Genomic DNA, 57671 nt, shown 5'->3' with positions numbered 1-57671 from the left:
GTCGTCCAGGTCATCACCGAGGTGGGACGATCGGCCATCGGCGCCGACTACTCTGCGGTGGCGCTGCTTGACGACGACAAGCTGCGGCTCAGCATCGTGGCCCCTTCGCAGCCGGGCGCAGACGGTGAGAGCGGTCCAGTGTCCCGCGACGACATCAAGGTCAGTGACCAGACCGTGATGTCGGTGGCGGTGCGCGAGAGCCGCCCGTTCCTGGCCGAGCATCCCGACAGCCTGCGCTTGCAGCTCGGCCACGGCGAGAAGGATCTGTTCGCCCAGCACACCGAAGAACGTGCCTGGGTGGGTCTTCCACTGCTGGCCGCTGGCGCGCCGATCGGCGCACTGCGTTTTTCGTTCACCCGGCCTAGGGAGATCACCGAGGAGGAACGGGTCTTCCTGGAGGCCCTGGCGGGCCAGTGCGCCCTGGCCGTCGAGCGAGCGCTGCTGTTCGAGCGCGAGCACCGGACGGCCGAGGAGCTCCAGCGCAGCCTCCTGCCCAGCGACCTTCCGCAACTGCCGAGCATGGTCTTGGCCGCCCGCTACAACCCTGCGACACGCCACGTCCAGGTCGGCGGCGACTGGTACGACGTGTTCCGGCTCCCTGACCATCGGCTCGCCATGGCCGTCGGCGACGTCATGGGCAAGGGCGTCCTGGCCGCGGCTGGGATGGGCCGCGTCCGCAACGCCCTGCGCGCCCTCGCGCTGAACGACCCGCGTCCGGCGGCGGTCCTGGCCGGGCTGGACCGGCTGTTCAGCGCCACCGAGGACGAGGAGCAGTTCACCACCGTCGCGTACGCGGTCATCGACCCCGAGACCGGGCACGGCGAATTCAGCAACGCGGGCCATCCGCCACCCCTCCTGATCTCCCCCGACACGCCCGCCCGCGTCAGCACGCAGGAGCCGGGAACGCCCCTCGGCTGGCCGAGCCAGCGACAGCAGACAAGTTTTTCCATCGAGACCGGCAACACTGTGGTGTTCTATTCCGATGGACTTGTGGAGAACCGTAGGCGTGGGGTGGACGCCGGGCTGGACGAGCTGGTCGCCGTGGCGGCGGACGCCCCACCTGAAGTGGTAGGAGATCCCGAGAGACTCGTCGACTTCCTGGTCGATCGGATGCTTGCCGGGTATGAGCAGGTAGACGATGTGACCGTGCTAGCCCTGCACGTCCCGCCCAAGCCCGCCTGAAGCGCGCCGAAGACGACGCGAAGACGGCGGAGCACGTTCGAAGGACCGTCCCGCGCCCTCTAAGGTGGAGAGTTACCGGGTAGGACTTCACAGGCGGAATGCGCAGCAGTGCCAGAATGCTTGACCCAATGAGAGCGGGTACGCTGCGGTCCCGCACCGGGAGTCCGCTCCGTGTGCGGTCCCACCCAGTGTGAGGCCGGGCCCGTCAGGGCACTTGGGTCAGCCAAGCCACACGTTCGTTCGAGAGGTATTTGTGTCGCCTGCTAGCTCGACCTCGAAAGCGTCAGATCTGCACGATCACGTCATCGCGCAACTGATCGAGCGTGGACGGTCCCAGGGCAATCGCCTCGAAGCCGACGACGTACGACGTACGTTCGAGGAGGCCGACATCCCCGTGTCCGCGGCCTCCAGCATTCTGCGGAGCCTCAGCAAGGAGGGTGTGACCGTCATGGTGAGCGCTGCCGACTCCGCGGCGCCCAAGCGTTCGCGCAAGCGCGCGGCGCAGCCGGTGCGCAGGCCCAAGACCGCCGCGGCGGCCAAGGAGCAGCCCGACACGGTGACCGCGGTCGTCGGCGACGACGCGGCATCCCAGGCGGCCTCCGAGGAGATCGCGGCCGAGCCGCGTCCTGCGGCCGTCAAGCCCACGCCGAAGAAGGCCGCGTCCGCGAAGGGCCCCAAGTCCAAGAAGGGCGCGCCCGCGAAGAAGGGCGCCGTGCAGGCCGCTAAGGCGGCCCCGGCCAAGACCGACAAGAAGGCGTCCGACGACCCGGACGTCGACGACGAGGTGGAGGTCGACCTCGAAGCCGACCTCGCCGACCTCGACGTCGAACTCGTCGAGGACGACGCGGCCGCCGAGCCCGTGGAGGCGGAGGCGCCCGAGGTCGAGGAGGACGAGCCCGTCGCCGTGCCCGCGGCGAAGGCGCAGCCCGCCCCCGGCAAGCCCGCCGAGGGCACGCCGGCCGAGGAGGAGGGCTTCACCCTCGGCGACGACGACGAGGACGCGCCCGCCCAGCAGATCGCGGCCGCCGGCGCCACCGCCGACCCCGTCAAGGACTACCTCAAGCAGATCGGCAAGGTCCCGCTGCTCAACGCCGAGCAGGAGGTGGAGCTCGCCAAGCGCATCGAGGCCGGGCTCTTCGCCGAGGAGCGCCTCGCCGTCGCCGCCGCGGCCATGTCCGTGGAGGACCTCGAAGACTTCGAGTGGATCGCCGAGGACGGACGCCGCGCCAAGAACCACCTCCTGGAGGCCAACCTCCGGCTGGTGGTGTCGCTGGCCAAGCGCTACACCGGACGCGGCATGCTGTTCCTGGACCTGATCCAGGAGGGCAACCTCGGCCTGATCCGCGCGGTCGAGAAGTTCGACTACACCAAGGGCTACAAGTTCTCCACGTACGCCACCTGGTGGATCCGGCAGGCGATCACCCGCGCGATGGCCGACCAGGCCCGCACCATCCGCATCCCGGTGCACATGGTCGAGGTCATCAACAAGCTGGCGCGCGTGCAGCGGCAGATGCTCCAGGACCTGGGTCGCGAGCCCACCCCGGAGGAGCTCGCCAAGGAACTGGACATGACCCCGGAGAAGGTCGTCGAGGTCCAGAAGTACGGTCGCGAGCCGATTTCGCTGCACACCCCGCTGGGCGAGGACGGCGACAGCGAGTTCGGCGACCTCATCGAGGACTCCGAGGCCATCGTCCCGGCGGACGCGGTCAGCTTCACGCTTCTGCAGGAGCAGCTGCACTCCGTCCTGGACACGCTCAGCGAGCGCGAGGCGGGCGTGGTGTCGATGCGGTTCGGCCTCACCGACGGCCAGCCGAAGACCCTGGACGAGATCGGCAAGGTGTACGGGGTGACCCGGGAACGCATCCGCCAGATCGAGTCCAAGACGATGTCGAAGCTGCGTCACCCGTCCCGGTCCCAGGTCCTGCGCGACTACCTGGACTGAACCTTCTGCTACACGGATACAGGGCTCCTCTTGCCGGGGGCCCTGTTTCGTGTGGTCAGTCGGGGAGGACGATGTCGAGGTTCGTGCCGTTGAGTTCGGCGGTGTGGCCGAGTTCGGCGACGGCCTTCAGGAGCGCGTCGGGAGTGCGCGGCGCGGCGCCCGCCTTGAGCAGGTCGTGCGCGATCTGCCCGCGCGTCGCCTTCGCCATGTGGCTGACCACGGTCCGCTTCGGGACGCCGCCGACGACCTGTTCGCGGAACACCCGGACGGCCACGGCCGGCGCGGGGGCCTTCCACACGGCCGCGTACGGCCCGGAGCGCATGTCGACGGTCAGGTCGTCGTCCAGCCGCAGGGCCTTGCGCATGGGCGGGCGCCACAGCGTCCCCAGACGGCCCGCAGGGGGCAGCGAGACCGCCATGGCCAGCCGGTACGGCGGGACGCGGTCCGTGAGCCGCAGCGCGCCCCACAGCCCCGAGAAGACGATGATCTGCTCGGCGGCGGACTCGGCGTCCAGGTCGGCGAGGTTCAGGTTGTCGTACAGGACGCCCGTGTAGAGCCGTGCCGCGGGCAGCGTCGGCGCTTCGCGCAGTGCCAGGTTGCGGGCCAAAGCCTCGTCCACCTGGCCCGCCGGGAGGGCGAGCACCTCCGCCGCGTTCCTGCGGCGGCTCGCCCGCGTCAGGGCCTTCAGGACGCGTTCGCGCATCGCGTTGAGGCCGGGGAAGCTCAGTGAGCCCAGGTCGAGGGGCGGACCGTCCCCGCCGTTGGCCTTCTTCTCCGACGGCGGCAGCAGGATGTGCACGATCCTCCCGAAAGCGGTGACGGGGTACCCGGAGCTCGGGCAGCAATTCTCGATACGTTATGCGATCAATCAATTACAGAACGTAGCTGCGTCCAATTGGCTCCGTGGAGAGCCGAAGGGGCGGAATGTGAACGGCGGCCACCGTCTCCGGTGGCCGCCGTTCAAGGGTCCTGCTATATGGGGATCACCGCTCGTCGTCCTGAGCGGTTGCCGGGGTGGTTTCGTTGAGCCGGTCAGTCTCGTCCTGAATGTCGGCCCCGTTGGAGCGGAGGGCCTCTGCGTACTTGCGCCCGTGGTGGGCGCAGAACAGAAGGTCGCCGCCGCCTACAAGGACTGCACGGACGTAGGCCTGGGCGCCGCAGCGGTCGCATCGGTCGGCGACGGTCAACGGCTTGGTTGGGGCAAGGGCTCCAGTCACGGCACCTTCCTCATGCTCGGGGTCGGTACTTAGGACAACATCTAACCCGACGCTGACGTTCCCAACCTGGTTCTTCGTACGCCCACAGCAGAATGGCCCAATAGGTGACCGACATCACATTAGACGGAGTCCCAGCGGAACAGGCGCATGGCGACCAGACCGCCGACGACCGCGACGCCGAGCAGGATGCCTATTTGCGGCAATGCGGACGTCGGGCCTAGGCCGCGGCCCATCACGTTGAGCATCCCTTCGTTCAGGTACCGCAGCGGGAAGACGTATGAGAGGGCCCTCATCCAGCCCGGTGTGGCGTCCAGCGGGAAGAACGAACCGCCCAGGAACGCCAACGGGGACAGCCCGAGCACCGACACGTCTCCCTCGTCCGCCTCCCGCAGCCCCTCGATGATTTCCGGGATCGTCGTCTTGCCGGCGCCGTTCGGACCGAGGATCCCGAAGAACTCGCCCTCCGCGACTCCGAACGTCACCCCGCCGCCGTTGCGGGTAGCCTGGCGAACCGTCCGGGTCCGCCGCGCAGACGTGCCGGAACGTCCGCGGCGGCGAGCCTTTCGGAGGATTGTCGGCGACCGGGGGTACTCTTCTGCCGACCGTCCCACCCCCGAGGAGCGCACGCACGTTGACCGCCGCGACCGCTGAAGCGACCACCGATGACCAGCACGGCTACTCCGCCCGGCACCTCTCGGTGCTGGAGGGCCTGGAGGCCGTGCGCAAGCGACCCGGCATGTACGTCGGGTCGACCGACAGCCGGGGCCTCGCGCACTGCCTGTGGGAGATCGTCGACAACTGCGTCGACGAGGCCCTCGCCGGCTACTGCACCCACATCAGCGTGACGCTGCACGCCGACGGGTCCTTCGAGGTGGCCGACAACGGCCGCGGCATCCCGGTCGACCTGGAGCCGAAGACGGGCCTTCCGGGCGTCGAGCTGGTCATGACGCGGCTGCACGCGGGCGGCAAGTTCGGCGGGGTCTCCTACACCGCGTCCGGCGGCCTGCACGGCGTCGGCGCGTCCGTGGTGAACGCGCTGTCCGCGCGGCTGGACGTCGAGGTCGACCGCGACGGCCACACCCACGCGATCAGCTTCAGGCGCGGCCTGCCGGGCGAGTTCGCCGACGACGGGCGCCCGAACGCCCGGTTCAAGAAGAAGTCCGGCCTGCGGCAGATCCGCAAGGTCGCCAAGAAGGTCACGGGCACCCGTACCCGCTTCTGGCCCGACCTGCAGATCTTCCTGAAGGACGCCACGGTCGAGCAGTCCCTCGTCCTCGACCGGATGCGCCAGACCGCGTTCCTCATCCCCGGCCTCACCATCGACGTCCGCGACGAGCGCGGCGAGGAGATCGTCGACGAGACGTTCCGGTTCGACGGCGGCATCAGCGAGTACTGCGCCTACCTGGCCAAGGACGCCGCGCTCGTCGACGTCCTGCGGCTCCAGGGCCGCGGCCACTTCACCGAGACCGTGCCCGTCCTCGACGACCAGGGCCACCTCACGCCCACCGACGTCGAACGCGATCTCGAGGTCGACATCGCGCTGCGCTGGGGCACCGGCTACGACACGATCACCAAGTCGTTCGTCAACGTGATCGCCACCCCGAAGGGCGGCACGCACGTCCGCGGGTTCGACCGGGCCGTGCTGAAGGTGCTCAACGAGCAGCTCCGGGCCACCAAGCTGCTGAAGAACGGCGACGAGGACGTCCTGAAGGAGGACGTCCTGGAGGGCCTCACCGCGGTCGTGACCGTCCGGCTGCCCGAGCCGCAGTTCGAGGGCCAGACCAAGGAGGTCCTCGGCACGTCCGCCGCCACCCGCATCGTGTCCCAGGTCGTCCTGCGGGAGCTGCGCGGGATCTTCGAGAACCCGCCGCGCGGGCAGAAGCAGCCGCTGCGGGCCGTCCTGGAGAAGATCGCCGGCGCCGCCAAGACCCGCATCGCCGCCCGCACCCAGCGCGACAACCAGCGCCGCAAGAACGCCCTGGAGAACTCCGCGCTGCCCGCCAAGCTCGTCGACTGCCGCACCGCCGACGACCGCAGCGAGCTGTTCATCGTCGAGGGCGACTCGGCGCTCGGCACCGCCAAGCTCGCCCGCAACTCCGAGTTCCAGGCGCTGCTGCCGATCCGCGGCAAGATCCTCAACGTGCAGAAGGCGTCCGTCGCCGACATGCTCAAGAACGCCGAGTGCGCCGCGATCATCCAGGTCATCGGCGCCGGCTCGGGCCGCACCTTCGACATCGACGCGTCCCGCTACGGCCGGATCATCCTGATGGCCGACGCGGACGTCGACGGCTCGCACATCCGCACCCTGCTGCTCACGCTGCTGTACCGCTACATGCGGCCGATGCTGGAGGAGGGGCGCGTCTACACGGCCGTCCCGCCGCTGCACCGCATCGAGCTGGTCAAGCCCAAGAAGGGGCAGGACAAGTACGTCTACTGCTACAGCGACGGCGAGCTGACCCGCAAGCTGGTCGAGTTCGAGCGCAAGGGCCAGCGCTGGAAGGAGCCCGTCCAGCGCTACAAGGGCCTCGGCGAGATGGACGCCGACCAGCTCGCGGAGACCACCATGGACCCGCGCTACCGCATGCTGCGCCGCATCCGCGTCGAGGACGCCGACGAGGCGTCCAAGATCTTCGAGCTGCTGATGGGCAGCGACGTCGCCCCGCGGCGCGCGTTCATCACCGCCGGCGCCTCCGAACTCGACGCCGAACGCATCGACGTCTGACCCTGCCCCACCGGCTTCTGGGTTGGCCTACGGCGTCTGGGTTGGCTTTTGGCGTCTGGGCTGGCTCTGTGGCGGTCGGCGCGTCCACCCGGCGGTGGAGAGCGGGAGTCCAGCCTGGCGCCGATCCGCGCATCGCCGCCGGTCCCGTAGCTTCGTAGCGTGAAATGCAGAACGTCGCTCATCGAGCGGTACGCGATGGCGGTCATCGTCACCGTCCTGCTGGGCTGGGCGGTGGTCGCCTACGTGCGCGCCCTGTTGGACTCCGAGGACCCGCCGGCGCTGCACGGGCTCGGCCTGGCCATCACCGTCCTGAACGTCGTCATGATCGCCTTCCTGGTCGGCGGCATGCGCGTCGGCCGGAAGAAGGAGTCGCGGTGGCGGACGGCGTCGATTGTCCTGCTCGTCGGCGCCGTGACGGTGTCGGTTGCGTTCTACGGGATCGACCCCGACTTCGGCGGCGGATTCGTCGTCGCCATGATCGCTCTCTGGGCGCTGTTCTTCCGGCTGCCGCTGCTCTGGGGCATCGCCGCGAGCGGCATGACGGTCCTCGCGGTGAGCGTGCTCGGGGAGCTCTTCCGGGACGACGGCGCCGACCTCGGGCTGCTGATCGCCTTCATGGGCGTCACCCTGGGCGCCGCGGCGAGCCGCCAGGGCACCGTCGCGCAGGAGGCGACGCGCCGCGCGGAGGCCGCCAACGCCGTGCTCGCCGAACGGTCCCACATCGCGCGGGAGATCCACGACATCCTCGCCCATTCGCTGTCGGCGCAGATCGTCCATCTGGAAGGGGCGAGGCTGCTGCTGTCCCGGGACGGCGACCGTGTGCAGGCCCTGGACCGGGTAGAGCGCGCGCGGAACCTCGCCCGTTCGGGCCTGGACGAGACCAGGCGCGCCTTGGCCACGCTTCGGGGGGAGATCCCGGAGCCTAAGGACGCCATCGCCGAACTGGCCGAGGAGTTCTACGCGAGCACCGGCCGTCCCTGCGACGTGCAGGTGACGGGTGCACCTCGTGAACTGTCGCCGCAGGCGGGGCTCGCCGTCGTCCGTACCGCGCAGGAGGCGCTCACGAACGTCCGCAAACACGCTCCCGGCGCGCGCGCACACGTCGTCCTGCGCTATCTGAACGACGGGGTCGAACTCGAAGTGACCGACACCGGCGCCACCGAACCCGTCGTGGAGATGGGCGGCGGCGGGTACGGCCTGGTGGGGATGCGGGAGCGCGCCGAACTGATCGATGGGACGCTGGTGACGGGGCCGGACGGCAAGGGATTCCAGGTGTCCCTCAAGGTGCCGGTGTGACGGGAGACGGGGCGCGGTGAGCGAGAAGACGAGAATCCTGGTCGTCGACGACCAGACCGTCGTGCGCGAAGGCCTGGTGCTGCTGCTCGAACTCCTGCCCGGCCTTGAGGTGGCCGGGGCCTGCGGGGACGGCGAGCAGGCCGTGGCGATGGTCGCGGAACTAGGCCCGGACGTCGTCCTGATGGACCTGCGGATGCCGCGGATGGACGGCGTCGAGGCGACCCGCCGGATCAAACAGGCCCATCCCGACGTGGAGATCGTCGTCCTCACGACCTACGCCGACGACGAGTCGATCTTCGCGGCGCTGCGCGCCGGGGCCCGCGGCTACCTCACCAAGGACGCCGGCGCGGACGAGATCGCGCGGGCCGTCGCCGCCGTCCGCGGGGGAGCGGCGCAGCTCGACCCGGCCGTCCAGCGCCGCCTCGTCGACGCCGTCGCCACCGGCGACCGGCCCCGCCGTCCCGCCCGCGGCGGCCTGCCGGACGGCCTCACCCGCCGCGAGGCCGAGGTGCTCGCCCTGATCGCGCAGGGGCGCTCCAACGCCGAGATCGCGGGCGCGCTGTTCATCTCCGAGGCGACCGTCAAGACGCACATCAACAACCTGTTCGCCAAGGCCAGCCTGCGCGACCGGGCGCAGGCCGTCACCTACGCCTTCAAGCACGGCCTCGCCGGTTGATCGTCGATCACCGGGCGGCAAGATCTCGGTCAAAGGCCGCGTGACCGGGTCCGCGCGGGCGCAGCATGAAGACCGTGCTCAGAACCTGCATGATCGCGGACTACCTGCGCCCGTACGCGCAATGGCGGATCAACCGTCCCGACCCGTGCGACGACGGCCGCAACGCCCGCGCCGCGATCGGTCTCATCGACGCGGCGGCCTATGTGATGCAACTGGACGACAGCGCGCGCGTCATCGTCCGCATGGCCATTGCCGGGTGCTTCGCCATGGGCCGTTTCAACCCGGGCGCGGAAGGCGAGAATCTCATCCGCTTCTGGCATTACGACAACGCCGACGGCGGGCCGTCCGACCTCCTCGAAGCATTGGCGGCGTCCGCGGAACGCGGCCTGCACCCGGGAAGCGAGAGGGCCTCCCTGTTGCCGCGTCCGCGCGAGGGCGAAGCCACTCCGGCGTAACTCGGCCGGTGTGATTTCCGTGGCGTGATTACAGCCGACGTAACTACACCGGCTCGTTTCCGGGCCTCCCTTTGATTCCGCAACCGAGGCCCGGCGTGTACGGCGTGTACGGCGTGCCCGGCTCGGGGACATCGATCGCCTGCCACGGCCGGGCCGAGCGCTGTCCGGGGGGACGCGGACCTCTGCGGGGAGCGGGCGGGGCCCGTCGTCCCGACGGTCGGCGATGTCGTTGCCGCCCGCGGCGACAGCGGGTCGGCCTGATCCGGTAAGGGATCAAACGAAATTACGGCATACGGAACTGTGCTTATGTGAGAACGGCCAGACCGATATTGGGTTTCCGTGTCCTGAAAGTGCTCGGTCCTTATGTAGATCGGCCGGAATAACCTGTTGCCGCGTCGTGGCCCGTCGGTCACCATTGGTGGCAGGCACGGTCAATTTCCCCTTAGGTTCCTCAATCGACGTCCTCCCTGCGTGCGTCACCCACTCGCGAGGGGATCCGCGATCATGGACGATTACTACGCCCTCCTCGGAGTGGAGCGAACGGCCCCCGTAAAGGATCTTGAAAAGCAGATCCGGACCCAGCTGCGCACCTGGTCGAAGCGGAGCAACCACCCGGATCTGTCCCGGCGGCAGGAGGCCGAGCGGCGGGTTCAGCAGCTCGGCGAGGCGCGCAAGATCCTGCTAGACGCGGACCGCCGCGCCGAGTACGACCGAGGGCTGGCGCTCGCACCCGCGTCCGCGTCCACGTCCCGCGAGCCCGCCACCGGGAAACCGGCCGGCGTCGGCTGGCTCGACGAGGCCAGGCGCCACATCGTGGCCGGCGACTACTTCTCGGCGTCGTACGCCGCGCGGCAGGCGCGCGACGCCGATCCCGGCGACCCCGAGACGTGGAGCATCCTGGCCTGGGTGAACGCCGAGACGGGCAACCTGCGCGACGCGCTGTTCGAGGCCGGCCGGGCGGTCGAGCTCGACCCGCGGGACGCGAGCCGCCACCTCGATCTCGGCGACGTCCAGGCGCGGACGCAGCTGGCCGACGCCGCGCTCGCTTCCTACCGCCGCGCTCTGGAACTGGATCCCGAGCTGGAGGAGGCCGTCGTCGGCATCGCGGGGATCGTCCAGGACGCCGGGCGGCACGCCGACGCCCTGCGGCTGCTGGAGGACCTCCTCCCGCGCAGCCGCGATCCGGAATGGCTCGGCAACCAGCTCGGGATCGCGCTGCTCACCGCGGCCGAGGCGGTCCCAAGGGCGCAGTGGGCGGACGGCTACACGGTGACCAGCCCCGCCGAGGTGAACTTCATGCGCGAGCACGTCGACCGGGCGCGCGAGGTCACCCGGGATCCCGGCCTCCTGGCCGTCGCCGCCGACATCGAACGGAGCCTCGACTGGTGCACCGAGCGGCACTGGCGCACGCCCGGCTGCATGGGAAACGGCTGCCTCATCGCCATCGGAACCGTCGGGCTCATCGTGGCCGGGATCGTCTCCCTCGGCGTCCTCGCCTCCGGCGACATCCTGGGCATCTTCGTGCTTCTGATCCTCTGGGCGATCGGCGTCGGAGCGGTCGCCGCGATCACCTACCTGTCGGGATTCCAGCCCGGCTGGAAGATCAATCAGATCGCTCATTTCCAGCAGAACAGATATCTCGGACCGTGGTGACGAACGGGCGGGGCGACGGGAACGGGAGAATCCGATGGGACATGCGATAGGAATCGATCTCGGCACGACCTTCAGCGCCGCCGCCGTCATCAGGCCGGGCGGACGGCCGGAATTGCTCTGGAACCGCGAGGGCGACCACCTCACCCCGTCCGTCGTGCTGTTCCAGGACGCCGGGCAAGTGCTGGTGGGAAAGACCGCAAAGAACGCGGCCAAGGACCTGCCGGACGACTGCGTGCAATTCGTGAAACGGCAGATGGGCAACCCCGGCTGGAGCTTCGCCGACTCGCACGGCGGGGTGCACGGCGCGGAGGAACTGTCCGGGCTGATCCTCAGGCGCCTCGCGGAGGACGCCGCCGAGGCGCTCGGCGAGGTGGTCCGCGACGTCGTGATCACCGTGCCCGCCTATTTCGACGACGCGCGGCGCACCGCCACCCGGCAGGCCGGGGAGATCGCGGGCCTGAACGTGCTGCGGCTGATCAACGAGCCGACCGCCGCGGGCATCGCGTTCGGCAGCGGCGACATGCCGTCCGGCACCCTGCTCGTGTACGACCTCGGCGGCGGCACCTTCGACGTCACGGTGATGCGGGTCGGCGGCGACGAGCTGGAGGTCATCGCCACCACCGGCGACCGGAACCTCGGCGGCTTCGACTTCGACAACCGGCTGATGGAGCATGTGGCCGGGGAGGTGCTGGCGCGGGGCGGTCCCGATCTCAACGACGACGGCCGGCTCCAGGGCGAGCTGCGCGAGAAGTGCGAGCAGGCGAAGCACGCGCTGACCCGGACGGCGCAGACCCGGCTGTTCTTCAGCGACCCGCAGGGCACCTACACGGTCACGGTCACCCGGGACGAGTTCGAGCGGCTCACCGAGGACCTGCTGGCCCGCACCGCCGACGCCGTCGACGAGGTGCTCGACGAGGCGCGGCTCTCCTGGACGGGCATCGACCGCCTGCTGCTCGTCGGCGGGTCGACGAAGATGCCGATGGTGCGCGAGATGATCGAGCGCGTCTCGGGGAAGGCGCCGGACACGTCCGTCAACCCGGACGAGGCGATCGCGCTGGGCGCGGCGATCGTCGCGGAGCACGAGCTGGCCAGGCGGGACAGGCCGGAGGCCGAGATCCCGTACACGATCCAGGACGTGACGTCGCAGGGCCTCGGGGTCATCGCGGTGGAGGACGACCTCGTCACCGACTACAACCAGATCATCATCGCCAAGAACACCCGGATACCGTGCCAGGAGTTCCAGGTGTTCGAGACGGTCGCGCACCATCAGCGCAGGCTCGACCTGCAGGTCACCGAAGGCGACGACGACGATCCGGACTATGTGACCAAGCTGGTGGAGCGTCCGATCACGCTTCCGGGCGGCCTGCCCAAGGGAGCGCCGATCAAGGTCGTCATGTCCTACGACATCGACGGCGTCGTGCACGTGGAGCTCATCGACCTCACCAACGACCGCTCGCTGGGAGAGGTCGAACTGGAAAGGCCGCGCAATCTCGACGCCGGGCAGGTCACCGGCCTCTCCACGGCACTGAAGACCGTGGACGTGCTGTGACCCGGCCCGAGGAGCCCGCCGGCACGGGCGAGGTGCTCCGGCGCCTGGACGAGCTGACCGACCTGTTCCGCAGGCGCCTCCAGGACGACCGGGACAAGCGGCGGCTCATCGAGCAGCTGGGCGAGCGGCTGAGCCAGGCCGAGTCGGGGCCGTTCCGCCAATACCTGCATCCCTTCGTCAACGGGCTGGCGCTCGTCCTCGACCGGCTCGACCGCTATGCCGGGCCCGACCCGGAGTTCATCGCCTCGATCCGGGCGGAGCTGCTCCAGCTGCTCGACCTGCACGGCGTCACCGAGGTGCCGGTGTCGGGGCCGTTCGACCCGTCCCGGCATGAGGCGGTCGGCGTCCGCCTGGCTCCCGGGACGCCGCCCGGGACGGTGCTGGAGGTCCACTCCCGCGGCCTGGCGCACGGATCCTGGGTCTTCCGGCCCGCCCGCGTCGTCGTCTCCGCCCCACCGCCCGAACCACCGAACCGCCCCGAACCAACCGCCGCGCCCAGACCGATGGACGCGCCCGGACCGACGGCTGCGCCCGGACCGACGGCTGCGGGCGGGCCGACGGCTGCGGGCGGGCCGACGGCTGCGGGCGGGCCGACGGCTGCGGGCGGGCCGACGGCTGCGGGCGGGCCGATGGGCGCGCCCGGGCCGACGGCTGCGGCCGAGCTGATGGACGCGGGCGGGCCGACGGCTGCGGCCGGACCGATGGATGCGGCCGGACCGATGGATGCGGCCGAGCCGGTGGACGTGCCCGGACTGGTGGACGCGCCCGAGCTGGGGGAGCCGCCCGAAACCGGGCCGGTGCCTCCGTCGTAGGCTCCGGCCTAGACGGGGCCGGAGACCGCGGCCGAGGGACGGCGCAGGTCCCGGGCGCGGTGCGGGTGCCCGGGATCTGCGCGCATCACTCCTCGGGTTCGTCTTCGTCCGGGGGCGGGGGGCCGAGGGGGCCGCTGATGGCGGTGAGAGGCTTGTCGAGTTTCTCGCCGGAACCGTCGCGGCGGCCGAGCGTCACGTTCAGCATGGCCGGTCTGCCGTTGGCGGACGCGGCGCGCAGCGGGGTCGGCGCGGCCCATGCCTGGAGCAGGACGTCCTCGCCCTTGAGGAAGCGGTGCGCGCGGACGCCTCCGGTCGCGCGTCCCTTGGACGGGAACTCGGCGAAGTCGGCGAGCTTGATCGCCCCGGTCTGGGTGCCGGGCAGCGCGGACGACGAGCCGGAGATCGTGATCACGCGCGCCTCGCGGGCCGGGTCGATGGCGCCGAACCACAGGACGCGGGCGTCCGGGCCCAGCTTGATGCCCGCCATGCCGCCCGCGGCGCGGCCCTGGGGCCGGACGATCGAGGCGGCGAAGTGCAGCAGCTGCGCGTCGGTGGTGATGAAGACGAGGTGCTGGTCTTCGGAGAGGAGCTGGACGGCCCCGACGACGCGGTCGCCGTCCTTGAGGCCGATGACCTCGAAGTCGTCGCGGTTTGCGGGGAACTCGGGGACGACCCGTTTGACCACGCCCTGCGCGGTTCCGAGGGCCAGGCCGCCGCCCTCCTCGGAGACGGCGGCGATGCCGACGACCGTCTCGTCCGGCTCCAGGTCGACGTACTCGGTGACCTGGGCGCCGCCCGCCAGGGACGGCGGCGTCGCGGACGCCGGAAGCGTCGGCAGGTCGAGGACGTCGACGCGGATCATGCGGCCGTGCGACGTCACCGCGCCGACCTGGCCGCGCGCCGTGGCGGGAACGACGGACGTCAGCACGTCGTGCGCGGCGCGGGGCCCGCTGTCGGGCAGCGGGCCTGGGCCGTGCGTGCGGGCCATGAGCCCGGTGGACGACAGCAGCACCGTGCACGGGTCGTCCGCGACCTCCAGCGGGACGGCCGACGCCGCGGTCTGCCCGGACGATTCGAGGAGGATCGTGCGGCGCGGGGTGGCGAACTCCTTCGCGACCTCGCCGAGCTCCTTGGACACGACGCCGCGCAGCTTCCGCTCCGATTCGAGGATCGCGGTCAGCTGGGCGATCTCCTTGGCGAGCTGCTCCTTCTCCTTCTCCAGTTCGAGCCGGTCGTACCGGGTGAGGCGGCGCAGCGGCGTGTCGAGGATGTACTGGGCCTGGATGTCGGACAGCTCGAAGATCTGCATCAGGCGCTGTTTGGCCTGCGCGGCGTCGTCGCTCTGCCGGATGACCTGGATGACCTCGTCGATGTTGAGCAGGGCGACGAGCAGGCCGTCCACGAGGTGCAGGCGGTCCTCGCGCTTTTTGCGGCGGAACATCGAGCGGCGCCGGACGACCTCGATGCGGTGGTCGACGTAGACCTGCAGCATGTCGCGGAGGCCGAGGGTGCGCGGCTGCCCGTCGATGAGCGCGACGTTGTTGATGCCGAACGTCTCCTCCATCGGCGTGAGCCGGTAGAGGTCCTGCAGGACGGCCTCCGGGTTGAACCCGTTCTTGATCTCGATGACGAGGCGGAGGCCGACGTTGCGGTCGGTGAGGTCCTTCAGGTCGGCGATGCCCTGGAGCTTCTTCGCGTTGACCAGTTCCTTGATCTTGGCTTTGACGCGCTCCGGGCCGACGGCATACGGGAGCTCGCTGACGACGATGCCCTTGCGGCGCGCCGTCACGTTCTCGATGGTCGTCGTGGCGCGGGTGCGGAACGTTCCCCGGCCGTTCGCGTAGGCGTCGCGGATGCCGTCCAGGCCGACGATCTTGCCTCCGGTGGGCAGGTCGGGGCCTGGGACGTGGCGCATCAGGTCGTCGAGCGTGGCGTCCGGGTGGTCGATCAGGTGCCGGGCCGCGGCGATGACCTCGCCGAGGTTGTGCGGCGCCATGTTCGTCGCCATTCCGACCGCGATGCCGGACGCGCCGTTCACCAGCAGGTTCGGGAACGCGGCGGGGAGGACCTCGGGCTCGGTCTCCTGCCCGTCGTAGTTCGGGCGGAAGTCGACGGTGTCCTCGTCGATGGAGGCGACCATCAGCATCGCCTCGCGGGACAGGCGCGCCTCGGTGTACCGCATCGCGGCGGGCATGTCGTCGCCGCCGAGCGACCCGAAGTTGCCGTGCCCGTCGACCAGCGGCATCCGCATCGCCCAGGACTGCGCCATCCGCACCATCGCGTCGTAGATCGCGCTGTCGCCGTGCGGGTGCAGCTTGCCCATGACCTCGCCGACGACGCGGGCGCACTTGACGTGCCCGCGGTCGGGGCGCAGCCCCATCTCGTTCATCGAGTACAGGATCCGGCGCTGGACGGGCTTCAGCCCGTCGCGCACGTCGGGGAGCGCCCGCTGGTAGATGACCGAGAGGGCGTACTCGAGGTAACTGCCGCGCATCTCGTCGGAGACATCGACGTCGACGATGTTCTCTTCGAAGTCCGGCGGCGGGGGAGGGGCCTGGGATCCGCGTCGTGCCATGCCCACATTCTTGCCGGTCCCGGGGACATCTTTCGCCCGCCCCACCCGGTGTGGCGTCCCGTTCGCCGAATCGGTGCCGTTCCGTCACTCCCGCCGACCTGGCAGATTGGTGCCGGACGGTTCCGGTTCCCGCAGGTGGAGGCATCCTTGAGCGCGCTGGCCGACTTCCAGAACTCGATCTATCTGCAGGGGCTCGGCGACGCCGTCCCGGCACTGCCGACGGACCTGACGAGGCTGGAGGGTCTCGCCGAGCGGTCGCTGTCGGCGCGGGCGTTCGGGTACGTGGCGGGGGCGGCGGGCAGCGAGGCGACCGCGCGGGCCAACCGCGCGGCGTTCGACCGGTGGCGGATCGTGCCGAGGATGCTCAGGGACGTGACCCACCGCGACCTGTCCGTGCAGGTGCTGGGCAGCGCGATGCCGTGTCCCCTGTTGCTCGGGCCCGTCGGCGTCTTGTCGATCCTCCATCCCGACGGTGAGCTGGCCGTCGCGCGGGCGGCCGCGGCCGAGGGCGTACCGATGGTGTTGAGCACGGCGTCCTCGCACAACATCGAGGACGTCGCGGACGCGAACGGCGACGGTCCGCGCTGGTACCAGCTGTACTGGCCGAAGAACCGGGATCTCGCCGTCAGCTTCTTGGAGCGGGCTAAGGCGGCCGGGTACACGGCCCTCGTCGTCACTCTCGACACGTTCACGCTGGCGTGGCGTCCACGCGACCTGGACCAGGCGTACCTGCCGTTCCTGCGCGGCATCGGCATCGCCAACTACCTCAGCGACCCGGTGTTCCAGGGCATGGTCGGCGGCCCGATCACCGGCGCCAACCGGGACCAGGCGATCCTGCACTGGGTCGCCAACTTCGGGAACCCCGCCCTGACCTGGGACGACCTGATCTTCCTGCGGGAGCACTGGGACGGCCCGATCGCGCTGAAGGGCATCCAGCACCCGGACGACGCCCGCCAGGCCGTCGACGCGGGCATGGACGGCGTGATCGTCTCCAACCACGGCGGACGCCAGGTGGACGGCGCCGTCGCCTCACTCGACGCGCTGCCGGGTGTGGTCGAGGCCGTCCGCGACCAGGCGGAGGTGCTGTTCGACAGCGGAATCCGCACGGGATCGGACATCGCCAAGGCGCTCGCAATCGGCGCCAAGGCGGTGTTGGTCGCGCGTCCGTACGCGTATGGGCTGGCGCTCGCGGGTGAGGCGGGCGTACGGCACGTCTTGCGTTGCCTCCAGGCCGAACTGGAATTGACGCTGGCGCTCTCGGGCTTCACCCGTCCGGACGAACTCAACCCGGAAATCCTCGTGCGCGCGTGACAAACACGGGCGTCAGGAGCGGCTGGTACGGACGGGCGTCAGGAGCGGCGGGCCAGGACCAGGCTGCCTCGTTTGGTCACCGGGAGGGGCGTTCGCAGGCGGCGGGCCGCCTCGGCCGCTTCCGGGCGGGGCATGTGGCGCGCGATCAGGTAGTCGCGGACGGCGTCGTGGTCGGGAAGCGTGAGCAGCGGCGCGTCCCACCGTTCCACCTCGACCTCGCCGAACACCTCGCAGACGCGGGCCGGGGCCTCCTCCGCGTCGAACGTGGTCGGCTCGGGACGCCAGACGTGGGCCAGTTCCGGGCTGTCGGTCCGGCAGATCGCGGTGACGAGCAGGACGCCGCCCGGGGCGAGGACGCGGCGGGCCTCGCGGAGCGCGAGACCGGGATCGTCCAGGTGGTAGAGCATGTTCACGGCGACGGCGGCGTCGAACGTCCCGTCCCTGAAGGGCAGGCGCAGCGCGTCGGCCCGGACGCGCGGCCGCGGATGCGCGCGCAGGAGGGTGGCGGACGCGTCCAGCCCGACCAGCCGGAACGGCGGCGGGTGGGGGAGGGCGTCGCTGAGCGCGCCCTCCCCGCAGCCGATGTCCAGGACGCGGGACGGCTCGCCGTGCAGCAGTTTCGCGGCGATGTGGTCGTGCAGGCTCCGCGCCCCGATCAGGTACTTCCTGGTGACCCTGGAGGCGAGGCGGAAGCGCTCCGGGTCCGAGTCGTAGTCGGGTGTGAGGGCCATGGACTGAGTCTGCCCGGTGAACAGCCCTGAAAAGCGCCGCTGGGGATCGGCGCCCAGGCAGGCGGCGCGTCGGTGGCGCGTCGGTGGCGGGTCGGTGGCGTGTCGGAGTGTGTCAGGCGGTGGTTCCGCCGTCGACGACCAGGTCGTGCCCGACAACGTGGCTCGACGCGTCCGACGCCAGCCACAGCACTGTTTCCGCCACCTCGGACGTATCGGCCACGCGTCCCGACGGGGAGGCCGTGCGCATCCGCTCCACGCGCTCGGCGCGGGTCTCGCCGGGGAGCAGCGACATGGGCGTGTCGCTGGCGCCGGGGCTGACGGCGTTGATGCGGACGCCGTCCGCGATGTGGTCGAGGGCCGCGGCACGGGTGAGGACGCTGACCGCCGCCTTGGACGCCGCGTAGGCTGCCAGTCCCGGGCGGCGGCCGTGCGACCCGATGTTGGACGCGATGTTGACGATCGTCCCGCCGCCAAGGCGGCGCATGTGCGCGATCTCGTGCTTCATCGACAGGAACACGCCGGTCAGGTTCACCGCGAGGACGTCGTCCCAGGCGGCCTCGTCGATGTCGGCGAGCGGTCCGGCGGCGGCGAGGATTCCGGCGTTGTTGACGGCGACGTGGAGGCCGCCGTGGCGCGCGACGACGGTCTCCACCATCCGGGCGACGGCGGACGTGTCGGTGACGTCGGCGACGACATGGTCGGCGCACGGGCCGATCTCCTTGACCGCGTCGGTGAGCGCGTCCGCGTCGCGTCCGGCGAGGACGACCGTGGCGCCCTCGCGGACGAAGGCGCGCGCGATGGCGCGGCCGATGCCGCCGGCCCCGCCGGTGATGAGCGCGATCCTGCGGTCGAACGTCATGGCCTGGCTCCTAATACTAGATTGATCGTTCTTGAATTGGAGTGAAGGAGGCTCCGCCGGGGCGGGAAGGCAGGGAAAGGTCAGTCGAAGACGGCCAGCGCCTCGCGTGTCGCGTCGTGGAGGCGGTCGTCGTCGGCGGGCGCGCGGCCCAGCACGCGAAGGCCCTGGAAGAACACGACCAGGAACCGCGCCAGCGCGCGCGGGTCGCGGCCGGGGGATAGCTCGCCCTGCGCGCGGGCGCGGGTGAGCGCCGAGGTGAGCGACGCCTCCAGGAAGGTCCAGCTCGCCTCGACCAGCCGGGCCGCCTCCGGATCGCGGGCGGCGAGCTCCACCGCGGTGTTGACGACGAAGCAGCCGTGTCGCGGCCGGTCGCGGGCCGACTCCGCGGCATAGCGCTCGATCAGCCTCCGGACCTGGGGCAGGACGGGGCCCGGCTGCGACAGCGCCTCCGCGAGCGCCGGGTTCGTCGTCCGCAGATAGTGCTCGAACGCCTTCAGGTAAAGCTCGTGCTTGCCGCCGAACGTCGCGTAGATGCTGGCGCGGGCGACGCCGAGATGCGCCACGAGGTCGGCCATGGACGTCGCCTCGTACCCGCGCTCCCAGAACAGGTCCAGGGCGCGCCGGAGCGCCTCGTCCGGGTCGAACTCCTTCGTCCGTGGCATGCCGACGACGATAGGCCTATCGAGAACGAACGGTCAAATATCAGAGCTGAGGGCGGGCGGGGACGGCCGGACGGTCCAGGTCCAGGGCGTCCAGCACCGACCCGTCCGCGGCGAGCGCCTCGACGACCGGGCCGCGGCGCGCGCCCCACACCACGGCCACGTGCCCGTGCGCGGGGACGTCCAGCAGCCGCTTGCCGACCCGGATCCGCACGACCTCCGCCGACGCCCGCAGCCGCGCCTCGCTCACCCACTTCGCGCCCCACGGCAGCAGCCGGTTGGCGTTCCGGACCGTCCGGCCAGACCCGTACTTCAGCAGGTGCCGGCCCATCTCCCCGGACGAGCGGCGCGCCAGCGGCTCCTCGGGGGCCGAGCCGCCGGCGCCGCCCAGCTCCATCCACTCGCCGTCGCGGCGGTGGAACGTCCAGCCCTCGATGAAGCCGGACGCCACGTCGCCCCACTGGTGGAGGAACGTGACAACGGCGACGTCGCCGTCCATGTCGAGCCCGAGCGGAAGGAAGTCCCGTCCGTCGGCGAAGGCGGCGGGAGCCGGGTGGGGAAGGCCGTCCTTGAGGAGCCGCATGCACTCCTCGCGCACCTCGTGGTCGTTCATGTTGCGGGGTGGTCGTTCATGTCGCGAGACCTCTGGATCGTGCAGGCAGGGCAAATCATGCAGCTGGGGCGATTCTGCGGGCAGAACGATCCTGCGGGCAGAACAAGCAGGCAGAACAAGCTGGCAGAACAAGCTGGCAGGACAACGGGCAGGACAAAGGGCCCTCCCGCGAGAGGGCCCCACGTGTGGACACACTCTAGAGGTCCGGCTCGTCTGGTTTCACCCGTCTGGCGTACTCCCGTCCACGCGTTGCCACCCGTCCTGCCTCTCACCGTCAGTCACCTCGGTGTCGCGGCAAGGGGTGGCACTAGGTTCACCCCGCACCTGAGGCCCGGTTCATGGTGGCCCGCGAAACGGGGCAATACGGTTGCTCCATGGCATCCACCTCCGGGACCGCGCCACGTGCCCGCGTGCACGCTCCGTGGTCGGCGACGGCGTGGCGCGACACCGCGTTCGTCGCGTCCGGGGTGCCGCTCCAGGCCGCCGGATGGCTGATCGCCGGCTCGCTCTGGACGCTCTGGACACCGGCGAAGTCGGTCAAGATCCTGTTCCTCGCCGGCACGTCGGTCGTCCTGGTGCTGCTCGTGCTGCGGCCGCTGACGACCTGGCAGCGGGAACGCTGCTGGGCGATGCTGGGCCTGCACATACCGCGGATGCCCGGCTTCGACGACGGGCGTCCGCGCTACACGCCGCGTTATCTGCGCTCGCCTGAGCTGTGGCGGGTCCTGCAGTACCACATGGTCGCGGGGCCGTTCCTGGCGCTCGGCGGTCTCGGCGTCATCGCCGCGTGGGCGAGCGGGCTGGCCCTCACCGGGGCCGGGCTGTACGGGTGGGCGCTGCCGCCGTCCAGCCCGATGAACCCCGTCGCCCATCCGGCGCGGATCGTCGCCCTGACCGCGGTGGGCGTGCTGCTGCTGGCGGCGGCGCCGTGGGCGGCGGCGGGCGTCCGCCGGCTGGACGCCCGCGCCGCGTCCGCGCTGCTCGGCCCCGACCGCGCGAAGGAGCTCGAGCGGCGTGTCGAGGACCTCGCCGAGAAACGCGCCAGCGTCGTGGACGCCGCCGACCTCGAACGCCGCCGCATCGAGCGCGACCTGCACGACGGGGCGCAGCAGCGGCTCGTCTCGCTCGCGCTGAACCTCGGGCTCGCCCGAGCGAGACCCTCGGCGGGGTCCCGGACGACGCCATGCAGGTGATCGTCGAGGCGCACGAGGAGGCCAAGGAGGCGCTGACCGAGCTGCGCACCCTGATCCGCGGCCTCCACCCGGCCGTGCTGGAGGACCGCGGCCTGGACGCCGCGCTGTCCGGCGTCGCCGCGCGGGTGCCGGTCGCCGTCCGGCTGCGGGTCGAGGTCGAGCCGCGCGCCTCGTCCACCGTCGAGGCCGTCGCGTACTTCGTCGTGTCCGAGGCCCTCACCAACGTGGCCAGGCACGCGCGGGCCACCGAGGTGGACGTCGCCGTGATCCGGCGCGGCGACGTGCTGCACGTCACCGTCACCGACGACGGCATCGGCGGCGCCGCCCCGTCTGGCCTCACCGACCCGTCCGGCGACACGGGCACCTCCTGCGACGCGGGCTCGTCCGGCGGCACGGGTTCGTCCGGCGGCACGGGCTTGTCCGGCGGGACGGGTTCGTCCGGCGGGATGGGTTCGTTCGGTGGGATGGGTTCGTTCGGTGGGACGGGTTCGTTCGGCGGCGCGGGTTCGTTCGGTGGGACGGGGTCGTCTGATGGGACGGGGTCGTCGGGTGCTGCGGGCTCGTCCGGGGGGACGGGGCTGGCCGGGCTCGCGCGGCGCGTCCGGTCCGTGGACGGCACGTTCCGCATCACCAGCCCCGCGGGGGGACCGACGACCGTCACCGTGGAGCTGCCGTGCGCGTTGTGATCGCCGAGGACTCCGTCCTGCTCCGCGCCGGGCTGATCAAGCTGCTGGAGACCTCCGGGTTCGAGGTCGCGGCGGCGGTCGGCGAGGCCGACGGGCTGCTCGCCGCCGTCCGCGCGCACCGCCCGGACGCGGCCATCGTGGATGTCCGCATGCCGCCCGGCTTCACCGACGAGGGCGTCCGGGCCGCGCTGGTCATGCGGCGGGAGTCGCCGGAGGTGTCCGTCCTGCTGCTGTCCCAGTACGTGGAGGAGCGGTACGCGGCGGACCTGCTGTCGACCAGCACCAGCGGCATCGGCTACCTCCTCAAGGACCGGGTCGCGGACGTCTCGGTTTTCCTGGACGCGCTGCGGCGGGTCGCGTCCGGCGGCGCCGCGCTGGACCCCGAGGTCGTCTCCCAGCTGCTGCTGCGGCGGCACCGCGACCCGCTCGACCGGCTCACCCCGCGGGAGAAGGAGGTCCTGGCGGTGATGGCGGAGGGCCGCTCCAACGCGGGCATCGCCGCGGCGCTGGTGGTGAGCGAGAGCGCGGTCGCCAAGCACATCAACAACATCTTCGCGAAGCTCGACCTCCCGCACACCGAGGGCGACCATCGCCGCGTGCTCGCCGTCCTCCGCTTCCTGGAGGGCGAGACATGACCGCCCGCGACTCCAGGACGGAGGCCCGGACAACACCGCGAGACCACTCCGCCACCGAACCGCCCACCGCAGACCCAGCCGGTTCCGGGCCAGCCGGTTCCGGGCCAGCCGGTTCCGGGCCAGCCGGTTCAGGGCCAGCCAGTTCAGAATCGACCGCTTCCGGACCAACCGCTTCCGGGCTAGCCGGTTCAGGATCGACCGGTTCCGGGCCTACCGGTTCAGGGGCGGGCGGTTCCGGGGTTGCCGGTTCAGGGGTGGGCGGTTCCGGGGTTGCCGGTTCAGGGGTGGGCGGGGGCGATCAGGTTGTCGGACGGCCCCGGCGGCGCGGGAAATGGATCGTCCTGGCGATCGCGACCGTGCTGGTCGTGGTGGTCCCGGCCGGTCTCACGGCGTGGGGGCGCGTCATCCGGCAGACGATGACGTCCGACACCGTCCACCGGTACGCGATCAAGGAGTTGCGGCTGGACATCGGCGGCGCCGAGGTGTCCGTCGGCCCGGGACCGGACGGCGAGGCGCGCGTCTACCGGCAGCTCAGATGGGGGGTTCGCAAGCCGTACGTCACCGAGTCGGTGGCGGGCGACGTGCTCTTCCTCATGTTCCGCTGCAACGGGCCGGGCCTGATCAGCGGCCGGGAATGCGGCGGCGACATCGACATCCGGGTGCCGCGTGGGGTGCGGGTGTCGGCCGTGTCGGGATCCGGGCAGCTCAGCGTCCGGGAACTGAGCGGCGACCTCGACCTGCGGACGGGCTCCGGCGAGGTCAGGGTCGCGGACGTGCGCGGACGGCTGCGGCTCCGGGCCAGGTCCGGCAAGGTCGTCGCGACCGGGCTGGCGTCGCGGCGGGTCCGCGCCGACGTGTCGTCCGGCCTGCTCGACCTCCGCTTCGCCGAGCCGCCGGACGCCGTGGAGGCGGTGGCCCATTCCGGGACGGTCAAGATGATCGTCCCGCCCGGCTCGGTCTACCAGGTCGTCGGCTGGACGGGCCCGGGAGCCGCGCACCTCAACAAGGCGGTCGTGGACGACGCCTCGCCGCGCCGCATCTCCGTCCAGAGCGGGTCGGGCGACACCTACCTCGACTACCGCGAAGACGAGTGACGGCCACCACACCGCTCGAATTTGCGTCATTTGTGTGGAGCGGGTTAACTGCTGACATGACCTCCGTACGCCTGTGCCCCGAGCACCGCCCGCAGAATTCGCGGGCCGTGCGGCGTATGTGCTGCCGTCGAATGTGTGACCGCTGAGGGCCCCTGCCTGAGCCTCGCGCCCCGAAGCGAGCGAACCCCGACACGCGAGTCGTGCATGTATTTCGAACGCCATCTGCTGAGCCACACCCCGTACCCGCCTGGCCGCTCCTGAGCGCGCTCCTGCTCGGCTGAGCCCAGGCGCGCCGAGCGTGCGATCGGCCATGTCCGACCACACCGCCGGCCATATCCCCACCAGCTCTGACCTGTTCATCGCCGCCCCGCCGGGGCGGCCCTCCGTCCGCATGGATTGATTTCCTGTGATTCAGATCGAAAAACTCCGAAAGGTCTACCGCGGCCGTGGCCGCGAGGTGACCGCCGTCGACGGCGTCGACCTGACCGTCGCCGAGGGTGAGGTCTTCGGCGTGCTCGGACGCAGCGGCGCCGGGAAGAGCACGCTGCTGCGCTGCGTCAACCTGCTGGAACGTCCGGACGAGGGCCGCGTCGTGATCGACGGCCGGGACCTGCTGTCGCTGCGCGGCGGCGAGCTCCGCCGGGCGCGCCAGGGCATCGGCATGATCCACCAGCATTTCGGCCTGCTCGGCAGCCGCACCGTCGCCGGCAACGTCGCGTTCCCGCTGGAGGTCATGGGCGTCCCGCGCGCCGAGCGGGCCCGCCGCGTCGCCGAGCTCCTCGATCTCGTCGGGCTCGCCGGTCACGCGAAGGCGTACCCGGCGCGGATCTCCGGCGGGCAGAAGCAGCGCGTCGGCATCGCCCGCGCCCTCGCCGGACGGCCGAAGGTGCTGCTCTCGGACGAGGCGACGTCCTCTCTCGACCCGGAGACGACCGCGTCGATCCTGGACCTGCTGCGCGACCTCAACAGGCGGCTCGGCCTCACGATCCTGCTGATCACCCACGAGATGGGCGTGGTCAAGAGCATCTGCGACTCGGCCGCCGTCATGCGGGACGGCCGCCTCACCGAGCAGGGCCCGGTGCCCGAGCTGCTCGCCCGCCCGGGGTCCGAGCTGGCCCGCGGCCTGTTCCCGCTGCCGCCCGCCGAGCCCCGCGACGGTTACACACTCGTCGAGGTCACGTTCGTCGGCGGCGCCACCGGCGAGCCGGTCGTGTCGGCGCTGGCCCGCAAGTACTCCCTGGACGTCAACATCCTCGGCGGCGCCGTCGAGACGGTCGGCGGCGAACGCGTCGGACGCCTCCAGCTCGAACTCCCCGGCGACCCGTCCCTGAACGCCGCGCAAATCGCCTTCCTCCGCGAAGCCGGCCTCGCCGTAACCGTCAAGCCCCCCGCCCACGACGCCAAGACGGCGCACGACATCAAGCCCCCGCCCAACGCCGAGCCCGCGCCCGACGCCAAAACGGCCCGCGAAGTTGAGGCCGCGCCCGATGTCGAGGCCGCGCGCGACGCTGAGGCCGCGCCCGACGCCAGGACGGCCTACGACATCAAGGCCGCGCCCGACGCTGAGCTCGTGCACGACGCCAGGACGGCCTACGACACCAAGGCCGCGCCCGACGCTGAGCGCGCGCCCGACGCCAGGACGGCTCACGAAGTCGAGGCCGCGCCCAACGCCGAGCCCGCGCCCGACGCCAAGACGGCCCACGAAGTCGAGGCCGCGCCCGACGCCAGGACGGCTCACGAAGTTGAGGCCGCGCGGGACGCCGGGACGGCTCACGAAGTTGAGGCCGTGCGCGGTGTCGAGGAGGACGTTCGATGAGCTGGGACGAGGTCACTCCGCTGCTGTGGCCCGCCACGGTCGACACCCTCTACATGACCGGTGTGGCGACGCTGTTCACCGCCGTCCTCGGGCTGCTGCTCGGGGTGCTGCTGGTGGTCACCGAGCGCGGCGGGCTGCTGCCCGCGCCGCCGGTCAACAAGGTGCTCGGCGTGGTCGTCAACATCGGGCGGTCGCTGCCGTTCCTGATCCTGATGGTGGCGATCATCCCGTTCACCCGGACGGTCGTCGGCACCAGCATCGGGAATGCGGCCGCGATCGTCCCGCTGACCGTCGGCGCCATCCCGTTCTACGCGCGGCTCGTCGAGATCGCGCTGCGCGAGGTGGACCCGGGCGTGATCGCCGCGGCGGACGCGATGGGCGCCACCCGCCGGGAGATCGTCGGCAAGGTCCTGCTGCGCGAGGCGCGGCCGGGCCTGGTGTCCGGGCTGACCGTCACCGTGATCGCGCTGATCGGCTACACGGCGATGGCCGGGACGGTCGGCGGCGGCGGGCTCGGCAACCTCGCCGTCGTCTACGGCTACGAGCGCTTCGAGACCAAGGTCATGGTCGCCACCGTCGCGCTGCTCATCGTCCTGGTCCTGATCATCCAGGCCGCGGGGGACCTCGCGGCCCGGCGCCTGACCCATAGATAACGAAGAGAAAGGCACCTGTCGTGCTTCGCAAGATCACTGTCGCGCTGGCCTCCGTCGGTCTCCTCGCGGGACTCACCGCCTGCGGCTCGTCGGCGGCGTCGGACGACCCGGACGCCCCGCTGAAGGTCGCGGTCAACCCGGTCCCGCACGGCGACATCCTGACGTACGTCAAGGACAATCTGGCGTCCAAGGCCGGGCTGAAGCTCGACGTCGTGACGTTCAGCGACTACCAGCAGCCGAACACGGCGCTGAAGGAGAAGCAGGTCACGGCCAACTACTTCCAGCATGTGCCGTTCATGAAGGAGTTCGAGAAGAAGTCCGGGACGACGCTGTCGTTCGTCGCGCCCGTCCACCTCGAACCGCTCGGCGTGTACTCGAAGAAGGCGACGAGCCTGCAGGACGTGCCGCGGGGCGCGACCGTCGCCGTCCCGAACGACCCGGCCAACGAGGGACGTGCGCTCAAGCTGCTCGCCGGAAACGGCCTCATCACGCTGAAGCCGGACGCGCCCTCCACCGCGACCGAGCGCGATATCGCGTCCAATCCGAAGGGCCTGAAGATCAAGCCGCTGAAGGCCGCGCAACTGCCGCGGTCGCTGGACGACGTCGACCTCTCGGTCATCAACGGGAACTACGCGATCGAGGCGGGCCTCGCGCCGAACAAGGACGCGCTCGCCGCCGAGAAGCCCGAGGGCAACCCGTACGCCAACGGCGTCGTGACCCTGCCGGAGAACAAGGACGACGCGCGCGTGAAGAAGCTCGTCCAACTGCTGCAGGGGCCCGAGGTCAAGAAGTTCGTCGAGGACAAGTACAAGGGGTCGGTGCTCATCGCGACCTAATCGCGCGGGAACGCCGGGGAACGCCGGGAAACGCGGGAAATCGCGGCGTACTGTCCTCCGGTCCTGATAGGCATGGGCCGACGATCTCGCTCGCGAAGGGGACCCATGGGCGTTTACGAGCACCTTGAGGAGTACGCCGGACTTCCGGTTGCCACGTTCAACGAGGAGACGGGGCCCGACGACACCGAGGAGGAGGACGACGGCCGCGGCGCGGCGCCCGCCGGGGAGTTCCCGCCCGCGGCCGAGGCCGCCTGGTACGTCGGGACGTCCTTCAGCGAGGAGCCGTTCGGCGACATCTTCGCGCGGTTCCTCCGGACGATCGACACCACCGAGGTCACCGCGTTGATCATCGGCTACTGGGGTGCGTCCTACGACGACGGCGTCGCCGACCCGGTCGATCTGCTGTGCGGGGCGGCCGCGTCCTTCCCGAAGCTGAAGGCGCTGTTCCTCGGCGACATCACCGGCGAGGAGGCGGAGATCTCCTGGATCGAGCTCTCCGACATCTCGCCGCTGTTCACCACGTTTCCCGCGCTGGAGCGGTTCGAGATCCGCGGCTCGCAGGGGCTGCGGCTCGAACCGGTCAAGAACGAGAAGCTGAAGGTGCTGCGGTTCGAGTCGGGCGGGCTGCCGGGGCACATCGTCCAGGCGGTGGGGGCGAGCGAGTTGCCGAACCTGGAGCACCTCGACCTGTGGCTCGGCGAGGACAACTACGGCGGCGACGCGACCGTCGCCGACCTCGCGCCGTTCCTCGGCGGAGAGCGGTTCCCCGCGCTGCGCCACCTCGGCCTGGAGGACAGCGAGCTCCAGGACGAGATCGCGGCTGCGGTCGCGGGCGCGCCCGTCGTGGCGCGACTGGAGTCGCTCAGCCTCGCGATGGGCATCCTCACCGACCAGGGCGCCGAGGCGCTGCTGTCCGGCCAGCCGCTCACGCACCTGCGCAAACTCGACCTGCACCACCATTTCCTGTCGGACGCCATGGTGGAGCGGGTGAAGGCGGCGCTGCCCGGCGTCGACGTCGACCTGGACGACCAGGGAAAGCCGGACGACGACTGGCGCTACATCGCGGTGTCCGAATGACCCGGCCCACCGCCGATCACCGCGCCACGACGGCTGGTCGGCGCGCCGCGGGTTCGGGATGACGTTCGTCGTTGTCGGCACGCCCGGCGACCGGCGTACCGTGCTGTTCGCCGCCGCGTGCCGGTCGTCCGGGCTGCCCGAGCCCCGCCTCATCGCCTGGACGGACGTGCTGCGCGGTGCGGAGATCGTCCTCCGGCCGGGCGACCTGCTGCGCGTCGACTCGCCCGGCGAGGACCGGGACGCCGACGCGCTGCTGCGCGGCCCCGGCGCACCGGCCCGGGTGGGCGGCGGGGCGCGCTGGTACCGGACGTTCACGGCGGCGCTGGGCCGGCTGTCCGCGGCGGCGTCGGCGGCCGGGGCGCGGATCTTCGGCGACGTCGAGGAGATCGGCGTCATGTTCGACAAGCGGCTCGCGCACGCCCGCCTCCGGGCCGCCGGGGTGCCGGTACCGCCCGCCCTGCCGCAGGTCGACGGCTACGCGGCGCTTCGTTCCCGGATGGACGAGGCGGGGGAGCGGCGGGTGTTCGTCAAGCCGGCGCACGGCTCGTCCGCGTCCGGCGTGGTCGCACTGCAGACCGCGCCCGGCACCGTGTCCGACGCCGGGCCGGGCCGGGTGCGGGCGGTCACGTCGGCGTTCATGGCGGGGGACGAGCTGTTCAATTCGCTGCGCGTCCGCTCCTACGAGACCGACGGCGAGGTGTCCGCTCTCATCGACGCGCTCGCACCGGACGGTCTCCACGTGGAGCGCTGGCTGCCGAAGGCGACGGTCGGCGGCCGCGTGTTCGATTTGCGTGTCGTCGTCATCGGAGGTGAACCCACGCACGCGGTCGTCCGGACGAGCCGTCACCCGATGACCAACCTGCATCTGGGCGGTGCAAGGGGCGACCTGGCGGCGGTGCAACGCGCCCTTGGGGAGAACGGTTGGCAACAGGCACTAGACGTGTGCGCGCGGGCCGCCGCCTGTTTCCCCGGCAGTCTCATGGTCGGCGTCGACCTGCTCGTCGGCCATGGGATGAAGCGCCTCGCCGTCTGCGAGGTCAATGCGTTCGGCGATCTGCTGCCCGGCCTGACCGGTCTGCCCGGCAGCCTCGCCCAGGGCCTGGACACCTATGCCGCCCAGATCAAACATGCCGCTCAGATCAGAGCCGCATTGCCCGCATGTACGACATGAACCAGGTCATCGGCAGCCACGACGTGCTGCTGGTGACCCTCGACACGCTGCGCTACGACGTGGCCGCCGAACTGGCCGCGTCCGGTGAGACGCCCACGTTGACCGGGCTTCTCCCAGAAGGGCGCTGGGAGCGCCGCCACACGCCGGGCAGTTTCACCTACGCCGCGCACACCGCGATGCTCGCCGGGTTCCTGCCGACGCCCGCGTCGCCTGGACCGCACCCACGCCTCTTCGCCGGAACGTTCCCGGGCAGCGAGACGACCACCGACGGCACCTGGACGTTCGATGCCGCCGACGTGCCGTCTGGCCTCGCAGCCGCCGGGTACTACACGGTCTGCGTGGGCGGCGTCGGGTTCTTCAACAAGCAGACACCGCTCGGATCCGCGCTGCCGTCGCTGTTCGCGGAGAGCCACTGGGAACGCGGGTTCGGAGTGACCGATCCGGAGTCGCTGCCCAACCAAATCGACCGCGTCGCCGAAATCATGACGCGGCTGCATGCCGAACGCCGCCTGTTCCTGCTGCTGAACGTCGCGTCCCTGCACCAGCCCAACTGGTTCTACCTGGACGGTGCCGCCCCCTCGGACGGGGACACGCGCGCCAGCCACGCAGCGGCACTCCGGCATGTCGACGCCCACCTCGGCCGGCTGTTCTCCCTGATGCGCCGCCCCTGCTTCGTCATCGTCTGCTCAGACCACGGGACGGCCTACGGCGAGGACGGCCACACCGGGCACCGCATCGGCCACGAGGTCGTCTGGACCGTCCCATACGGGGAGTTCGTTCTGTCGTGAACCAGTACCAGGCGTACGTGTACGCGTACCCGCACAAGACCGCCTACCGTCCGCTGCCTACACCACCTGCCCTACGCGACGTATGGGCCGACGAGCCTCTGGACACGCTCTTCCTCTATCTACACGTGCCCTTCTGCGAGATGCGGTGCGGCTTCTGCAACCTGTTCACCCGCACCGGCGCCCCCGAAGAGCTGACCAACGCCTACCTGGACGCGCTCGACCGGCAGGCCACCGCCGTCCTGGACGCCCTGGACGGCGACGGCTCGTTCGCCACCGCGGCGTTCGGCGGCGGCACACCGACCTACCTCACCGCACCCGAACTGGAACGGCTCTGCGACATCGCCGGACGGTTCCCGGGATTCGGCGCGATTCCGCTGGGCGTGGAGACGTCACCGGCCACCGCGACCACCGACCGGTTGACAGTGCTCGCCGAACGCGGAACGACCCGGATTTCCATCGGCGTCCAGAGTTTCCTCGACGAAGAGGCCCGCGCGGCCGTCCGTCCTCAGAAACGCGCCGAAGTCGAGGCGGCGCTGGACCGCATCCGTGCGGCGGGCTTCCCGACCCTCAACATCGACCTCATCTACGGCATCGACGGTCAGACGCCCGCGACGTGGATGCACTCCCTGAACGCCGCCCTGGCCTGGCGTCCGGAGGAGGTCTATCTCTATCCCCTCTATGTCCGTCCGAAGACCGGTCTCGAACATCGCGCGCAAGACTGGGACGACTACCGCGCCACCCTCTACCGGATCGGCCGTGACCACCTCTTGGCCGAAGGCTACGAGCAGGTGTCGATGCGAATGTTCCGCATCCCACCCGCCTCTTCCTCCGGCACCGGCAATGGCACCGAATACTGCTGCCAATCCGACGGCATGGTCGGCCTGGGCTGCGGAGCCCGTTCCTACACGTCCAGCCTTCACTACTCGTTTGAATACGCGGTCGAGACAAGGCACGTCCGCTCAATCATTGACGACTACATACGCGAGGACGACTTCACAACCGCCCGCGTCGGTTTCCACCTGGACGACGACGAACGCCGCCGTCGGCACCTCGTCCAATCCCTCCTGCAAGCATCCGGCCTAGACCGAAGCCTCTACCGGTCGCGCTTCGGCACAGATCCACTGAACGACTTCCCCGCCGACCTCAAGTCATTCCAAGACCGCGGATGGCTGGAGACGTCCGACGACACCATCCGGCTGACTCCCGAAGGGCTCGCCTACTCCGACGCCATCGGCCCGGCACTGTTCTCACCGCGCGTCCAAGCGCTGATGGCGTCCTACGAGGCCCGCTGATGGAGCACCTGACCATCCTCTACAGGGGGTCGCTCGCCAGCTGCGATTACGACTGCCCGTATTGCCCTTTCGCCAAGCGTCGCGACACACCGGAGCAGCTCCGCGCCGACCGCGCCGCACTCGAACGCTTCACCGCCTGGATCTCCGCCCAAGACCACCGCGTCTCCGTCCTGTTCACCCCCTGGGGCGAGGGCCTCGTCCGATCCTGGTACCGGCGCGCCCTCGTCGACCTGAGCCACCTGCCGCACGTCGAGCGGGTCGCGATCCAGACGAACCTCAGTCACCGCGTCTCGTGGACGTCCGACGCCGACCCCGCCCGCCTCGCGCTATGGGCGACCTACCACCCCGGCCAGGTGCCTTACGACCGCTTCCTCGGCAAGTGCCGCGACCTGGCGGCGCGCGGCGTGCGGTTCAGCGTCGGCATCGTCGGCCTGACCGAGCACCTCGGCGCCGCCCGGTGCCTCCGCGCCGACCTGCCCGCCGGGACGTACCTGTGGGTCAACGCCGCCGACGGCCACGTCTACGACGACGCGGAAGCCGACGCCTGGACCGCCATCGACCCCCTGTTCCCGCTGAGCCGCCGCCCGCACTCCAGCCGCGGCCTCGCCTGCAAGACGGGCCACACCGTCGTCTCCGTGGACGGCGACGGCACCGTACGCCGCTGCCATTTCGTCCCCGCCGTCTTGGGCAACCTCTACGACGGCTCGTTCCGGAACGCCCTCACCCCACGCCCTTGCCCGCTCGACACGTGCGACTGCCACATCGGCTACGTCCACCTCGAACCACTCGGCCTGTACGACACCTTCGCCGGAGGCGTCCTGGAACGGATCCCGGCCCTCCTCGCGTGAGCAGGACGGGCGTGAGCCGGTCACGGCGCCATCGGACCGGTTCCCATGCGCGGCGCGCGTGTGAGAGCGCATGCTTGCGTTAACCGGTGAAACCTAGGCGGATCCGTGGACCATTTACAGCGTCCTCACTTCGTCCTCGCGCTGAGGCCGGTCGAGGCCGCCGTGCGCGCGGCGCGCGACACGGTGCGCGCGGCCATGGCGGGCTGGAACCGCCAGGACGTCAACGGCGACCTCGAACTCATCACCAGCGAGCTCGTCACCAACGCGATCCGGCACGCGACCACGATCACGCTGGTCGTCTCCCTGCCCGACGACACGACCGCCATGGTCGAGGTGTGGGACGACAACCCGGAGGGCCCGCAGGCGCCGTTGGCCGACCTCCAGGCCGAGAGCGGTCGCGGCCTCATGCTCGTCGGCGCGCTCTCACGGTCGTGGGGCTGGCGCTCCACCGCGAACGGGAAGGTCACCTGGGCACAGACCGTCACGCCGTGAGGGCGGGAGCGGGGCTGGCGTCCGTTGGTGACTGGGGAAGTGCGACCAACGGACACCCGCCGGGGCCGGGGACGTCCCGGCCGTCCGTGGGCTCAGGTCTGCTTCTCGGGGTGGTAGTCGGCCTCGTCCACACCGAACGTCCAGGCGACGCCCGCGCGCGCTGTGCGAGTGCCGGGCGGGACGCGCAAATAGTAAGTGCGGTGGGTTCCGTCCGGCTCCGGCGTTGAATTCACCACCTCCACCATGGCCACGGGTTCGTCGCCGGGCAGATCGATCGACCACAGGACGCCCGTCTCGTCCCGGTGCAGGGGACGCGCTCCCGTCTCGGCCAGATAGCGGTCGTAGCCGAAGATCTCCAGCATCACCCGGCGCAGCTCGGCGTTCTCCTCGGACGAGATGCGCGCGGCCGTGAGGCCCGTCAACGAGTCGACGAAATCGGGCGGGATCGGCATCCCGCGCCAGGCGTGCAGGGCGAAACCGTCCGGGTAGGCGAGGGCCGGGCCGTCGCCGCGGTGCAGGCGTCCGGGCTCGTCCCTGTGCAGCTCGCCGGGCCGCTCCGACAGGACGACCAGCCGCTCGTAGGGCCACCACCAGCCGGTGGACCGGGCGGCCTCGGCGAGACCGGCCAGCGGGCCGTCCAGCCGTCCGAGCGTCTCGAACAGCGCCAGCCACGGCGCGTCGTGCTGGCCGAGGACGGCGTCGAGCGTGGCGCCGCGCAAGAGGGACGCGGTCGCCTCCGCCTGCGCGTCGGTCACGTCGGCCTCCGCGAGGCCGACGAGGTCGCCGACGGCGCCGCGCACGCGCGCGACCAACGCCTGGACCTGGTTCCAGAGCAGGCCGCCCGTCTCGGCCCACACCTGCGGCCACTGCTCCGGCCCCTGTTCGGAGCAGGCCGCGGTGCGTTCGGCCTCCCATGGACGCGTCCGGACCTCGGCGAGGACGCTCGTCCCCGCGGCGCCGTCTCCGAGGTCGGCCCAGGCCTGATCGACCAGCGCGCCCAGCCCGGCCGCCGTCAGCGCGTCGCCGTGCCCGGCCAGGACGGCCGCCGCCACGGCCCCGCGCGCGGGGGAGGGCACCCAGACGTACCGTTCGGGAGCGTCCAGACCGGCGGCCGCGTACGCCGCTGCGACTCCGGCCTCCGCCCGGCCACGGTCGGCGGGACCGGTGCCGAAGGCCGCCGACTGCCAGTCGCCGACCACGAAGTGGGGTTCGCGTGCTGTCGCGGTGAGCATCCTGGGCCCCTCAGTCGGCCACGACGCGGACGGCGCCGGGCACGTACTCGCGCTGGCGGATCACCCGGTACCAGCCCTTCGGCAGGGTGATCGCCGCATGCTCCTCGTGGACCAGCCGTCCGCCGGACGGCAGATGCAGATGGTCCGGGGTGAGCGGGTCGGGCGCGCGCATCAGCGACCCGGGCGCGGACAGCGCGTGCGCGTGCCCGGTGGCCTCCCCGAGTGCCAGGACCATGCGTCCCCGTCCGTCCCGCGGCGCCGGCCGCAGGTCGCGGACGGACCGCGGAACCGCCTCCTCGGGCACGGGCAGGATCAGGATGTCTCCCTGTCGGTACATGCCGCGAACGTAACGTCCGCCACCGACAAAACGACCGCCGGGAGACGGTCCGCGGACGACGCGCGGGCGGTCGCGCGTGACGGCCGCGCTAGAAGCCGCGGGTACGGCGGGCCGCGGGCCGGGCCCAGCGTCCGGACGCGCTCAACCCGACGTGCTGGAACGCCCGGACGAGTTCCCCGCCGAGGTTGACGCCGGCGCCCAGCGCGAGGGCCACCGACACGGCGCCGATGAGGCTCAGCACACCCGCCTCAGGGGATCCGGTGTTGAGCTCGACCATCCCCCTGTAGAGCGCGGTTCCGGGCAGCAGAGGCCCGATGGCCGGCACGACGAACGGCATCACGGGTTGCCCGTGCCTACGCGCCAGCCAGTTCGCCAGGACGCCGACGACGGTGGCCGCCATGGCCGCCGCCAGCACGGGTGGAGCTTCCCACCCACGCGCCAGGACGTACAGCACCCACATCAGTCCGCCGCCCAGCGCCGCGGCGGTCAGCACGGCACGCGGCACGGCGAGCGACACCGCGAACGTCAGCGAGATGGCGGCCGCCGCTATGACCGCGACCGGTTCGAGCTCGGCCGCCGGGGAGGGCAGATGCCGGACATCGATGGACACGCCCAGATTGACCGCGAGATAGACGACCGCGCCCAGCCCGGACACGATCGCCGCGATCATGAAGAAGACCTCCAGCACCCGCGCCCCGGCGCTGACCAGGTCGCCGGTGATGCCGTCCTGGATGCTGGCGACCAGCGGACGTCCCGGCAGCAGCGCCAGGATCGCACCGGTGACGACCGTCGCGGCCTGGCCCGGGTTGCCCATCGCCACCACGATCGCCGCCGCTCCGGCGCCGATCGCGGCGGCCACCGTCAGCTGGAAGAACTCGGCGATGCCGCGGCGCGCCAACGCGGCGGCGGCGCGGTCGCCGAGCAGGGTGGCGATGAACGCCGTGGTCGCCACGAGCGGCCCGCCACCGGTCAGCACACTGCCCGAGGCGGAGATGAGCCCCAGCGACACGACCATGAGCCAGGCCGGGTACGGAGGATTGCCCCTCTTTATCTCCGCGAGCCTCCTGTGAGCATCGTCAAGCTCCAGCATCCCGATGGACGCGTCCTGCACGAGCTGGTGCAGCGCAGTGAGCCGCCAGAAGGCCGGTGTACGGCGCCGAATGGCACGCGTCCCCGTCACCGGCGGTTCGCCCTTACCGGGATGGGCCGACACCAGGAGACTCGTCAGCGTGACCTGGACTTCGCAACGCGGAAGCTCGTAGGCGACCGCCAGGCCGAGCATGGCCTCGTTCACCCGCTCGGTCGTCTCGCCGCTGGCCAGGAGGAGTTCACCGACGCGCAGGACCAGGTCGACCGCCCGCGGGTCGACGACCTCGCCGGGTTCCTCTTCGGGCGGTTCGGGGGGTGTGTGGTCCATCAGGACCTGCCACGTCCGTCGCAAGCGTTCCGCTGCGCCCATTCCCCGCCCGTGTTCCTTCCGCTGAACCGATCTTGACTGGCAGGCTACCCGCGCCTCATGCGTCCCAAATCCGCGGCCCGCTATCCACAGAACGCGATTCTGGTGCGGGGGCCTCCGCGCCGCTGGTACCAAGGACGCATGAGCGAATCCGACCTGCTCCGGGACGATGCCGAGCGCTGCCTGCGCGCCCTCGCGGGCGACCACGCGCGGCTCCGCGACGACCAGTGGACGGCGATCAGCGCCCTCGTCGTCGAGCGAAGGCGGGCCCTGGTCGTCCAGCGCACCGGCTGGGGCAAGTCCGCCGTCTACTTCGTCGCCACCCGGCTGCTCCGCGACCGCGGCGCCGGCCCCACCGTGATCGTGTCGCCGCTGCTGGCGCTGATGCGCAACCAGATCGACGCCGCCGACCGCGCGGGCATCCACGCCCGCACCATCAACTCGTCCAACACCGGCGACTGGGAGCAGATCTTCGCCGAGGTCGAGGCCGGCGCCGTCGACGTGCTGCTGGTCAGCCCCGAGCGGCTCAACAACCCCGAGTTCCGCGACCTGGTCCTGCCCAAGCTCGCCGCCGGGGCCGGGCTGGTCGTCGTGGACGAGGCGCACTGCATCTCCGACTGGGGGCACGACTTCCGTCCCGACTACCGGCGGCTCCGCACCCTGCTGGCCGAGCTCCCGCCCGGCATCCCGGTGCTCGCCACCACCGCGACGGCCAACGCCCGCGTCACCAAGGACGTCGCCGAACAGCTCGCCGGCGACGAGGCCCTCGTCCTGCGCGGCCCGCTCGAACGCGACTCGCTCCACCTCGCCGTCGTCGCGCTGCCCGCCGCCGAGCAGCGCATCGCGTGGCTCGGCGAGCACCTCGGCGAACTCCCCGGCTCGGGCATCATCTACACCCTCACCGTCGCCGCCGCCCACGAGATCGCCGGCTACCTCCGCGACCGGGGCCACGAGGTCGCCGCCTACTCGGGCCAGACCGAACAGGCCGAACGACTCCAGGCCGAACAGGATCTCCAGGACAACAAGCTCAAGGCCCTCGTCGCCACCAGCGCCCTCGGCATGGGCTTCGACAAGCCCGACCTCGGCTTCATCGTCCATGTCGGCGCCCCGCAGTCCCCGGTGGCCTACTACCAGCAGATCGGGCGCGCCGGCCGCGGCGTCGACCACGCCGAGGTGATCCTTCTCCCCGGCCGGGAGGACCGCGAGATCTGGGCCTACTTCGCCAGCCTCGCGTTCCCGCCGGAACCCGTCGTCCGCCGGACCCTCGAAGTCCTGGAGGCCGCCGGCCGCCCCGTCTCCACCGGCGCCCTCGAACCCCAGGTCGACCTCAGCCGCACCCGCCTCGAAATGATGCTCAAGGTCCTCGACGTGGACGGCGCCGCCCGCCGCGTCAAGGGCGGCTGGACGGCGACCGGCCGCCCCTGGTCCTACGACCGCGAACGCTACGAGCGCGTGACCGCCGAACGCCGCCGCGAGCAACAGGCGATGCTCGACTACATCTCGACCTCCGCCTGCCGGGAGGAGTACCTCCGCCGCCAGCTGGACGACCCCGCCGCCGCGCCCTGCGGCCGCTGCGACAACTGCACCGGCCGCCACTGGGCCGCCGACGTCACCCAGAAGAGCACCACCCAGGCCCGGGACCGCCTGCACCGCCCCGGCGTCGACATCGCGCCCCGCCGCATGTGGCCCGCCGGCGTCAAGGACGACCTGGGCGTCTCCGGCCGCATCGAACTCCAGGCCGAGACGGGCCGGGCGCTGGGCCGCCTCACCGACATCGGCTGGGGCAACCGCCTCCGCGAGCTGTTCGCCGCCGACGACACCGACGTCTCCGCCGACCTGCTCGACGCGGTGGTCAAGGTCCTCGCCGCCTGGGACTGGTCCGCCCGCCCCACCGGCGTCGTCACCATCGGCTCCCGCTCCCGCCCCCGCCTGGTCGCCACCTTCGGCCACCGGATCGCCGAGATCGGCCGCCTCCCCTACCTGGGCGAGCTCGCCCCCATCGGCGACCCGGTGCCGCGCCGCCACAACAGCGCCCAGCGCCTCCGCTCCGTCTGGAACACCCTCGCGGTTCCCGCCGACCTGGCCGCGACCCTGCCCGACACCCCGGGCCCCATCCTCCTGGTAGACGACCGCGTGGAGACCGGCTGGACGATGACCGTCGCGACCCGCCTCCTAAGAGAGTCCGGCGCCCAGAGCATCCTCCCTCTGACCCTGGCGACCCCCAACTGATTCGGACCCCGTCACTTTTGGCGGCGACTTTGGCGGCGACGCCACGGAGACCGAGTGTGACCACGATGCGCCACTCCCTCGACACCCCCTTTCCCGATCGCCGCGCACATCTCGAAGCACGTACATCTCAGAGCGCGTACATCTCTGAGGACGTGCATGTCGCCGACGCGGGAACCGGCCGCGTCTCGCGGTGCCGCCGGTGGGTCCGGCGTGACGGGGCGGCGAGGTGCCTGCCGCCCGCGCGCCCCCGTGGGCGCGGGCGACGATCGGGCCGACCCGTGCGCGCGGCCCCGCGCACGGGCCGGCGTCCGGCCCCGGCGCCGCGGCGGAGAAGGGCCGCGGCGAACGGGAGTCGGCAGCCGGGCGGCGGCCCCGGCGGCCGGCACCGCCGGGGCACGCCCGGGAGCGCCGCCGTCCTTGATGGGACGGATGACGGCGGCAGGGAGTGGCCCGAAGAAAGTGTTCTAGAGGTTAGAAAAGTCTGTCTACTTGTTTGGAAGAACATCTTGAGATAAGTTCAACGGGAAATGTCATCATTTCCCGGTGAGGTGACCGTTCGGCCATTTCGGCGGGGTCCGCAGAACAGCCAGCGCGGAACGGCTAGTAAGGTCCCTCACCGTGTCACCGACCCTAGAAGCGCTCCTGGACTGCCCGTCCGGGCTGCTGGACATGACGTTCGACCAGATGCGGACGCTCCTGGTCGTCCATGAGACGGGGTCCGCGCTCGGGGCCGCCCGTGTCCTGGGACGAGAGCAGTCCAGCGTCCAGAAGCAGCTCGACACCCTCAACCGCAATAGCCAGTCGCTGTGCGGCGAGGTGCTGACCGTCCGCCAGGGACGCGGCAAGGACTTCCTCTTCACGCCGACGGGGGAGACCACGGTCGAACTGGCGCGGCTGACGTTCGAGAAATGGCTCGAGTCCATTCACTGGAGCCGGCGCCGCCTCGGCCGGATGCTGACCGTCGGCACCACCGAGTTCACGCTGCCGATCGTCTCGCGGGCGTGGAACCGCGTGTCGGAGGAGTTCCGGCAGCGTGAGGTGGAGTTCAAGGTCGCCCACGTCCGGACGAAGGAGCTGTGGTCGCGGCTGGAGACCCGGCAGGTCGACCTGATCTGCGGCAGCATCGTCAGCACTCCCGAGGGCGACCTGCGCCTGAAGGAGTACGAGGTCGTCGAGTACGCCAGGGGTCAGGCGCTGCTGCTGACCAACCTGCCGGAGGCCGAGCTGCCGAGCACACCGGTCGAGACCAGCCGCCTCGGCGGCGTGCCCCTGGTGGTGCCGCCCGCCGGGCTGGTCGCCGACCTGCTCGCCACCTGGTACGGGCCGAACTTCCGCGACCGCCTGACGGTGGTCGCCGACATCGACGACGTGCACTACGGGCTGTCGCTGCTGCGTTCCGGGTTCGTCCGCGGGTGCATGATCGTCACCGGCTCGATCGGCCGCGGGATGGCCGCGCAGGACGACCCGGACGCCGTCCCGCTCCGCGTGATCGCGCTGGACGACGACCTGGAGCCCAAGGCCGAGCTGATGACCGGCGCGTTCGTCCGCCGCGCCGATCTCGAACGCTATGACGCCGGCCACCCGCTCAACCGCCTGTGGGCCGCGGTGAAAGAGGACGTCCGCACCTACACCCCCCTCGCCTGACCCCGGCACAGGGTCCCCGCTGGTGTTCGATGGCCGGCTGCGGCAACCGAGAAAAGCCCGCCGCGTTTCGCTGTCGGCGCGCTGATGGACGTCAAGCACGTCGCGACGCTCACCGAGCCCGGCGAGATCGAGTTCTGGCGGCTAGGGGCCGCGCGCACCGCGACGTCGATGCAGCCTCCGCAGCCGCACAAAGCGAAGCTGCCTGGGAACCGCGACGTGGCCTGGTACTGCCCACGGTTCCGGCCCGGTCCGGTAGCCGAAAGCGCCACCGTCCGCACGCCAGGATCCTGGACGATCCGGATTAGCCCTCTTGGACGAGACCTCAGCCGGGGCCACGGGTCGTGCGGCCGGAGGCGCCCTGCGCCGGAGGTCGCACGGCCCGACGGTCGGGGGGCCGTTTCACGAGACGCGTCAGCGGCTCGGGAAACGGTTCACCGGCCGGTGACGGGGGTTCCAGGGGGTCGCCCCCCTGGGCCAACAGAGCTACTTGATCTGGTTGTCGACGACGTCGAGGGAGGGGCGGGCGCCCAGGTGCTGCATGGCCTGGGCGGCCAGGCGGCAGCCTGCGGTCAGGGCGTCGGCGGGCTGCTTGCCGTCCAGCCAGGGCGGGATGAAGCCCGCGACGAACGCGTCCCCCGCGCCGGTGCCGTCGGCGACCTTCTCGACGGGTTCGGCGGCGACGGTGACCGGTTCGGGGCGGCCGTTGGTGTACCAGAGCGCGCCGTCCGCACCGGCCTTGATCACGACCTGCGGGTACCAGGCGGTGAGGACCTTGGCGGCCTGCTCGGGCGAGTCGCGGCCGGTGAGGATCTCGGCCTCCTTGGCGTTGACGACCAGGAGACGGGCGCCCTGCGTCCACTCCAGGAAGGGCTCGGCGCCCATCCGCTTGAGCGGCGACGACGAGCCGCCGTCCACGGACACCGACATCTGCGCCTTGCGGGCGAGGTCGAGCGTGTGGATCGCGGCCTTGCGGGAGCCCTCGTTGATGAGCGAGTAGCCGGACAGGTGCAGATGGGTGCCCTGCGAGAACAGGTCCTTGCAGCGCTCGATGTCCTCGGGGAGGAGCGCGGCGTTGGCGCCGGGGTCGGAGAGCAGCGTCCGGTCGCCCTTGTGGGTGACCATCACCACGCAGGTCCCGGTGGGGCGCTCCCCGTCCATGACGAGGCGGGCGTCGACGCCGTACCCCATCAGTTCCATGTCCCGGTTCCGGCCCGCGATGTCGGAGCCGCGGCGGCCGACGAAGGCGACGTCGATCCCCTCCACGGCGAGCCAGGCGGCCACGTTGGCGCCCGAGCCGCCCCCGTGGATCGTCACGGCGGCCGGCGTGTCGCTCCCCTTGGCCAGGGGAAACGCAGCACGTGCCACGGTATCTGTCATGAGATCGCCGACCACGACCACGCGCGTCATGGAGTCATCACCTCGATCAACACGGCCCGCGCGAGCGGCAATTCTGGGCGTGTGCTCGACCGTAACAGCTCTTGCGCCCCGATTAGGTCTCGAACGCGCAGCGAAACCGAGGAAGCCTGTTTTTTCGTGCCGCGGGCGGCCGGGCCCGGTGGCCTACCCTCGGGTACGTGACCGAGCGTTACCCGGATCAGTGGGAGGCCGACGTCGTCCTCAGCGACGGCGGGACGGCGCATCTGCGCCCCATCCGGACGGAGGACGCGGACCTTCTGCGCGACTTCTACGAGCGCCTCTCCCCGGAGTCGATCTACTACCGGTTCTTCTCGCCGCGCCCGCGGCTGTCGGACCGTGACGTCGAACACTTCACGGGCGTGGACCACGACCGGCGGGCCGCGCTGATCGCCACGATCGGTGAGGAGATGGTGGCGGTCGTCCGGTATGACCGTGCCGGCGACCGGCCGGAGACGGCGGAGGTCGCGTTCCTGGTGGAGGATGCGCACCAGGGCCGCGGGCTCGGGCCGGTGCTGCTGGAGCACATCGCGGCGGCGGCGCGGGAGCGGGGCGTGCGCCGGTTCGTCGCGAGCGTCCTGCCCGACAACCGCAGGATGACGCGGGTGTTCCGGGAGGCGGGGTACCGGGCGGAGCAGCGGTTCGAGGAGGGCGTGATCGAGCTCGTCCTGGACCTGGAGCCGACGGACACGTCGCTGGAGGTCATGACGGCCCGCGAGCACCGGGCGGAGTCGCGGTCGATCCAGCGGCTGCTGTTCCCGCGGTCGGTGGCGGTGATCGGGGCGAGCCGGGCGGAGCACAGCGTCGGGCGGACCGTGCTGCGGAACCTGCTGTCGGGGGACTTCAGCGGGCCGGTGTTTCCGGTGCATCCGACGGCGGTGGCGGTGGCGGGCGTCCGCGCGTATCCGTCGGTCCTGGAGGTCCCGGACGATGTGGATCTCGCGGTCGTCGCGGTGCGGGCGGACGTCGTCCACGAGGTCGTGGAGGAGTGCGCGAGCAAGGGCGTGCGCGGCCTCGTCGTTGTGTCGTCCGGGTTCGGGGAGATCGGCGACGACGGGCGTACCAGGCAGGAGGAACTGGTGCGGCTCGCACGCGCCTACGGGATGCGCGTGGTCGGGCCCAACTGCCTGGGCATCGCCAACACGGACGCGGACGTGCGGCTGAACGCGACACTGGCGCCGACGATGCCGGGACGGGGGCCGGTGGGTTTCTTCTCACAGTCGGGCGCCCTCGGGATCGCGATTCTGCAGCGGACGGCTGAGCGCGGCCTGGGGCTCTCTACGTTCGTGTCCGCGGGCAACCGGGCGGACGTGTCGGGCAACGACCTGATGCAGTACTGGGAGGAGGACCCGGCGACCAAGGCCGTCCTGCTGTATCTGGAGTCGCTGGGCAATCCGCGCAAGTTCGCGCGGCTCGCCCGGAGGCTGGGCCGCCGCAAGCCGATCGTGGCGGTCAAGAGCGGCCGCAGCACGCAGGGCGTCCCGCTCGGGCACGCGGCGCGGGCGCTGACGCTGCCCGACCACGCGGTCAGCGCGCTGTTCGAGCAGGCCGGCGTGATCCGCGTGGAGGACCTGTCGGAGCTGTTCGACGTGGCGCAGGTGCTGGCCTACCAGCCGCTCCCGGCGGGCGACCGCGTCGCGATCATCGACAACTCGAACTCGCTGGGGCTGCTGGCGCAGGACGAGGCCGTCGCGCTCGGCCTGGACGTCCGGCCCCGCCTCGACCTCGGCCCGCGCGCGGGCGCCGGCGACTACGAGGCCGCGCTCGCCTCGGCGCTGGAGGACGAGACGGTCGACGCGGTGGTGGCGCTGTTCACGCCCCCGACGATCGGCGGCTACGACGTCCGCGTCCCGGAGCGGATCCTGCGGCTGGCGGCCCGCGGTGAGAAGCCGATCGTGGCGACGTATCTGGGCAGGGAGGGCATGCCCGCCGATCTGCGGGTGACCGGGCCGGACGGGATGCCCGCCGAGGGGTCGGTGCCCTCCTACCCGTCGCCGGAGGACGCCGTCCGGGCGCTGGCGTACGTGATCCGGTACGCGCGGTGGCGGCAGCGTCCCGCCGGGCGGATGCCGGAGCTCGGCGGCGTGGACCGTGATCGCGCTCGGGCGCTGGTCGCCGACTGGCTGGCCGAGGCCGACGCCGACGCCGTGGTGGAGGGCTCGCGCGAGCAGGCGGCCGAGCTTCTGGCCTGCTACGGCATCGACGTCGCCGCGGCGGAGGGCGAGGGCGGCGGCGGGGTGCCGACCCGCATCGTGATCAGGGAGGACCATTCGTTCGGCGCGGTGATCGCGTTCGGCATCGCCGACGAGATCGCGGCCCTGCTGGACGACCGCGCCTACCGGCTGTCGCCGCTCGCGGACGTCGACGCGGCGGAGATGATCCGCGCCATCCGCACGGCGCCGCTGCTGCTCGGCCATCGCGGCGCGGAGCCCGTGAACCTGGCAGCCCTGGAGGACCTGCTGCTGCGCGCGTCCCGCCTCGGCTACGACCTTCCGGAGGTGGCGCGCCTGGAGCTGAGCCCGGTCATGGCGGACGCGTCGGGCGCCACGGTCCGGCGGGTGACGCTGAGCCTGGCCCGCCCGCCGGGACCGCGGCCCGAGCTGGGGCCTCGCCGCCTGTCTTGACCCGCGTTTCAGCGCATGCGCTGGTGCGCCCGGCCCGTGGGCGCCGCGTCCGTGAGGGTGTGCGCTGGTGTGGCCGGTCTGTCAGCGCGGCGGTCCGGGCGGGCTCGGCTGTGGCCGGTCTGTCAGCGCGGTGGTCCGGGAGGTCCGGGCGGGCTCGGCTCGGGGGTCGGCGGGACGGGGTCGGGCTCCGGGCCTGGCGGGACGGGGTCCGGATCGGGCGTCGGCGGGGACGGCTCAGGCGCCGGTCCCGGAGGTGTGGGCTCGGGCGGCGGGCCTGGCGGGACGGGTTCGGGAGACGGCCCCGGCGGGATCGGGCCGGGCGGCCGCGGGGCGGGTCCCGGCGGCGGTCCTGGCGGGGGCTCGGTGGGCGGCACCAGCGGTTCCGGAGCCGGCGCCGGGTCCGGGGTGGGCGGCGGCACCGGCGGCGGCTGGGGAAGCGGCTTCTCGTCCATGCACACCCCGTACCCCGTGATCGCGGGGATGACCGCGCGGCGGGCCGTCGAGCGGAGCTCGTCCGTTGAATGGCGGTGGGTGAGGGCTGGAGGACGGTCGTCATGTGCACGTCCGCCCCCGGACAGGGCAGGATGGGGCCATGAGGGAAACCCGAGCGACCGCCGGCGGTCTGCGCACGGCGATCGAGCGCAGCGGTTACTACCCGGACCTGGTCGCGGACGCGGTCGAGTCGGCCATCGGGGACGAGCCCGTCGTCGCCTACGTGGTGCACCACGAGGCGACGTTCGACCCCGCGATGGAGGTGCGGCGGCACGTGACGGTGCTGGTGCTGTCGGCGAACCGGCTGCTGGTGTGCCACACCGACGAGCACCCGCCCGGCGAGGGCATGGCCCAGCCGCACGCGTCCACCACCACCGAGGCCGTGAAGCTGGAGCGCGTCCAGTCGGTCGCGGTGACGCGGGTCGTCCCGGACCCGGCGTCCTATGTGCCGGGGGTGCCGCCGACGGAGGTCGTGCTGACCATCGGCTGGGGCGCCATCGCCCACATCGACCTTGAGCCCGCGACGTGCGGGGACGAGAACTGCGAGGCCGACCACGGGTACACGGGCAGCGTCACGTCCGACGACCTGTCCCTGCGGGTGAGCGAGGCCGCGGACGGTGCGGACGCCGTCGGCCATGTGCTGGCGTTCGCCGAGGAACTGTCCGCCGCGACCGCACGGTGACGCGCCGGTGACCGTCCCCGACGCGGTGCCGCCCGTCCCAGAGCCCGATCCAGAGCCGGGTTCAGGGCCGGGTTCAGGGCCGGGTTCGGGATTGTCCGTTCTGGAGCCGCCCGTTCCGCGGTACGGGGCGGGGGCGCTCGCCGATCTTCCGCCTTCGGTGCTGGCGTCGCTGGGCGTCGCGGACGCGGTGAACGTCCTGGGCCTGCCGCCGGTGCCGCGCGTCTGCGTCCTGCTGATCGACGGGCTCGGCTGGCAGCAACTCAAGGCCCACCCCGACGAGGCCCCGTACCTGAACGCGATGGACGGCGGCCCGATCACGTCCGGATTCCCGGCGACGACGGTCAGCAGCCTCGGTTCGCTGGCCACCGGCGCTCCACCCGGCGCGCACGGGCTGCTCGGCGTGCAGGTGGCGATCCCGGGAACGGGCAGGCTGCTGAACTGCCTGCGCTGGCAGGACGACTCCGTCGACCCGGAGGAGTTCCAGCCCGTCCCGACCGTGTACGAGCGGGCGGCGGCGGACGGCGTCGAGGTCGGCTACGTCGCGCTCCGCCAGTACCGCGGGACCGCGCTCAGCCGCGCCACCGTGCGCGGCGCCCGCTACCACGCCGCCGATGGGCTCGGCCAGCTCGTCGGACGAACCGAGCTGGCCCTGCGCCAGGGCGACCGCTCGTTCGTCACCGTCTACCACGCCGACCTGGACGCGACCGGCCACCGCTACGGGACGGCCTCCGCCGACTGGCGCCACCAGCTGCGGTTCATGGACGTGCTCGTCCAGCAGATCGCGGCCGTCCTGCCGTCCGGATCGGCCCTCTACGTGACCGCCGACCACGGCATGGTCGACCCGACGGAACGCGTGGACGCCGACGCCGTCCCCGAGCTGCGGGACGGAGTCGCCCTCCTCGGCGGCGACGCCCGAGCCCGGTACGTCTACAGCGAGCCGGGCGCGCACGACGACGTCCTCGCCGCCTGGACGGCGATGCTCGGCGACCGGGCGTGGGTCGTCCCGCGCGACGAGGCCGTCGCGAACGGCTGGTTCGGCCCGCTCGGCCCGGGGATGCTGGAACGCGTGGGGGACGTGATCGCCGTCCCGCACGCCGACCTCGCGATCGTCGCGTCCGAGCGGGAGCCGTGGCTGGACCGGATGGTCGGCATGCACGGTTCCCTCGTCCCGGCGGAGCAGCTCGTCCCGCTGCTGACAACGTCCCGGCCCTGAAACCACGGTGTACTTGAGATGAACCAGGATTCGCCCCTCCCTAATCGGGGCGACGACGGTCAAACTGGCGGTGTGCACCCTCTCATCGAAGTGCCCGCGCTGGACCGGCTGCTCCGGCGGCAGACGCCCGTGGTCCTGCTGGACGTCCGATGGCATCTGGCGGGCCCCCCGGGGATCGAGTCCTACCGCAAGGGGCACCTGCCCGGCGCCGTGTTCGTCGACCTCGACCGGGACGTGGCCGGGCCGCCGGGACCCGGAGGCCGCCATCCCCTGCCCGAGCCCGTCGCCTTCGAGTCGGCCATGCGCCGCGCCGGGGTGTCGCAGGGCGGGCTCGTCGTGGTCTACGACGACGCCGATTCCATGTCCGCGGCGCGGGTGTGGTGGTCGCTGCGGTACTTCGGCCATGACCGGGTCCGCGTCCTGGACGGCGGGTACCGGGCCTGGACGGAGACGGGCCGTCCGGTGAGCACCGACGACTTCGAGGCCAAACCGGGCGACTTCATTGCGAACCCGGGCCGGCTGCCCGTGCTGGACGCGGAGGGCGCGGGCGCGCTGGCGACGGCGGGCGTCCTCCTCGACGCCCGCGCCGCCGAGCGGTACCGCGGCGACCAGGAGCCCGTCGATCCGGTCGCCGGGCACATCCCGGGCGCCCGCAACGCGCCGACGTCCGGGAACGTCGGCGTGGACGGCCGGTTCCTGCCGCCCGAACTGCTGCGCGAACGCTTCGCGCAGCTCGGCGCGACAGACGCGCTGGACGTCGGCGCGTACTGCGGTTCCGGTGTGACGGCCGCGCACGAGATCCTGGCCCTGAATCTCGCCGGGATCCCCGCCGCGCTCTATGTGGGCTCGTGGTCCGACTGGGTGACGGACCCGTCGAACCCCATCGCCACCGGCGACACCTGAGACGCCCCGTCCCGGCGGGACGGCCGACCGCCCCGCCGGGCCGTCAGCCCGCGCCCATGCAGAGGAGGCCGGCCACTCCCAGGGGCCGGGCGACGGCGGCCAGTGCCTGGGACGGGGTCCGTCCGGCGGCCAGGCGGGCGTGGAACGCGGACATGAACTCCGGCGTGGCCGCGTCGCGGACGGGGGTCACGCTGGCGATGACCGTCGCGGTGCCGAGGGCGAGGAGGACGCCCGCCATGCCGAGGACGGCGTCGCCCTCCTCGGCCCGGCCGATGTCGCACGCGGACAGGACGATCAGGCGCGGCGGGGTTCTCAGCCCGTCCAGGTCGTGCACCATCAGCGGCCCGTCTGCGAGACGCAGCCGCGAGAACAGGGCGTTGCCCTGCCGGAACTCGCCGTGGGCGGCGATGTGGGCGAGGGCGGCGCCGTCCAGGGCGTCGCGGACGGTCTCCGCGCGTGCCTCCCGGCCGTCCAGGACGGTGGCGTGCGGGTGGAGGCGTCGCAGCGCGGCGACCTCCCGTACGGCATGGCGAAGGCCGGGCCCCGCCACAAGAACGGTATGCCCGCCCCCGCCCGGCTGGCCTACGCCGCCGCCCGACTTGCCCCGGCCGCCGTCCGACTCGCCTCCGCCCCCGCCCGGCTCGCCCGTGCCGCTGCCCGGCCCTCGTACTGCGTGCAGCCAGGCATCGGCGGACGGGACGATCGTGAACGGGCGTCCCGCCAGGGACGGCAGCACCGCCCAGGGCAGGCCGTGCAGCGTCCCGGTCGGGGCGATGACGAGTTCGCGGCCGTCGAGGTCGGCGCGCAGCGGGGCGAGCAGGTGGCGGTCGAGGCGCTCGGCCGCGTCGGCGAGGCCGGCGAGGGCCTGCGGGTCGCGGTCGTGCTCGGCGAGGCGGCGCACGGCGTAGCGGAGCAGGCCGGTCTCGCGGACGGCCGTGTCGCACGCCCCCAGGCGGTGGCGGCGGAGCAGGCCGTCGACGCTCGTGACGGCATGCAGGTCCGGGCCGATCGCGATCATCTCGACGAGGGCCCGCTCGCCGAGCGCGGCGGCGATCTCGGCGATGCCCGCGGAATGGGACGGGACGGCGCCTGGCACGCGGCGGCGCGTCCGCGTCCGGACCTTCGCCTCCAGGTCCGCCAGCTCCCGCGACCGCGCCGCCGGGACGCCGCCGCCCCGCGCCGTGTCGACCGTGCGCTCGACGCTGAGGGCGCGCAGCGCGGTCAGCGCCGCCGCCCGCTCCGGATCGTCCGGCGGACGGACGCGTACCGGGCGCGCGATCGCCCGCCGCCGTTCCTCCACGGCGAGGAGCTCCCGTGCCGAGCGGGCCAGGCCGAGGCCGAGTTCGCCGAGTTCGGCGGCGAGCCCTGACGCGCGGGCCCGCAGGTCCAGCGCACCGAGCGCGTCAGCGTGGTCTTCGGTCACCTGGAGCCCGAGCCTGACCGCGGCTACCGCGCCCTTATGGTCGGCCCGCGCGGAACGTTCGAGGGCGACGGCGTGCCAGGCGGCGACCTGCGCGGAGGCAGGGCCGCTTGACCGTCCGACCGACGAAAGCAGGTGCCCGGCCGGTCTGCCCAGAGAAAGCGCCACGCGCGCGGCGACGATACGGGCCTCGTCGGCCGCCTCGGCCCAGCCTCCGCTTTCCAGCCGGTCGGCCGTGGCCACGGCCGACCGCAGCAGGACGGCCGACCGCTCACCGGACGCCCACCGGGCCCTGAGCAGGACGTGCTCGGCCAGAAGCATCCATCCCGTGCGTTCCTGTTCGGCGAACGCGGCGCGCGCTCGTTCGGCGGCCTCCGTGCACTGTTCAGGGTGCCCGGCGGCCAGTTCGGCGTGGGCGAGGAGCAGGAAACCGTCCGCGACGTCGCACCCGTATCCGTTCGCCATGGTCGCGTTCAAGGCCGCGAGCAGGACGGGACGGGCCTCGCCCGGCAACCCCGCCATGATGAGCGTCTCCGCCTGGTCGAACCGGCATTGCGCCAGGCGTTCACCGGTCAGATGAGGCTCGGCCTCTGCGAAGAGCCGAAGCGCGCGCGGGACGTCCCCACGCCGCGACACCGCGAAGCCGAGATTGCCCTTGGACATCGCAGTCTGGTGACGCAACCCCGCCGCCTCACCGACGGCGACCGCCTCTGCCAGCGCCTTCTCCGCCCCGGCGAAGTCGCCGCGCAGCGTCCGCGCGAGCCCCAGATTCGTGAGCAGACCATTGAGAGCGGCCGGATCGTGCCCGCGCCTTAGGCGAGGTAAGGCCTGCGCGGCGACATCGTGTGCTTCGTCCAGCCGTCCGGCTCTTGCCAGGGCGCACGCCTTGTTCGCGGCCAGGCGGTCTGAGTCCGGACCGTCCAGGACGGTTTCCGCCTCCTCCACGTGGGCCAGCGCACCCGTGATGTCACCTCGTGCAGTGAGCAGCCCGACGAGATTCATCCGGACCTGCGCCGCCGCATAGCCGGTGCCGGCCAGTTCCAAGGCTCGATGGAGGAAGGCGAGGCCTTCGTCCAGCCGTCCCAGTTCCTTGGCGGCGAGCCCGGCCACGCGCAGCGCGAGCACCCCGCCGCCTTCGTCGAGGAGCGTCAGCGCCCGCGCGAACGCGGTGGCCGGGTCGGCGGCCGCCAGCCGGAGGAACTCGCGTTCGTCCAGTTCGCGCTCGTCCAGTTCGCGCTCGTCCAGCCTGTGCTCGTCCAGTTCGGTCTCTGGTGGGGGGTCGACACCGCGCGCCTTCCGGAACGGCGCGTTCACAGCCGGATCCAGCTCGTGACGATCGACGTGCCGTCGTCCAGCTGGAAGACCAGGCTGACCAGGCCCGCGGGCACGCGCGGCACGCAGAACAGCCCGGCGGGCTCCGCGCGCGCCGTGATCCCTTCGGGCGGCAGGTCCCGGTGCCGGACCTGGACGAGCGCCGGAGCGGACGGGACGAGCCGCCCCGTCAGCTCCCGATCCCGGCCGTGCTCGGAGACCTCGATCTCCACCTCGCCGCCGGGGCAGGTGAACGTCAGCACGCGGGCCGCCGCGCCGCGGACGCCCTCCGCCGCCGCGCCGCCCCGGTCGCGCGCCAGCTCAGCCAGCTCCGCGTCCGGCGCGCGCCACGCGATCGACGAGCGGGCCGCGGCCAGCACGTCCTCTGGCACCGGGTCCAGCGCGTCGAACGCGTCGCGGACGCCCGCCAGCAACTCGTCGTCGTTCACGGCACGAGCCTCCGCAGCGCGTCCAGGCACCGCGCCCGGGTCGGCCCGACGCTGCCGACGGGGATGCCGAGCGCGGCGGCGAGCTCGGCCTGGCTCGGCGCGAGCGCGAACAGCCGCAGCAGCGTCCGGCAGCGCCGGGGCAGCGCGTCGAGCGCCGCGCCGACCAGCCCGACCTGCTCGCGGCTCAGCACCACCTCGTCGGGGCCCGGCTCCGGTGCGCGCGGCGCGGGCACGACCGGAAGGTCGCGCCCGCGCCGCCGGACCAGGCGCAGGCTCTCGTTCCGCGCGGTCGTCGCCAGCCAGCATGCCGTCGCGGCCGGATCGCGCAGCCCGTCGATGCGCTCCACCAGCCGCAACCATGTGGTCTGCACGACGTCGCCGGAATCGGCGTCGTTCAACCCGTGCGAGCGGGCGATCGACCACAGCAGCCCGCTGTGCCGCTCCACCAGCCGGGCCCACGCGGCGCCGTCGCCGCCGCGTGCCCGGACCACCAGCTCGTCCGTACTGTCGTCCCAATGGGCCACCGAAGTCTCCTCCTGAGGCCCCCCGCTAACCCCTCACCCTATGGCATCGGCACGTGACTTTGCGTGCGCGGGCATCGCTTCGTGGCCGAGTCGTGCCTCGGAACCGACCACGACGCCGAGGTCCGGGAGGACGGCGTGCGCCGCCGGGTCGAGGACGCGGTCCGCCGCCGTGACCGCGTCGACGCCCTCCGCCGCCGCGAGCCCGGCGATCCGCCCCGCCGCCACGGGCGCGGCGAACGACGTCCCGCTCCACGTCGCGTAGCCGTCGAACTGGTCGGGGTCGATGCCGCGCACGGACGGCCGCGGCCCGTCGAACCGGACGAACGCGCTGGTCACGTCCACGCCCTGGGCGCACGCGTCCACCCACCAGCCGTGGTTGGAGAACGCCGCCCGGACGTCGCCGTCCAGCGCCGCGACGCCGATCACGGGCTTCATCGCCGCCGGCCAGAACGGACGGTCGGTCGCCGTGTTCCCCGCGCACGCCACCACGACCGTCCGGCGCCCGAGCGCCGCGATCGCCCGCGCCAGCAGTGGGGACGGACGGTCGTCGTACGTGTGGCAGCCGAGCGAGATGTTGACCACGTCGGCGCGTCCGTGCTCCGCGAGCCGTTCGAGCGCCCGGATCACGTCCAGCTCGTCGCCGACGCCGTCGCCGCCGATCACGCGGTGCGCCCGCAGCCGCGCGGACGGAGCGTGCCGCAGCACCACGCCCGCGACGAACGTGCCGTGCCCGGCCTGCGCGTCCAGCTCGTAGTCCAGGTCGGCGTCGAGGACCTCCTCGACCTCGGCGCGCTGCTCCCGGTACCACTCCGCGCCGGAGTACCACGGGTGCGGTGACAGGCCGGAGTCGAGGATCGCGACCGTCACGTCCCGCCGCGCCACGGCCCCCTCGGGCGCGGGCACGGGCGGGGCCGGACGGGGAAGGTCCGCGGGCCCGCTCCACCACATCGGCTGCCCGTGGACGAGATGGTTCGGCGACACGCTCAGCCGCCGGCGCCGACCGTCGACTGCGCGCCCGTCGGCGCCGAGCCCCGCCGCGAGCTCGCACACGTCCACCTTCGCCGCCGCGCGCAGCCGCAGCCGCGTGACGCCGCGCTCGTCGTCCCGCGCGTCGTACCAGCGCCGGACGAGGCTCTCGGCGGCGCCGGCGTCCTGCCCGGCGACCAGGATCTCGTCCCGGCGGATCAGGGCCGGACGCCCCGGCGCCGGCTCCACCACGACCGCGTCGCGGTGCCGCGCCAGTACTCGCTCCAGCCGTGCCTGCTGATCGAACATCGGTCCTCGCTCTCGCGTCGCCCCGGCCCCAGCACTCATCGTGCCCGCGGAGCGACGGTTCGTGACCGGTAAAGGACAGGCCGGCGCGGCCGAAGGCGGCCGCACGGGTCTGAGACTTTCGCCTCACGGCGGTCCCACAGGCCCTAATCTTGTCGGTCAGCGCCCGTGAACGTTGCGCATCCTGTGGTCAAGCGTTCGATAATCCGTGAACTCACGGTGGTGCGACCCGTGCCGATGATGCACAATGAGGGACGCGGACGCCGACTTGGGACGTACGAGGCCGTAGGGGAAGACGAGCCTCGGTACAGATCCAGGAGGTCCGGTGACCGCACGTGGCGTTTTCTACGTCCACTCCGCGCCGCCTGCGCTGAGCCCGCACATCGAGTGGGCCGCCGCAGGTGTTCTCGGTGTGCCCGTTTCCCTTGAGTGGACGGATCAGCCCGCCGCGCCGGGAACCCTGCGCGCCGAGCTTCATTGGGAGGGGAGGCCGGGCACCGCGGCCGGTATCACCTCCGCGCTGCGAACGTGGAAGCTGGTGCGCTTCGAGGCCACCGAGGATCCCACGCCGGGCACGGACGGCGTCCGGTTCAGCTTCACCCCGTCCCTCGGGGTGTTCACGGGCGTGATCGGTGCCAGCGGCGACATCATGGTCCCCGAGGACCGGCTCCGCTCCGTCATGGCGAACGCCGCGGTCGGCAAGGTCGCCCTGGAGAGCGAGCTGGACCGCCTCCTCGGCACCCCGTGGGACAACGAGCTGGAGCCCTTCCGCCGGGCCGGGGACGGCGCTCCCGTCCGCTGGCTGCACGCCGCCGTGTAGACGCCCCGGTGATCCGCGCGGCCGCCTGACGCCGTCCCGCCGGAGCGTTCTCGTCCCGCAACGTGCGCGCCCCGCCCGGACCGGCCGTCGCCCGCCGCGGCGCGCCCGGCCACCCGGCGGCCACGCCCGCGGAACGCTACGGAGCGCCACGCCGCGGAACGCCACCGAGCGCCACGCCGCGGAACGTCACACCACGGAACGCTACGGAATGCCGAACGGCCCGGCGGGGAGAACCCGCCGGGCCGTTCGAGACCCGTCAGAGGACGCGTTCGAAGGCGACCGAAACGTTGTGGCCGCCGAAGCCGAACGAGTTGCTGAGCGCCGCGGCGGGGCCGTCCGGGAGCTTGCGGGGCTCGTCGCGCACGATGTCCAGGTCGGCCTCGTCGTCGAGGTCCTCCAGGTTGGCGACGAACGGGACGAGGCCCTCCTTCAGCGCCAGGATCGTGAAGATCGACTCCAGCGCGCCGGCGCCGCCGAGCAGATGCCCGGTCATCGACTTGGTGGCGGTGACCACCACCTTGCCGGCCACTTCCTCGCCGAGTCCCGCCTTGATCGAGGCGAGCTCCGCGACGTCGCCGGCCGGCGTCGAGGTGGCGTGCGCGTTGATGTGGATGATGTCGGTGGCCTCAAGACCGGCGTCCGCGAGGGCGCGCTGCATCGCCTTGGCCTGCCCGGCGCCGGTCGGCTCGGGCAGCACGATGTCGAACGCGTCGTTGGAGTAGCCGGCGCCGGACGCGATCCCGTAGATCCGCGCGCCGCGGGCGCGGGCGTGCTCCTCCGTCTCCAGGATCAGCACCGCGGCGCCCTCGCCGAGGACGAACCCGTCGCGGTTCTTGTCGTACGGGCGCGACGCGCGCGCCGGCTCGTCGTTGCGGGTCGACAGGGCGCGCATGGAGCCGAACGACGCCATCTGCAGCGGGTGGATGCACGCCTCGGTGCCGCCGCAGATGATCACGTCCGCGCGGCCCGCGCGGATCATGTCGATGGCGTAGCCGATCGCCTCGCCGCTGGACGCGCACGCGCTGACCAGGGCGTGGGAGCCCGCGGTCGCGCCGAACTCGATGCCGACGTGCCCGGACGCGCCGTTCGGCATCAGCATCGGGACGGTGAACGGCGAGACCCGCGCCCAGCCCTTCTCCCGGTACACGTCGTAGCTGTTGAGGGCGGTGTGCAGGCCGCCGATGCCGCTGGACACCACGACGCCGAGCCGGTCGACGTCCACGGTGTACCCGCCGTCGACGCCGGCCTTGTCCATGCCCTTCTGCGGCTTGCCGCCGGTGGACGGGGCGAACCCGGCGTCCGCCCAGGCCTCCCGCGCGGCGATCAGCGCGATCGCCTGGTTGCGGTCGAGGCGGCGCAGCGACTGCCGCGGCAGCGTCTCGCCCGGGTCGGCCTTCAGCGTCGCCGCGAACCGGACCGGCAGGTCCTCGACGCCCTCCCACTCAAGTGGACGGATCCCGGACTCTCCGGCGAGCAGGGCGGACCAGGTCGACGGCAGGTCTCCACCGAGTGGGGTCGTTGCACCGAGACCCGTCACGACGACTCTGGTCTGGCTCTTGCTCATGGCTGGTGCTCCTTGCGGACTGAAAGAGGGGTGGGGGCGGGTGCGCCGCCGTCCCGGTGGCCGGGACGGCGGCACGCCCGCCTCGCTGTTCAGCTCTTGGCCGGGGCCTCGTGACCCTGGACGAAGTTGACGACGTCCTTGACCGTCTTCAGGTTGCGCAGCTCGTCGTCGGGGATCTCGACGCCGAACTGGTCCTGCGCGGCCACGGCGATCTCCACCATCGACAGCGAGTCGATGTCGAGATCGTCGATGAAGTTCTTCTCCGGGGTCACCTCGGCCTTGTCGATGCCGACGATGTCGTCGATGATCTCTGCGAGGCCGTCCAGGATCTGCTGTTCGGTGGCGACTTCTGCCATGGTCTGCGTTTCTCCTTCGGTGGGTTGGTCCAGAGCCTGCGAGCAGGCGTGACGGCCTACGGGATCTGGATGACTTGGGCAGCGTAGGACAGCCCTGCGCCGAACCCGACCAGCAGGGCCGGGGCGCCGGACGGCACGTCGCCGCGTTCGATCATGCGGGAGAGGGCCAGCGGGATCGAGGCCCCCGAGGTGTTGCCGGACTGGACGATGTCGTCGGCGACGACCGCGTTCGCGGCCTTCACCTTGCGGGCGATCGCCTCGATGATCCGCAGGTTGGCCTGGTGCGGGACGATGGCGGCGAGGTCCTCCGGCTTGATCCCGGCGCGCTCGCACGCCTCGACCGCGATCGGGGCGATGGCGGTGGTCGCCCAGCGGAAGACCGCCTGCCCCTCCTGCCGGATGAACGAGTGCCGGTCATCGATGATGATCTTGTCGTACTTGTCGCCGGCGCTGCCCCACACGACCGGGCCGATGCCGGGCGAGTCGCTGGCCGCGACGACCGCGGCGCCGGCGCCGTCCGCGAAGATGATGCAGGTGGAGCGGTCGGTCCAGTCGATCCACTGCGACATCTTCTCCGAGCCGACGACCAGCACGTTGCGGGCGTTGCCGGCGCGGACGGCGGCGCTCGCGGTGGCGAGGGCGTAGCAGAAGCCGGCGCAGGCCGCGTTGATGTCGAAAGCGCCGGGCGCGTCGATGCCGAGCCGTTGCGCGACCTGCGGGGCGTAACCGGGCATCGGCGACTCCGCCGAGCAGGTGGCGAGGATCACCAGGTCGATGTCGGACGGCGCGAGCCCGCTGCCCGCCAGGGCCTTCCCGCCCGCGTGCACGCCGAGCTCGACGATGCCCTCGTCGGGGCCGGCGATGCGGCGCTCGGCGATGCCGACGCGGCTGCGGATCCACTCGTCGTTGGTGTCGACGGATTCGGCGAGCTCGTCGTTGGTGACGATCCTGGCCGGACGGTAGTCGCCGAACGCCAGGACGCGGGCGCCTGCCGCCGCCTCGGGGATGCTGAGCCCGCCGGTCATGACGCGTGCGCCTTGATCAGCTCGCGGGCTTTGTCCAGGTCCGCGGGGGTCTTGAGGGCGACCCGCTCGACGTCCGGCAGCTCGCGGCGGGCGAGGCCGGTCAGCGTCCCGGCGGGCGGCAGCTCGATGATCGCGGTGACGCCGAGGTCGCGCATGGTCGCCGTGCACGCGTCCCAGCGGACGGGCGTGCTGACCTGCTCGACGATCCGCTCGACGAACTCGGGGCCGTCCTTGACGACGGCGCCGTCGCGATTCTGCAGCAGCCGCGTGGACGGGTCGGCGGTGCGCACTCCGGACGCGATGCGGCGGAGCGCGTCGACGGCGGGCGCCATGTGCTCGGTGTGGAACGCCCCGGCGACCGACAGCGACCGGAGCCGCGCCTTCGCGGGCGGGTCGCCGGCGAAATCGGCGAGGGCCTGGACCGTCCCGGCGGCGACGACCTGGCCGGCGCCGTTGACGTTCGCGGCGGTGAGGCCGTGCTTGTCGATGGCGGCGAGGACCTCGTCGGGATCGCCGCCGAGCACGGCGGTCATGCCGGTCTCGGTGACGGCGGCGGCCTCGGCCATCGCCCGTCCCCGCTCCCGGACGAGGACCAGCGCCGCCTCGGCGGACAGGACCCCGGCGATCACGCCCGCGGCCAGCTCTCCGACGCTGTGCCCGGCGACCGCGCCGGGCAGGTCGTCGTCGCCGTAGAGGGTCTCGCAGGCGGCGAGCGCGGCGGCGACCAGCAGCGGCTGCGCCACCGCGGTGTCGCGGATCTCCTCGGCGTCCGCGGTCGTCCCGTAGCGGACCAGATCGAGCCCGGTGACGGCGGACCACCAGGCCAGGCGATCGGCGACTCCGGGTATCTCTAGCCATGGCTGCAGGAAGCCGGGGGTCTGGGCGCCCTGGCCGGGCGATGCGAGGAGAATCACTCGACCAGCCTGCCGCCAACTCCCCTCGCTCTACGATGCGGATCAGCACGAACTTTGGTCGGACCCCTTTGTACGACCCCTACAAGCTCGCGGTTACCAGCGCTTTTGGAAACGTCCGAGGACGAGCGCGATGCGGAGGGTGAACGCGTTGCGCCCGTCGGTGGGCGCGAGGCCGGTGAGTTCGGTCACGCGGCGGAGCCGGTACCGGACGGTATTGGGGTGGACGAACAGCAGCCGCGCGGTGGCCTCCAGCGACGAGCCCTGTTCCAGGTAGGTGGTGAGGGTGTCGAGGAGCGGGGCGCCGGCGGCGAGCATCGGGTTGTAGACGTTGTCCACCAGGTGGCGGCGCGCCTCGTCGTCGCCGTCCAGGGCCCGTTCGGGCAGCAGCTCGGTCGCCAGGACGGGACGGGGCGCGTCCGGCCAGCCCGCGGCGGCGCGCAGCCCCGCGACGGCGGCGTGCGCGGAGCGGGTCGATTCGTACAGGTCGGGGACCTGCGGGCCGACGACGACCGGGCCGGGGCCGCACTTGGCGGCGATCGGCCGGGCCGCCTCCAGCGGGTCGGTGTCGCCGCCGACGATGACGATGACGCGGTGCCCCTGGACGCCGGCCAGCACGTCGGCGCGGGCGCGGCGCGCGGCCAGCTGCATCTGGTCGATGGTGACCTCGGGCTCCTCGTCCTCCGGGGTGAGCCCGGCGATGACGGTGACGGGCTTGGACGTCCAGCCGAGCGCGGCGGCCCACGAGTGCATGCCGTCGTCGACCTCGTCGCGCAGCACCGCGTTGACGACGAGGGCCTCCAGGCGCGCGTCCCAGGCGGCGCGGGTCTCGGCGGCGCGCGCGTAGACCTGCGCGGCGCCGAACGCCACGTCCCGCGTGTAGCGCAGGATCGCCTCGCGGAGCTGGGCCTCGCCGCCGGGCGCGGCGAGCTCGTCCAGCCGGGTCTCCACGACGTCGATG

Annotated in this window: 51 protein-coding genes and 1 pseudogene (2 of these 52 only partly in view); 31 read left to right on the top strand and 21 right to left on the bottom strand. The window is 72.0% G+C overall.

What is annotated here, in order from left to right; translation table 11 throughout:
- Positions 1 to 1182: the 3' portion of a SpoIIE family protein phosphatase gene (locus ACH34T_RS31195; RefSeq protein WP_396024519.1), read on the top strand. The gene continues 993 nt to the left of window position 1, outside the view; the window shows 1182 of its 2175 coding nt (coding positions 994-2175); the start codon falls outside the window, past its left edge; it ends in the stop codon at positions 1180 to 1182.
- A gap of 253 nt (positions 1183 to 1435) precedes the next feature.
- On the top strand, positions 1436 to 3124 hold the full coding sequence (locus ACH34T_RS31190) for an RNA polymerase sigma factor (protein ID WP_396024518.1): 1689 nt from the start codon (positions 1436 to 1438) through the stop codon (positions 3122 to 3124).
- A gap of 55 nt (positions 3125 to 3179) precedes the next feature.
- Here ACH34T_RS31190 and ACH34T_RS31185 read toward each other — a convergent pair whose 3' ends face one another.
- The 3 genes from ACH34T_RS31185 to ACH34T_RS31175 all read right to left on the bottom strand — a co-directional run bounded on the left by ACH34T_RS31185 (position 3180) and on the right by ACH34T_RS31175 (position 4823).
- The gene (locus ACH34T_RS31185; protein WP_396024517.1) at positions 3180 to 3923 is read right to left on the bottom strand and encodes a YaaA family protein; all 744 of its coding nucleotides are present in this window, start codon (positions 3921 to 3923) and stop codon (positions 3180 to 3182) included.
- 184 nt (positions 3924 to 4107) lie between these two features.
- Positions 4108 to 4341 (bottom strand): hypothetical protein, encoded by a 234-nt coding sequence (locus ACH34T_RS31180; protein ID WP_396024516.1) that lies wholly within the window; start codon positions 4339 to 4341, stop codon positions 4108 to 4110.
- Positions 4342 to 4460: 119 nt separating this feature from the next.
- The gene (locus ACH34T_RS31175) at positions 4461 to 4823 is read right to left on the bottom strand and encodes an ATP-binding cassette domain-containing protein (RefSeq protein WP_396024515.1); all 363 of its coding nucleotides are present in this window, start codon (positions 4821 to 4823) and stop codon (positions 4461 to 4463) included.
- Positions 4824 to 4972: 149 nt separating this feature from the next.
- Here ACH34T_RS31175 and ACH34T_RS31170 point away from each other — a divergent pair, with 149 nt between their 5' ends.
- The 7 genes from ACH34T_RS31170 (at position 4973) to ACH34T_RS31140 (ending at position 13504) form a co-directional block, all read left to right on the top strand.
- A complete protein-coding gene (locus ACH34T_RS31170; RefSeq protein ID WP_396024514.1) occupies positions 4973 to 7063 on the top strand; it encodes a type IIA DNA topoisomerase subunit B in 2091 nt (696 codons plus the stop codon).
- Between the two features lie 159 nt (positions 7064 to 7222).
- Complete coding sequence (locus ACH34T_RS31165; RefSeq protein ID WP_396024513.1) at positions 7223 to 8359, top strand: sensor histidine kinase; 1137 nt, start codon at positions 7223 to 7225, stop codon at positions 8357 to 8359.
- 16 nt (positions 8360 to 8375) lie between these two features.
- Positions 8376 to 9035 carry a response regulator gene (locus tag ACH34T_RS31160; RefSeq protein ID WP_396024512.1) on the top strand — a complete coding sequence of 220 codons (660 nt, stop codon included), beginning with the start codon at positions 8376 to 8378 and terminating at the stop codon, positions 9033 to 9035.
- Positions 9036 to 9100: 65 nt separating this feature from the next.
- Positions 9101 to 9490, top strand: coding sequence for a hypothetical protein (locus ACH34T_RS31155; protein WP_396024511.1), 390 nt, complete (start codon positions 9101 to 9103; stop codon positions 9488 to 9490).
- 504 nt (positions 9491 to 9994) lie between these two features.
- Positions 9995 to 11143 carry a tetratricopeptide repeat protein gene (locus ACH34T_RS31150; RefSeq protein WP_396024510.1) on the top strand — a complete coding sequence of 383 codons (1149 nt, stop codon included), beginning with the start codon at positions 9995 to 9997 and terminating at the stop codon, positions 11141 to 11143.
- A 34-nt stretch (positions 11144 to 11177) separates the two neighbouring features.
- Positions 11178 to 12692: an Hsp70 family protein gene (locus tag ACH34T_RS31145; protein ID WP_396024509.1), complete on the top strand. Its 1515-nt coding sequence runs from the start codon at positions 11178 to 11180 to the stop codon at positions 12690 to 12692.
- Entirely contained in the window at positions 12689 to 13504 is an 816-nt protein-coding gene (locus tag ACH34T_RS31140) for a nucleotide exchange factor GrpE (RefSeq protein WP_396024508.1), read from the top strand. Before ACH34T_RS31145 ends, ACH34T_RS31140 begins: the two co-directional genes overlap by 4 nt.
- A gap of 85 nt (positions 13505 to 13589) precedes the next feature.
- Here ACH34T_RS31140 and ACH34T_RS31135 read toward each other — a convergent pair whose 3' ends face one another.
- A complete protein-coding gene (locus tag ACH34T_RS31135; protein WP_396024507.1) occupies positions 13590 to 16079 on the bottom strand; it encodes a DNA topoisomerase (ATP-hydrolyzing) subunit A in 2490 nt (829 codons plus the stop codon).
- Positions 16080 to 16226: 147 nt separating this feature from the next.
- Between ACH34T_RS31135 and ACH34T_RS31130 the strand changes: the two genes are divergently transcribed.
- Positions 16227 to 17390 (top strand): lactate 2-monooxygenase, encoded by a 1164-nt coding sequence (locus ACH34T_RS31130; RefSeq protein ID WP_396024506.1) that lies wholly within the window; start codon positions 16227 to 16229, stop codon positions 17388 to 17390.
- Positions 17391 to 17428: 38 nt separating this feature from the next.
- Here ACH34T_RS31130 and ACH34T_RS31125 read toward each other — a convergent pair whose 3' ends face one another.
- The 4 genes from ACH34T_RS31125 to ACH34T_RS31110 all read right to left on the bottom strand — a co-directional run bounded on the left by ACH34T_RS31125 (position 17429) and on the right by ACH34T_RS31110 (position 20252).
- Positions 17429 to 18121: a class I SAM-dependent methyltransferase gene (locus tag ACH34T_RS31125; protein WP_396024505.1), complete on the bottom strand. Its 693-nt coding sequence runs from the start codon at positions 18119 to 18121 to the stop codon at positions 17429 to 17431.
- Between the two features lie 112 nt (positions 18122 to 18233).
- Positions 18234 to 18980: an SDR family NAD(P)-dependent oxidoreductase gene (locus ACH34T_RS31120; protein ID WP_396024504.1), complete on the bottom strand. Its 747-nt coding sequence runs from the start codon at positions 18978 to 18980 to the stop codon at positions 18234 to 18236.
- 80 nt (positions 18981 to 19060) lie between these two features.
- Positions 19061 to 19642 (bottom strand): TetR/AcrR family transcriptional regulator, encoded by a 582-nt coding sequence (locus ACH34T_RS31115; protein ID WP_396024503.1) that lies wholly within the window; start codon positions 19640 to 19642, stop codon positions 19061 to 19063.
- 40 nt (positions 19643 to 19682) lie between these two features.
- Positions 19683 to 20252, bottom strand: a complete 570-nt coding sequence (locus tag ACH34T_RS31110; protein WP_396024502.1) for a hypothetical protein — start codon at positions 20250 to 20252, stop codon at positions 19683 to 19685.
- Between the two features lie 374 nt (positions 20253 to 20626).
- Here ACH34T_RS31110 and ACH34T_RS31105 point away from each other — a divergent pair, with 374 nt between their 5' ends.
- From ACH34T_RS31105 to ACH34T_RS31045, 13 genes and pseudogenes are all read left to right on the top strand, one after another.
- Positions 20627 to 21445 carry a sensor domain-containing protein gene (locus ACH34T_RS31105; protein ID WP_396024501.1) on the top strand — a complete coding sequence of 273 codons (819 nt, stop codon included), beginning with the start codon at positions 20627 to 20629 and terminating at the stop codon, positions 21443 to 21445.
- The gene (locus ACH34T_RS31100; RefSeq protein WP_396024500.1) at positions 21436 to 22131 is read left to right on the top strand and encodes a sensor histidine kinase; all 696 of its coding nucleotides are present in this window, start codon (positions 21436 to 21438) and stop codon (positions 22129 to 22131) included. Before ACH34T_RS31105 ends, ACH34T_RS31100 begins: the two co-directional genes overlap by 10 nt.
- On the top strand, positions 22119 to 22766 hold the full coding sequence (locus ACH34T_RS31095) for a LuxR C-terminal-related transcriptional regulator (protein WP_396024499.1): 648 nt from the start codon (positions 22119 to 22121) through the stop codon (positions 22764 to 22766). Before ACH34T_RS31100 ends, ACH34T_RS31095 begins: the two co-directional genes overlap by 13 nt.
- 284 nt (positions 22767 to 23050) lie before the next feature.
- The gene (locus ACH34T_RS31090; RefSeq protein WP_396024498.1) at positions 23051 to 23860 is read left to right on the top strand and encodes a DUF4097 family beta strand repeat-containing protein; all 810 of its coding nucleotides are present in this window, start codon (positions 23051 to 23053) and stop codon (positions 23858 to 23860) included.
- Between the two features lie 406 nt (positions 23861 to 24266).
- Positions 24267 to 25241 (top strand): annotated as a pseudogene (locus ACH34T_RS31085) (methionine ABC transporter ATP-binding protein); the annotation flags it as partial.
- 431 nt (positions 25242 to 25672) lie between these two features.
- Complete coding sequence (locus tag ACH34T_RS31080; protein ID WP_396024497.1) at positions 25673 to 26329, top strand: methionine ABC transporter permease; 657 nt, start codon at positions 25673 to 25675, stop codon at positions 26327 to 26329.
- Between the two features lie 20 nt (positions 26330 to 26349).
- Complete coding sequence (locus ACH34T_RS31075; RefSeq protein ID WP_396024496.1) at positions 26350 to 27165, top strand: MetQ/NlpA family ABC transporter substrate-binding protein; 816 nt, start codon at positions 26350 to 26352, stop codon at positions 27163 to 27165.
- 105 nt (positions 27166 to 27270) lie between these two features.
- Positions 27271 to 28242 carry an STM4015 family protein gene (locus ACH34T_RS31070; protein WP_396024495.1) on the top strand — a complete coding sequence of 324 codons (972 nt, stop codon included), beginning with the start codon at positions 27271 to 27273 and terminating at the stop codon, positions 28240 to 28242.
- A gap of 58 nt (positions 28243 to 28300) precedes the next feature.
- Positions 28301 to 29413: an STM4014 family protein gene (locus ACH34T_RS31065; protein WP_396024494.1), complete on the top strand. Its 1113-nt coding sequence runs from the start codon at positions 28301 to 28303 to the stop codon at positions 29411 to 29413.
- Complete coding sequence (locus ACH34T_RS31060; protein WP_396024493.1) at positions 29401 to 30201, top strand: STM4013/SEN3800 family hydrolase; 801 nt, start codon at positions 29401 to 29403, stop codon at positions 30199 to 30201. Before ACH34T_RS31065 ends, ACH34T_RS31060 begins: the two co-directional genes overlap by 13 nt.
- Positions 30198 to 31493 carry an STM4012 family radical SAM protein gene (locus ACH34T_RS31055; RefSeq protein ID WP_396024492.1) on the top strand — a complete coding sequence of 432 codons (1296 nt, stop codon included), beginning with the start codon at positions 30198 to 30200 and terminating at the stop codon, positions 31491 to 31493. Before ACH34T_RS31060 ends, ACH34T_RS31055 begins: the two co-directional genes overlap by 4 nt.
- Positions 31493 to 32341 carry an STM4011 family radical SAM protein gene (locus tag ACH34T_RS31050; RefSeq protein ID WP_396024491.1) on the top strand — a complete coding sequence of 283 codons (849 nt, stop codon included), beginning with the start codon at positions 31493 to 31495 and terminating at the stop codon, positions 32339 to 32341. Before ACH34T_RS31055 ends, ACH34T_RS31050 begins: the two co-directional genes overlap by 1 nt.
- A 105-nt stretch (positions 32342 to 32446) precedes the next feature.
- A complete protein-coding gene (locus ACH34T_RS31045) occupies positions 32447 to 32833 on the top strand; it encodes an ATP-binding protein (RefSeq protein WP_396024490.1) in 387 nt (128 codons plus the stop codon).
- A gap of 92 nt (positions 32834 to 32925) precedes the next feature.
- Here ACH34T_RS31045 and ACH34T_RS31040 read toward each other — a convergent pair whose 3' ends face one another.
- The 3 genes from ACH34T_RS31040 to ACH34T_RS31030 form a co-directional block, all read right to left on the bottom strand.
- On the bottom strand, positions 32926 to 34065 hold the full coding sequence (locus ACH34T_RS31040; protein ID WP_396024489.1) for a DUF6745 domain-containing protein: 1140 nt from the start codon (positions 34063 to 34065) through the stop codon (positions 32926 to 32928).
- 10 nt (positions 34066 to 34075) lie between these two features.
- The gene (locus tag ACH34T_RS31035) at positions 34076 to 34402 is read right to left on the bottom strand and encodes a hypothetical protein (RefSeq protein ID WP_396024488.1); all 327 of its coding nucleotides are present in this window, start codon (positions 34400 to 34402) and stop codon (positions 34076 to 34078) included.
- Between the two features lie 88 nt (positions 34403 to 34490).
- Positions 34491 to 35819 (bottom strand): threonine/serine exporter ThrE family protein, encoded by a 1329-nt coding sequence (locus tag ACH34T_RS31030; protein WP_396024487.1) that lies wholly within the window; start codon positions 35817 to 35819, stop codon positions 34491 to 34493.
- 180 nt (positions 35820 to 35999) lie between these two features.
- Here ACH34T_RS31030 and ACH34T_RS31025 point away from each other — a divergent pair, with 180 nt between their 5' ends.
- The 3 genes from ACH34T_RS31025 to ACH34T_RS31015 all read left to right on the top strand — a co-directional run bounded on the left by ACH34T_RS31025 (position 36000) and on the right by ACH34T_RS31015 (position 40036).
- Positions 36000 to 38087, top strand: coding sequence for a RecQ family ATP-dependent DNA helicase (locus ACH34T_RS31025; protein ID WP_396024486.1), 2088 nt, complete (start codon positions 36000 to 36002; stop codon positions 38085 to 38087).
- 618 nt (positions 38088 to 38705) lie between these two features.
- On the top strand, positions 38706 to 39731 hold the full coding sequence (locus ACH34T_RS31020; RefSeq protein WP_396024485.1) for a LysR family transcriptional regulator: 1026 nt from the start codon (positions 38706 to 38708) through the stop codon (positions 39729 to 39731).
- Positions 39683 to 40036, top strand: a complete 354-nt coding sequence (locus ACH34T_RS31015) for a CGNR zinc finger domain-containing protein (protein ID WP_396024484.1) — start codon at positions 39683 to 39685, stop codon at positions 40034 to 40036. Before ACH34T_RS31020 ends, ACH34T_RS31015 begins: the two co-directional genes overlap by 49 nt.
- 178 nt (positions 40037 to 40214) lie before the next feature.
- Here ACH34T_RS31015 and ACH34T_RS31010 read toward each other — a convergent pair whose 3' ends face one another.
- Positions 40215 to 41138, bottom strand: a complete 924-nt coding sequence (locus ACH34T_RS31010; protein WP_396024483.1) for a carbohydrate kinase family protein — start codon at positions 41136 to 41138, stop codon at positions 40215 to 40217.
- 167 nt (positions 41139 to 41305) lie between these two features.
- On the opposite strand from ACH34T_RS31010, the gene ACH34T_RS31005 reads away from it, so the two are divergent.
- From ACH34T_RS31005 to ACH34T_RS30990, 4 genes are all read left to right on the top strand, one after another.
- Positions 41306 to 43768, top strand: coding sequence for a GNAT family N-acetyltransferase (locus tag ACH34T_RS31005; protein ID WP_396024482.1), 2463 nt, complete (start codon positions 41306 to 41308; stop codon positions 43766 to 43768).
- A 592-nt stretch (positions 43769 to 44360) separates the two neighbouring features.
- Entirely contained in the window at positions 44361 to 44942 is a 582-nt protein-coding gene (locus ACH34T_RS31000) for a DUF5998 family protein (RefSeq protein ID WP_396024481.1), read from the top strand.
- Positions 44943 to 45033: 91 nt separating this feature from the next.
- The gene (locus tag ACH34T_RS30995; RefSeq protein ID WP_396024480.1) at positions 45034 to 46155 is read left to right on the top strand and encodes an alkaline phosphatase family protein; all 1122 of its coding nucleotides are present in this window, start codon (positions 45034 to 45036) and stop codon (positions 46153 to 46155) included.
- Positions 46156 to 46227: 72 nt separating this feature from the next.
- Positions 46228 to 47058: a sulfurtransferase gene (locus ACH34T_RS30990; RefSeq protein ID WP_396024479.1), complete on the top strand. Its 831-nt coding sequence runs from the start codon at positions 46228 to 46230 to the stop codon at positions 47056 to 47058.
- Between the two features lie 43 nt (positions 47059 to 47101).
- Here the strand turns inward: ACH34T_RS30990 and ACH34T_RS30985 are convergent, their stop codons facing one another.
- Genes ACH34T_RS30985 through ACH34T_RS30970 form a run of 4 tightly spaced genes read right to left on the bottom strand, consistent with a single transcriptional unit; the run spans position 47102 to position 52037 of the window.
- Complete coding sequence (locus ACH34T_RS30985) at positions 47102 to 49792, bottom strand: CHAT domain-containing protein (protein ID WP_396024478.1); 2691 nt, start codon at positions 49790 to 49792, stop codon at positions 47102 to 47104.
- Positions 49789 to 50238 carry a hypothetical protein gene (locus tag ACH34T_RS30980; RefSeq protein WP_396024477.1) on the bottom strand — a complete coding sequence of 150 codons (450 nt, stop codon included), beginning with the start codon at positions 50236 to 50238 and terminating at the stop codon, positions 49789 to 49791. The genes ACH34T_RS30985 and ACH34T_RS30980 overlap by 4 nt, the downstream gene beginning before the upstream one ends.
- Positions 50235 to 50762, bottom strand: a complete 528-nt coding sequence (locus tag ACH34T_RS30975) for an RNA polymerase sigma factor (RefSeq protein WP_396024476.1) — start codon at positions 50760 to 50762, stop codon at positions 50235 to 50237. Before ACH34T_RS30975 ends, ACH34T_RS30980 begins: the two co-directional genes overlap by 4 nt.
- Before the next feature lie 33 nt (positions 50763 to 50795).
- The gene (locus ACH34T_RS30970) at positions 50796 to 52037 is read right to left on the bottom strand and encodes a S8 family peptidase (RefSeq protein ID WP_396024475.1); all 1242 of its coding nucleotides are present in this window, start codon (positions 52035 to 52037) and stop codon (positions 50796 to 50798) included.
- 322 nt (positions 52038 to 52359) lie between these two features.
- Between ACH34T_RS30970 and ACH34T_RS30965 the strand changes: the two genes are divergently transcribed.
- Positions 52360 to 52854 carry a DUF3145 domain-containing protein gene (locus ACH34T_RS30965; RefSeq protein ID WP_396024474.1) on the top strand — a complete coding sequence of 165 codons (495 nt, stop codon included), beginning with the start codon at positions 52360 to 52362 and terminating at the stop codon, positions 52852 to 52854.
- Positions 52855 to 53110: 256 nt separating this feature from the next.
- On the opposite strand, the gene ACH34T_RS30960 is transcribed toward ACH34T_RS30965, so the two are convergent.
- The 5 genes from ACH34T_RS30960 to ACH34T_RS30940 form a co-directional block, all read right to left on the bottom strand.
- Positions 53111 to 54418, bottom strand: coding sequence for a beta-ketoacyl-[acyl-carrier-protein] synthase family protein (locus ACH34T_RS30960; RefSeq protein WP_396024473.1), 1308 nt, complete (start codon positions 54416 to 54418; stop codon positions 53111 to 53113).
- An 89-nt stretch (positions 54419 to 54507) separates the two neighbouring features.
- Complete coding sequence (locus ACH34T_RS30955) at positions 54508 to 54774, bottom strand: acyl carrier protein (protein ID WP_132180252.1); 267 nt, start codon at positions 54772 to 54774, stop codon at positions 54508 to 54510.
- Between the two features lie 56 nt (positions 54775 to 54830).
- The gene (locus tag ACH34T_RS30950; protein ID WP_396024472.1) at positions 54831 to 55799 is read right to left on the bottom strand and encodes a beta-ketoacyl-ACP synthase III; all 969 of its coding nucleotides are present in this window, start codon (positions 55797 to 55799) and stop codon (positions 54831 to 54833) included.
- The gene (locus tag ACH34T_RS30945; protein WP_396024471.1) at positions 55796 to 56713 is read right to left on the bottom strand and encodes an ACP S-malonyltransferase; all 918 of its coding nucleotides are present in this window, start codon (positions 56711 to 56713) and stop codon (positions 55796 to 55798) included. The genes ACH34T_RS30950 and ACH34T_RS30945 overlap by 4 nt, the downstream gene beginning before the upstream one ends.
- Positions 56714 to 56806: 93 nt before the next feature.
- A protein-coding gene (locus tag ACH34T_RS30940; RefSeq protein ID WP_396024470.1) for a PucR family transcriptional regulator crosses the window boundary here: on the bottom strand, positions 56807 to 57671 show its 3' portion. The gene runs 308 nt beyond the window's last position; the window shows 865 of its 1173 coding nt (coding positions 309-1173); its start codon lies off the right edge, out of view — the gene reads right to left on this strand; the stop codon is at positions 56807 to 56809.

Source organism: Actinomadura sp. 9N215 (assembly GCF_044326345.1).
Lineage (GTDB): Bacteria > Actinomycetota > Actinomycetes > Streptosporangiales > Streptosporangiaceae > Spirillospora.
This window is presented reverse-complemented; position numbering and strand designations above follow the sequence as displayed.

What these genes read in the sequence shown, in the direction of transcription:
- ACH34T_RS31155 (WP_396024511.1), top strand. Translation starts at nt 9,101, where the DNA reads ATGAAGACCGTGCTCAGAACCTGCATGATCGCGGACTACCTGCGCCCG.
- ACH34T_RS31150 (WP_396024510.1), top strand. Translation starts at nt 9,995, where the DNA reads ATGGACGATTACTACGCCCTCCTCGGAGTGGAGCGAACGGCCCCCGTA.
- ACH34T_RS31145 (WP_396024509.1), top strand. Translation starts at nt 11,178, where the DNA reads ATGGGACATGCGATAGGAATCGATCTCGGCACGACCTTCAGCGCCGCC.
- ACH34T_RS31135 (WP_396024507.1), bottom strand. Translation starts at nt 16,079, where the DNA reads ATGGCACGACGCGGATCCCAGGCCCCTCCCCCGCCGCCGGACTTCGAA.
- ACH34T_RS31125 (WP_396024505.1), bottom strand. Translation starts at nt 18,121, where the DNA reads ATGGCCCTCACACCCGACTACGACTCGGACCCGGAGCGCTTCCGCCTC.
- ACH34T_RS31120 (WP_396024504.1), bottom strand. Translation starts at nt 18,980, where the DNA reads ATGACGTTCGACCGCAGGATCGCGCTCATCACCGGCGGGGCCGGCGGC.
- ACH34T_RS31115 (WP_396024503.1), bottom strand. Translation starts at nt 19,642, where the DNA reads ATGCCACGGACGAAGGAGTTCGACCCGGACGAGGCGCTCCGGCGCGCC.
- ACH34T_RS31110 (WP_396024502.1), bottom strand. Translation starts at nt 20,252, where the DNA reads ATGAACGACCACGAGGTGCGCGAGGAGTGCATGCGGCTCCTCAAGGAC.
- ACH34T_RS31105 (WP_396024501.1), top strand. Translation starts at nt 20,627, where the DNA reads ATGGCATCCACCTCCGGGACCGCGCCACGTGCCCGCGTGCACGCTCCG.
- ACH34T_RS31100 (WP_396024500.1), top strand. Translation starts at nt 21,436, where the DNA reads ATGCAGGTGATCGTCGAGGCGCACGAGGAGGCCAAGGAGGCGCTGACC.
- ACH34T_RS31080 (WP_396024497.1), top strand. Translation starts at nt 25,673, where the DNA reads ATGAGCTGGGACGAGGTCACTCCGCTGCTGTGGCCCGCCACGGTCGAC.
- ACH34T_RS31070 (WP_396024495.1), top strand. Translation starts at nt 27,271, where the DNA reads ATGGGCGTTTACGAGCACCTTGAGGAGTACGCCGGACTTCCGGTTGCC.
- ACH34T_RS31065 (WP_396024494.1), top strand. Translation starts at nt 28,301, where the DNA reads ATGACGTTCGTCGTTGTCGGCACGCCCGGCGACCGGCGTACCGTGCTG.
- ACH34T_RS31060 (WP_396024493.1), top strand. Translation starts at nt 29,401, where the DNA reads ATGTACGACATGAACCAGGTCATCGGCAGCCACGACGTGCTGCTGGTG.
- ACH34T_RS31050 (WP_396024491.1), top strand. Translation starts at nt 31,493, where the DNA reads ATGGAGCACCTGACCATCCTCTACAGGGGGTCGCTCGCCAGCTGCGAT.
- ACH34T_RS31040 (WP_396024489.1), bottom strand. Translation starts at nt 34,065, where the DNA reads ATGCTCACCGCGACAGCACGCGAACCCCACTTCGTGGTCGGCGACTGG.
- ACH34T_RS31035 (WP_396024488.1), bottom strand. Translation starts at nt 34,402, where the DNA reads ATGTACCGACAGGGAGACATCCTGATCCTGCCCGTGCCCGAGGAGGCG.
- ACH34T_RS31030 (WP_396024487.1), bottom strand. Translation starts at nt 35,819, where the DNA reads ATGGACCACACACCCCCCGAACCGCCCGAAGAGGAACCCGGCGAGGTC.
- ACH34T_RS31025 (WP_396024486.1), top strand. Translation starts at nt 36,000, where the DNA reads ATGAGCGAATCCGACCTGCTCCGGGACGATGCCGAGCGCTGCCTGCGC.
- ACH34T_RS31010 (WP_396024483.1), bottom strand. Translation starts at nt 41,138, where the DNA reads ATGACGCGCGTGGTCGTGGTCGGCGATCTCATGACAGATACCGTGGCA.
- ACH34T_RS31000 (WP_396024481.1), top strand. Translation starts at nt 44,361, where the DNA reads ATGAGGGAAACCCGAGCGACCGCCGGCGGTCTGCGCACGGCGATCGAG.
- ACH34T_RS30970 (WP_396024475.1), bottom strand. Translation starts at nt 52,037, where the DNA reads ATGTTCGATCAGCAGGCACGGCTGGAGCGAGTACTGGCGCGGCACCGC.
- ACH34T_RS30960 (WP_396024473.1), bottom strand. Translation starts at nt 54,418, where the DNA reads ATGAGCAAGAGCCAGACCAGAGTCGTCGTGACGGGTCTCGGTGCAACG.
- ACH34T_RS30955 (WP_132180252.1), bottom strand. Translation starts at nt 54,774, where the DNA reads ATGGCAGAAGTCGCCACCGAACAGCAGATCCTGGACGGCCTCGCAGAG.
- ACH34T_RS30950 (WP_396024472.1), bottom strand. Translation starts at nt 55,799, where the DNA reads ATGACCGGCGGGCTCAGCATCCCCGAGGCGGCGGCAGGCGCCCGCGTC.